At 62.5% G+C, this 54002-nt stretch carries 66 protein-coding genes and 2 tRNA genes (2 of these 68 running past the window's edge); 18 read left to right on the top strand and 50 right to left on the bottom strand.

Going from position 1 to position 54002, the window contains the following annotated elements; translation table 11 throughout:
- The 34 genes from nqrF to ACLIIZ_RS03640 form a co-directional block, all read right to left on the bottom strand.
- Positions 1–88 carry the 5' portion of an NADH:ubiquinone reductase (Na(+)-transporting) subunit F gene (nqrF, locus tag ACLIIZ_RS03475; protein WP_416690811.1) on the bottom strand. Its footprint begins 1139 nt before the window's first position, so the window shows 88 of its 1227 coding nt (coding positions 1–88); the start codon lies at positions 86–88; its stop codon lies off the left edge, out of view.
- 10 nt (positions 89–98) lie between these two features.
- The gene (nqrE, locus tag ACLIIZ_RS03480; protein WP_465221433.1) at positions 99–695 is read right to left on the bottom strand and encodes an NADH:ubiquinone reductase (Na(+)-transporting) subunit E; all 597 of its coding nucleotides are present in this window, start codon (positions 693–695) and stop codon (positions 99–101) included.
- Positions 696–708: 13 nt separating this feature from the next.
- Positions 709–1380 (bottom strand): NADH:ubiquinone reductase (Na(+)-transporting) subunit D, encoded by a 672-nt coding sequence (locus ACLIIZ_RS03485; protein ID WP_416690812.1) that lies wholly within the window; start codon positions 1378–1380, stop codon positions 709–711.
- Between the two features lie 2 nt (positions 1381–1382).
- On the bottom strand, positions 1383–2168 hold the full coding sequence (locus tag ACLIIZ_RS03490) for a Na(+)-translocating NADH-quinone reductase subunit C (protein ID WP_416690813.1): 786 nt from the start codon (positions 2166–2168) through the stop codon (positions 1383–1385).
- Positions 2155–3372: an NADH:ubiquinone reductase (Na(+)-transporting) subunit B gene (locus ACLIIZ_RS03495; RefSeq protein WP_416690814.1), complete on the bottom strand. Its 1218-nt coding sequence runs from the start codon at positions 3370–3372 to the stop codon at positions 2155–2157. Before ACLIIZ_RS03495 ends, ACLIIZ_RS03490 begins: the two co-directional genes overlap by 14 nt.
- Positions 3373–3374: 2 nt before the next feature.
- Positions 3375–4715 carry a Na(+)-translocating NADH-quinone reductase subunit A gene (locus tag ACLIIZ_RS03500; RefSeq protein WP_416690815.1) on the bottom strand — a complete coding sequence of 447 codons (1341 nt, stop codon included), beginning with the start codon at positions 4713–4715 and terminating at the stop codon, positions 3375–3377.
- Positions 4716–5062: 347 nt separating this feature from the next.
- Complete coding sequence (locus ACLIIZ_RS03505; protein ID WP_416690816.1) at positions 5063–5854, bottom strand: DNA adenine methylase; 792 nt, start codon at positions 5852–5854, stop codon at positions 5063–5065.
- A 151-nt stretch (positions 5855–6005) separates the two neighbouring features.
- Positions 6006–6419, bottom strand: a complete 414-nt coding sequence (locus tag ACLIIZ_RS03510; RefSeq protein WP_416690817.1) for a 3TM-type holin — start codon at positions 6417–6419, stop codon at positions 6006–6008.
- On the bottom strand, positions 6416–6922 hold the full coding sequence (locus ACLIIZ_RS03515) for a glycoside hydrolase family 108 protein (RefSeq protein WP_416690818.1): 507 nt from the start codon (positions 6920–6922) through the stop codon (positions 6416–6418). Before ACLIIZ_RS03515 ends, ACLIIZ_RS03510 begins: the two co-directional genes overlap by 4 nt.
- Positions 6922–7209 (bottom strand): hypothetical protein, encoded by a 288-nt coding sequence (locus ACLIIZ_RS03520; RefSeq protein WP_416690819.1) that lies wholly within the window; start codon positions 7207–7209, stop codon positions 6922–6924. The genes ACLIIZ_RS03515 and ACLIIZ_RS03520 overlap by 1 nt, the downstream gene beginning before the upstream one ends.
- Before the next feature lie 25 nt (positions 7210–7234).
- Positions 7235–7714, bottom strand: coding sequence for a DUF4376 domain-containing protein (locus tag ACLIIZ_RS03525; RefSeq protein ID WP_416690820.1), 480 nt, complete (start codon positions 7712–7714; stop codon positions 7235–7237).
- On the bottom strand, positions 7714–10890 hold the full coding sequence (locus ACLIIZ_RS03530) for a Kelch repeat-containing protein (protein ID WP_416690821.1): 3177 nt from the start codon (positions 10888–10890) through the stop codon (positions 7714–7716). The genes ACLIIZ_RS03525 and ACLIIZ_RS03530 overlap by 1 nt, the downstream gene beginning before the upstream one ends.
- Entirely contained in the window at positions 10890–11303 is a 414-nt protein-coding gene (locus tag ACLIIZ_RS03535; protein WP_416690822.1) for a C40 family peptidase, read from the bottom strand. The genes ACLIIZ_RS03530 and ACLIIZ_RS03535 overlap by 1 nt, the downstream gene beginning before the upstream one ends.
- On the bottom strand, positions 11303–12148 hold the full coding sequence (locus ACLIIZ_RS03540; protein WP_416690823.1) for a DUF2163 domain-containing protein: 846 nt from the start codon (positions 12146–12148) through the stop codon (positions 11303–11305). The genes ACLIIZ_RS03535 and ACLIIZ_RS03540 overlap by 1 nt, the downstream gene beginning before the upstream one ends.
- Positions 12145–12513, bottom strand: coding sequence for a DUF2460 domain-containing protein (locus ACLIIZ_RS03545; protein ID WP_416690824.1), 369 nt, complete (start codon positions 12511–12513; stop codon positions 12145–12147). The genes ACLIIZ_RS03540 and ACLIIZ_RS03545 overlap by 4 nt, the downstream gene beginning before the upstream one ends.
- Positions 12510–14915 carry a hypothetical protein gene (locus tag ACLIIZ_RS03550; protein WP_416690825.1) on the bottom strand — a complete coding sequence of 802 codons (2406 nt, stop codon included), beginning with the start codon at positions 14913–14915 and terminating at the stop codon, positions 12510–12512. Before ACLIIZ_RS03550 ends, ACLIIZ_RS03545 begins: the two co-directional genes overlap by 4 nt.
- Positions 14916–14917: 2 nt before the next feature.
- Entirely contained in the window at positions 14918–15121 is a 204-nt protein-coding gene (locus tag ACLIIZ_RS03555; protein ID WP_416690826.1) for a hypothetical protein, read from the bottom strand.
- Between the two features lie 20 nt (positions 15122–15141).
- The gene (locus ACLIIZ_RS03560; protein ID WP_416690827.1) at positions 15142–15636 is read right to left on the bottom strand and encodes a hypothetical protein; all 495 of its coding nucleotides are present in this window, start codon (positions 15634–15636) and stop codon (positions 15142–15144) included.
- 2 nt (positions 15637–15638) lie between these two features.
- A complete protein-coding gene (locus tag ACLIIZ_RS03565; protein WP_416690828.1) occupies positions 15639–16397 on the bottom strand; it encodes a hypothetical protein in 759 nt (252 codons plus the stop codon).
- Between the two features lie 12 nt (positions 16398–16409).
- A complete protein-coding gene (locus ACLIIZ_RS03570; protein WP_416690829.1) occupies positions 16410–16838 on the bottom strand; it encodes a hypothetical protein in 429 nt (142 codons plus the stop codon).
- Positions 16838–17140 (bottom strand): head-tail joining protein, encoded by a 303-nt coding sequence (locus tag ACLIIZ_RS03575; RefSeq protein ID WP_416690830.1) that lies wholly within the window; start codon positions 17138–17140, stop codon positions 16838–16840. The genes ACLIIZ_RS03570 and ACLIIZ_RS03575 overlap by 1 nt, the downstream gene beginning before the upstream one ends.
- Positions 17137–17412, bottom strand: coding sequence for a hypothetical protein (locus tag ACLIIZ_RS03580; RefSeq protein ID WP_416690831.1), 276 nt, complete (start codon positions 17410–17412; stop codon positions 17137–17139). Before ACLIIZ_RS03580 ends, ACLIIZ_RS03575 begins: the two co-directional genes overlap by 4 nt.
- Positions 17413–17456: 44 nt before the next feature.
- Positions 17457–19592, bottom strand: coding sequence for a phage major capsid protein (locus ACLIIZ_RS03585; RefSeq protein WP_416690832.1), 2136 nt, complete (start codon positions 19590–19592; stop codon positions 17457–17459).
- Positions 19582–21213 (bottom strand): phage portal protein, encoded by a 1632-nt coding sequence (locus tag ACLIIZ_RS03590; RefSeq protein ID WP_416690833.1) that lies wholly within the window; start codon positions 21211–21213, stop codon positions 19582–19584. The genes ACLIIZ_RS03585 and ACLIIZ_RS03590 overlap by 11 nt, the downstream gene beginning before the upstream one ends.
- A 1-nt stretch (position 21214) precedes the next feature.
- The gene (locus ACLIIZ_RS03595) at positions 21215–21787 is read right to left on the bottom strand and encodes a hypothetical protein (RefSeq protein WP_416690834.1); all 573 of its coding nucleotides are present in this window, start codon (positions 21785–21787) and stop codon (positions 21215–21217) included.
- A gap of 42 nt (positions 21788–21829) precedes the next feature.
- Positions 21830–22246, bottom strand: a complete 417-nt coding sequence (locus tag ACLIIZ_RS03600) for a type II toxin-antitoxin system HicB family antitoxin (RefSeq protein WP_416690835.1) — start codon at positions 22244–22246, stop codon at positions 21830–21832.
- 81 nt (positions 22247–22327) lie between these two features.
- The gene (locus tag ACLIIZ_RS03605; protein ID WP_416690836.1) at positions 22328–22504 is read right to left on the bottom strand and encodes a type II toxin-antitoxin system HicA family toxin; all 177 of its coding nucleotides are present in this window, start codon (positions 22502–22504) and stop codon (positions 22328–22330) included.
- Between the two features lie 80 nt (positions 22505–22584).
- On the bottom strand, positions 22585–22842 hold the full coding sequence (locus ACLIIZ_RS03610; protein WP_416690837.1) for a hypothetical protein: 258 nt from the start codon (positions 22840–22842) through the stop codon (positions 22585–22587).
- On the bottom strand, positions 22835–25018 hold the full coding sequence (locus ACLIIZ_RS03615; protein ID WP_416690838.1) for a terminase gpA endonuclease subunit: 2184 nt from the start codon (positions 25016–25018) through the stop codon (positions 22835–22837). Before ACLIIZ_RS03615 ends, ACLIIZ_RS03610 begins: the two co-directional genes overlap by 8 nt.
- On the bottom strand, positions 25018–25485 hold the full coding sequence (locus ACLIIZ_RS03620; RefSeq protein WP_416690839.1) for a terminase small subunit: 468 nt from the start codon (positions 25483–25485) through the stop codon (positions 25018–25020). Before ACLIIZ_RS03620 ends, ACLIIZ_RS03615 begins: the two co-directional genes overlap by 1 nt.
- Positions 25486–25591: 106 nt before the next feature.
- A complete protein-coding gene (locus ACLIIZ_RS03625) occupies positions 25592–26206 on the bottom strand; it encodes a phage tail protein (protein ID WP_416690840.1) in 615 nt (204 codons plus the stop codon).
- On the bottom strand, positions 26203–26469 hold the full coding sequence (locus ACLIIZ_RS03630; protein WP_416690841.1) for a hypothetical protein: 267 nt from the start codon (positions 26467–26469) through the stop codon (positions 26203–26205). Before ACLIIZ_RS03630 ends, ACLIIZ_RS03625 begins: the two co-directional genes overlap by 4 nt.
- A gap of 279 nt (positions 26470–26748) precedes the next feature.
- On the bottom strand, positions 26749–29193 hold the full coding sequence (locus tag ACLIIZ_RS03635; RefSeq protein WP_416690842.1) for a VapE domain-containing protein: 2445 nt from the start codon (positions 29191–29193) through the stop codon (positions 26749–26751).
- 3 nt (positions 29194–29196) lie between these two features.
- The gene (locus ACLIIZ_RS03640) at positions 29197–29706 is read right to left on the bottom strand and encodes a phage regulatory CII family protein (RefSeq protein WP_416690843.1); all 510 of its coding nucleotides are present in this window, start codon (positions 29704–29706) and stop codon (positions 29197–29199) included.
- A 200-nt stretch (positions 29707–29906) separates the two neighbouring features.
- Between ACLIIZ_RS03640 and ACLIIZ_RS03645 the strand changes: the two genes are divergently transcribed.
- Positions 29907–30203 carry a hypothetical protein gene (locus ACLIIZ_RS03645; protein WP_416690844.1) on the top strand — a complete coding sequence of 99 codons (297 nt, stop codon included), beginning with the start codon at positions 29907–29909 and terminating at the stop codon, positions 30201–30203.
- 69 nt (positions 30204–30272) lie between these two features.
- Here ACLIIZ_RS03645 and ACLIIZ_RS03650 read toward each other — a convergent pair whose 3' ends face one another.
- Complete coding sequence (locus ACLIIZ_RS03650) at positions 30273–30512, bottom strand: transcriptional regulator (protein ID WP_416690845.1); 240 nt, start codon at positions 30510–30512, stop codon at positions 30273–30275.
- 87 nt (positions 30513–30599) lie between these two features.
- On the opposite strand from ACLIIZ_RS03650, the gene ACLIIZ_RS03655 reads away from it, so the two are divergent.
- The 13 genes from ACLIIZ_RS03655 to ACLIIZ_RS03715 all read left to right on the top strand — a co-directional run bounded on the left by ACLIIZ_RS03655 (position 30600) and on the right by ACLIIZ_RS03715 (position 36681).
- A complete protein-coding gene (locus tag ACLIIZ_RS03655; protein ID WP_416690846.1) occupies positions 30600–30977 on the top strand; it encodes a hypothetical protein in 378 nt (125 codons plus the stop codon).
- 198 nt (positions 30978–31175) lie between these two features.
- Complete coding sequence (locus ACLIIZ_RS03660) at positions 31176–31460, top strand: hypothetical protein (protein ID WP_416690847.1); 285 nt, start codon at positions 31176–31178, stop codon at positions 31458–31460.
- Positions 31461–31561: 101 nt separating this feature from the next.
- Positions 31562–31939 (top strand): hypothetical protein, encoded by a 378-nt coding sequence (locus ACLIIZ_RS03665; RefSeq protein WP_416690848.1) that lies wholly within the window; start codon positions 31562–31564, stop codon positions 31937–31939.
- A gap of 5 nt (positions 31940–31944) precedes the next feature.
- On the top strand, positions 31945–32268 hold the full coding sequence (locus ACLIIZ_RS03670; protein ID WP_416690849.1) for a hypothetical protein: 324 nt from the start codon (positions 31945–31947) through the stop codon (positions 32266–32268).
- 1 nt (position 32269) lies between these two features.
- Positions 32270–32479, top strand: coding sequence for a hypothetical protein (locus ACLIIZ_RS03675; RefSeq protein WP_416690850.1), 210 nt, complete (start codon positions 32270–32272; stop codon positions 32477–32479).
- A 13-nt stretch (positions 32480–32492) separates the two neighbouring features.
- Positions 32493–32636, top strand: a complete 144-nt coding sequence (locus ACLIIZ_RS03680; RefSeq protein ID WP_416690851.1) for a hypothetical protein — start codon at positions 32493–32495, stop codon at positions 32634–32636.
- Between the two features lies 1 nt (position 32637).
- Positions 32638–33063, top strand: coding sequence for a hypothetical protein (locus ACLIIZ_RS03685; protein ID WP_416690852.1), 426 nt, complete (start codon positions 32638–32640; stop codon positions 33061–33063).
- The gene (locus ACLIIZ_RS03690) at positions 33063–33458 is read left to right on the top strand and encodes a VapE domain-containing protein (RefSeq protein WP_416690853.1); all 396 of its coding nucleotides are present in this window, start codon (positions 33063–33065) and stop codon (positions 33456–33458) included. Before ACLIIZ_RS03685 ends, ACLIIZ_RS03690 begins: the two co-directional genes overlap by 1 nt.
- Positions 33455–33580, top strand: coding sequence for a hypothetical protein (locus ACLIIZ_RS03695; RefSeq protein ID WP_416690854.1), 126 nt, complete (start codon positions 33455–33457; stop codon positions 33578–33580). Before ACLIIZ_RS03690 ends, ACLIIZ_RS03695 begins: the two co-directional genes overlap by 4 nt.
- Positions 33577–33984 carry a hypothetical protein gene (locus tag ACLIIZ_RS03700; protein ID WP_416690855.1) on the top strand — a complete coding sequence of 136 codons (408 nt, stop codon included), beginning with the start codon at positions 33577–33579 and terminating at the stop codon, positions 33982–33984. Before ACLIIZ_RS03695 ends, ACLIIZ_RS03700 begins: the two co-directional genes overlap by 4 nt.
- Positions 33985–34022: 38 nt before the next feature.
- Complete coding sequence (locus ACLIIZ_RS03705) at positions 34023–36272, top strand: ParB/RepB/Spo0J family partition protein (RefSeq protein WP_416690856.1); 2250 nt, start codon at positions 34023–34025, stop codon at positions 36270–36272.
- Positions 36269–36478, top strand: coding sequence for a hypothetical protein (locus ACLIIZ_RS03710; protein ID WP_416690857.1), 210 nt, complete (start codon positions 36269–36271; stop codon positions 36476–36478). Before ACLIIZ_RS03705 ends, ACLIIZ_RS03710 begins: the two co-directional genes overlap by 4 nt.
- A gap of 35 nt (positions 36479–36513) precedes the next feature.
- Positions 36514–36681 carry a helix-turn-helix transcriptional regulator gene (locus ACLIIZ_RS03715; protein ID WP_416691090.1) on the top strand — a complete coding sequence of 56 codons (168 nt, stop codon included), beginning with the start codon at positions 36514–36516 and terminating at the stop codon, positions 36679–36681.
- A 448-nt stretch (positions 36682–37129) separates the two neighbouring features.
- Here ACLIIZ_RS03715 and ACLIIZ_RS03720 read toward each other — a convergent pair whose 3' ends face one another.
- The 6 genes from ACLIIZ_RS03720 to ACLIIZ_RS03745 all read right to left on the bottom strand — a co-directional run bounded on the left by ACLIIZ_RS03720 (position 37130) and on the right by ACLIIZ_RS03745 (position 43245).
- Positions 37130–37990 carry a DNA adenine methylase gene (locus ACLIIZ_RS03720; protein WP_416690858.1) on the bottom strand — a complete coding sequence of 287 codons (861 nt, stop codon included), beginning with the start codon at positions 37988–37990 and terminating at the stop codon, positions 37130–37132.
- 39 nt (positions 37991–38029) lie between these two features.
- Complete coding sequence (locus tag ACLIIZ_RS03725; protein ID WP_416690859.1) at positions 38030–39502, bottom strand: ParB N-terminal domain-containing protein; 1473 nt, start codon at positions 39500–39502, stop codon at positions 38030–38032.
- 32 nt (positions 39503–39534) lie between these two features.
- Positions 39535–40704 carry a tyrosine-type recombinase/integrase gene (locus ACLIIZ_RS03730; protein ID WP_416690860.1) on the bottom strand — a complete coding sequence of 390 codons (1170 nt, stop codon included), beginning with the start codon at positions 40702–40704 and terminating at the stop codon, positions 39535–39537.
- A gap of 162 nt (positions 40705–40866) precedes the next feature.
- Positions 40867–40960: transfer RNA gene (locus tag ACLIIZ_RS03735), tRNA-Ser, on the bottom strand.
- A 57-nt stretch (positions 40961–41017) separates the two neighbouring features.
- Positions 41018–42238 (bottom strand): aspartate kinase, encoded by a 1221-nt coding sequence (locus tag ACLIIZ_RS03740; RefSeq protein WP_416690861.1) that lies wholly within the window; start codon positions 42236–42238, stop codon positions 41018–41020.
- An 80-nt stretch (positions 42239–42318) separates the two neighbouring features.
- A complete protein-coding gene (locus ACLIIZ_RS03745; RefSeq protein WP_416690862.1) occupies positions 42319–43245 on the bottom strand; it encodes a histone deacetylase family protein in 927 nt (308 codons plus the stop codon).
- A gap of 124 nt (positions 43246–43369) precedes the next feature.
- On the opposite strand from ACLIIZ_RS03745, the gene ACLIIZ_RS03750 reads away from it, so the two are divergent.
- Genes ACLIIZ_RS03750 through mltB form a run of 4 tightly spaced genes read left to right on the top strand, consistent with a single transcriptional unit; the run spans position 43370 to position 48235 of the window.
- Positions 43370–44317, top strand: coding sequence for an AAA family ATPase (locus tag ACLIIZ_RS03750; protein WP_416690863.1), 948 nt, complete (start codon positions 43370–43372; stop codon positions 44315–44317).
- 5 nt (positions 44318–44322) lie between these two features.
- Entirely contained in the window at positions 44323–45276 is a 954-nt protein-coding gene (locus tag ACLIIZ_RS03755) for a DUF58 domain-containing protein (protein ID WP_416690864.1), read from the top strand.
- Complete coding sequence (locus ACLIIZ_RS03760; RefSeq protein WP_416690865.1) at positions 45273–47219, top strand: transglutaminase TgpA family protein; 1947 nt, start codon at positions 45273–45275, stop codon at positions 47217–47219. Before ACLIIZ_RS03755 ends, ACLIIZ_RS03760 begins: the two co-directional genes overlap by 4 nt.
- Positions 47219–48235 (top strand): lytic murein transglycosylase B, encoded by a 1017-nt coding sequence (mltB, locus tag ACLIIZ_RS03765; RefSeq protein WP_416691091.1) that lies wholly within the window; start codon positions 47219–47221, stop codon positions 48233–48235. The genes ACLIIZ_RS03760 and mltB overlap by 1 nt, the downstream gene beginning before the upstream one ends.
- 5 nt (positions 48236–48240) lie before the next feature.
- Here the strand turns inward: mltB and rpoS are convergent, their stop codons facing one another.
- The 9 genes from rpoS to pheT all read right to left on the bottom strand — a co-directional run.
- Positions 48241–49179, bottom strand: coding sequence for an RNA polymerase sigma factor RpoS (gene rpoS, locus ACLIIZ_RS03770; protein ID WP_416690866.1), 939 nt, complete (start codon positions 49177–49179; stop codon positions 48241–48243).
- Entirely contained in the window at positions 49176–49967 is a 792-nt protein-coding gene (locus ACLIIZ_RS03775; protein ID WP_416690867.1) for a peptidoglycan DD-metalloendopeptidase family protein, read from the bottom strand. The genes rpoS and ACLIIZ_RS03775 overlap by 4 nt, the downstream gene beginning before the upstream one ends.
- 119 nt (positions 49968–50086) lie before the next feature.
- Positions 50087–50749, bottom strand: coding sequence for a protein-L-isoaspartate(D-aspartate) O-methyltransferase (locus ACLIIZ_RS03780; RefSeq protein ID WP_416691092.1), 663 nt, complete (start codon positions 50747–50749; stop codon positions 50087–50089).
- Complete coding sequence (gene surE / locus ACLIIZ_RS03785; protein ID WP_416690868.1) at positions 50746–51486, bottom strand: 5'/3'-nucleotidase SurE; 741 nt, start codon at positions 51484–51486, stop codon at positions 50746–50748. Before surE ends, ACLIIZ_RS03780 begins: the two co-directional genes overlap by 4 nt.
- Positions 51486–51800 (bottom strand): H-NS histone family protein, encoded by a 315-nt coding sequence (locus ACLIIZ_RS03790; RefSeq protein WP_416690869.1) that lies wholly within the window; start codon positions 51798–51800, stop codon positions 51486–51488. Before ACLIIZ_RS03790 ends, surE begins: the two co-directional genes overlap by 1 nt.
- A gap of 266 nt (positions 51801–52066) precedes the next feature.
- A tRNA-Pro gene (locus ACLIIZ_RS03795) sits at positions 52067–52143 on the bottom strand.
- 33 nt (positions 52144–52176) lie between these two features.
- Entirely contained in the window at positions 52177–52557 is a 381-nt protein-coding gene (locus ACLIIZ_RS03800; protein ID WP_416690870.1) for a MerR family transcriptional regulator, read from the bottom strand.
- Complete coding sequence (locus ACLIIZ_RS03805) at positions 52541–52843, bottom strand: integration host factor subunit alpha (RefSeq protein WP_416690871.1); 303 nt, start codon at positions 52841–52843, stop codon at positions 52541–52543. The genes ACLIIZ_RS03800 and ACLIIZ_RS03805 overlap by 17 nt, the downstream gene beginning before the upstream one ends.
- Positions 52844–52858: 15 nt before the next feature.
- On the bottom strand, positions 52859–54002 hold the 3' end of the coding sequence (gene pheT / locus ACLIIZ_RS03810; RefSeq protein WP_416690872.1) for a phenylalanine--tRNA ligase subunit beta. It continues 1253 nt past the right edge of the window; the window shows 1144 of its 2397 coding nt (coding positions 1254–2397); its start codon lies beyond the right edge, outside the window; the stop codon is at positions 52859–52861.

The raw sequence follows: 54002 nt of genomic DNA on the forward strand, positions 1-54002 counted from the left end.
GGGCCCGGGCGGCGATGATGAAGACCGCCAGCGCCAGCACGATGCCGGTGAACATGCCGATCGCGAGCAGGATTTCCTGAATGTTCATCCTCGCTCCCTTACAGTTGTATGCCCGAGAAGGACATGAAGCCCAGCGACATCAGGCCGATGGTGATGAAGGTGATGCCCAGGCCCTGCAGGCCGGCAGGCACGTCGCTGTACTTCAGCTTCTCGCGGATGCCGGCGAGCAGCGCGATGGCCAGCGCCCACGAGGCGCCGGAACCGAAGCCGTAAACCACGCTTTCCGAAAAGTTGTAGTCGCGTTCGACCATGAACAGCGAACCGGCCATGATCACGCAGTTGACGGTGATCAGCGGCAGGAAGATGCCGAGCGCGTTGTACAGGCTGGGCACGTACTTGTCGAGCAGCATCTCGAGGATCTGGACGATCGCCGCGATGACGCCGATGTAGGTGAGCAGGCCGAGGTAGGACAGGTCGACATCGGGCATGCCGGCCCAGGCCAGCGCACCGTCGCGCAGCAGGTAGGTATAGGCCAGGTTGTTGGCCGGCACCGTGATCACCTGGACGACGACGACCGCAATGCCGAGGCCGATGGCAGTTTCGACCTTCTTCGAAATGGCGATGAACGAACACATGCCGAGGAAGAAGGAGAGCGCCATGTTCTCGATGAACACGGTGCGGACAAAGAGACTCAACAGATGTTCCATTTCAGTAAACCTCCCGGTCGCTGACCTGCGGGGCCATGCGGAAAGCCGGTGCTTCGACCTGGTTCTTCTTCCAGGTACGCAACGCCCAGATGAACAGGCCGATCAGGAAGAAGGCCGATGGCGGCAGCAGCAGCAGACCGTTGGGCAGGTACCAGCCGCCGTCCTTGATCAGCGGCAGGATCTCGATGCCGAGCAGTTTGCCGGCGCCGAACAGTTCGCGGATGACGCCGAGCGCGACGAGCATCGTGCTGTAACCGAGGCCGTTGCCGATCCCGTCCCAGAACGACAGCATGGGCGGATTCTGCATGGCGAAAGCTTCGGCCCGGCCCATGACGATGCAGTTGGTGATGATCAGGCCGACGAACACCGATAGCTGCTTGGCCAGGCTGAAGGCGTAGGCACGCAGCACCTGATCGACGACGATGACCAGCGAAGCGATGATCACCATCTGCACGATCATCCGGATCGCCCCCGGGATCTGCGCCCGGATCAGCGAGATGAACAGGTTGGAGAAGGCCGTCACCAGCGTCAGCGCGATGGCCATGACCAGCGCCGTCTTGAGGTTGGAGGTGACGGCCAGCGCCGAGCAGATGCCGAGGATCTGCAAGGCGATCGGATTGTTGTTGAAGACCGGATTGAACAGGACTTCCTTGACGGTAGCTTGTTGTGCCATGCTCAGACTCCCTGCTGACGCAGCCTGGCGAGATAGGGACCGAAGCCCTGCTCGCCCAGCCAGAATTGCAACAATCGGTCGACGCCGTTACTGGTCAGCGTCGCACCGGCCAGCGCATCGACCTGATGGCCGGCATCCGGGCTGGCCGGATCGACCCCGCCCTTGACCACCTTGATGATCGGCCGGCCGGCATCGTCGAACAGCGTCTTGCCCGGCCACAGCGCCTTCCATTTCGGATTGTCCACTTCGCCGCCGAGACCCGGGGTTTCGGCATGCTGGTAGAAGCCCAGGCCGACCACGGTGTTGAGGTCGGCTTTCAGCGCAAGGAAACCGTGCAGCGTCGACCACAGACCGTAGCCGCGGATCGGCAGGATCAGCGATTCGATCCGGCCTTCCTGCTCGACCATATACACGGTGGTGAAGCGTTCGCGCCGCTTGATCAGCGCCTTGTCCGCCTCGCTGCTGAGTGCGGCGGACATCTTCGGGTCCTTGGCAGCCTTCAGCGGATCGAAACCGAGCGGATCGAACGCCGTCTGATACTCGCCGGTATCGAGATCGACCACGCGCGCCTTGATGCGGCTGCCGAAAACCTCCTTGACCTGTGCCGACGAGAGGTTGTCGCCCAGGCCGGCGATCGCCAGGATGCTGCGCTGCTTGTCGAGCAGGCGGTTCTCGAGCTGGACCGGCTTCAGCGCCACCGCCGAACCGGCCACGAAAACCGAAGCGACGAGGCTGACGGTCAACGCGACGAGCAGGGTGCGGACCGTGGATTCCTTATTGCTGGACATGGCGCGCCGCCCTCCGCTTGATGTTGGCCGTGACCACGAAGTGATCGATCAAGGGGGCACAGAGGTTGGCGAACAGGATCGCCAGCATCATGCCCTCCGGGAAAGCCGGATTGACCACGCGGATGAGCACCACCATGACGCCGATCAGCGCCCCGAAAATCCATTTGCCGGTATCGGTCATCGCCGCCGACACCGGGTCGGTGGCCATGAACACCATGCCGAACGCGAAGCCGCCAAGCACCAGATGCCAGTGCCAGGGCATGGCGAACATCGGATTGCTGGCCGAACCGACACTGTTGAGCAGCAGGCTGCAGCCGACCATGCCCAGCATGACGCCGCTGACGATGCGCCACGAGGCGATCCGGCTCAGCAACAGGACAGCACCGCCGATCAGGATGGCCAAGGTACCGGTCTCGCCGACCGAGCCCGGAATCGTGCCAAGGAAAGCATCCCACCAGCTCAGGCCGCCGGCCGTCACCGCGGCGATACCGCCCGCTGCCGCAGTGGCCAGCGGGGTGGCGCCGGTGAAACCGTCGATCGCCGTCCACACCGCATCGCCCGACAACTGCGCCGGATAGGCGAAGAACAGGAAAGCCCGCCCGGCGAGTGCCGGATTGAGGAAGTTCTTGCCGGTGCCGCCGAAGACTTCCTTGGCGATCACCACCCCGAAGCTGATGCCGAGCGCCACCTGCCACAAGGGAATCGACGGCGGCAGGATGAGTGCGAAGAGGATCGAGGTGACGAAGAACCCCTCATTCACCTCATGGCCGCGGATCGAGGCGAACAGCACCTCCCAGAAACCGCCGACGATGAAGGTGACGGCGTAGATCGGCAGGAAATAGGCCGCCCCATGCACCAGGTTGTCCCACAGGCTGGCCGGATCGAAGCCGGCGAACAGCGCGATCAGGGCAAGCCGCCAGTTGTCCTGCGCGGCCAGCAATTCCGGCTGGGCCGCAAATGCGCTGTTGGCCTGGAAACCGACGTTCCACATGCCGAAGAACATGGCCGGAAAAGTGCAGAGCCAGACGGTGATCATCATCCGCTTGAGGTCCAGGCCGTCGCGTACGTGGGCGGTGGTCCGGGTGACGCTGGCTGGCTTGTAGAGACCGGTATCGACCGCCTCGTAGAGGGCATACCATTTTTCGTAGCGGCCGCCCTTGTGAAAATGATGCTCGATGCTGTCGAGCCAGGAACGCAGCCCCATGCTCAACCCTCCTTCTCGATGCGCGTGAGGTTGTCACGCAGGATGGGACCGTACTCGTACTTGCCGGCGCAGACGTAGCTGCACAGCGCCAGATCCTCCTCGTCGAGCTCCAGGCAGCCCAGTTTCTGGGCCATCTCGGCGTCGCCGACGATCAGGTAGCGAAGCAACTGCGTCGGCAGGATGTCGAGCGGCATCACCGCCTCGTAGTTGCCGATCGGCACCATCGCCCGCGGACTGCCGTTGGTACTGGTCGTGAAGTTGAAGCGCTTGCCGGGCATCAGCTTGGAGAGGTAGAGGTTCATCACCGAATGCTTGTCCACACCCGCCCGCAGGTAGTGCAGGAATTCGCGGTCATGCCCCTCGGCCAGGCAGGAAACCTGCTGATGGTAGCGCCCGAGCCAAGCGCAGGCGCCGCGTGCGGTACGGCCGCCGAAGACCGAACCGGAAATCAGGCGCGGCTTCGCTCCGGCAGTCAGTTCGCCCGCCGTCAGATCGTCCAGGCTGGCGCCGAGGCGGCTGCGCAGCAAACGCGGCCGGGCAACCAGCGGACCACCAAGGGCGACGACGCGGTCGACGGCCAACTGGCCGGTGGCGAACAGGCGGCCGATGGCGATCACGTCCTGATAGCCGATCGTCCATACCGATTTGTGCGGCCCTACCGGATCGAGGAAATGAATATGCGTCCCGGCGAGACCGGCCGGATGCGGCCCGGCAAAGGACTCGACCTGAACTCGCTCCAGGCCGCTGCCGGGAATCGCAGCGCCGTCGGCAACGCACAGGAAAACCCTGGCCAGGCGCGCCAGCACGCGCAGCCCGCGGGTGAAATCGGCCGCCGCTTCGGCGATCACGACGGCCGGATCGGCGGCCAGCGGATGGGTATCGATCGCCGTCACGAAAATCGACGCCGGCACCGCATCGACGGCCGGCACCCGGCTGAAGGGACGGCTCCGCAACGCGGTCCACAACCCCGATTGCTGCAGGTTGTCGCGCACCATTTCGCTACTCAACCGATCGATCTGCGCCTCCGGATAGCAGGCGAAGCTGATTGCCTCGTCACCTTCCAGTTCGATCACCACCGATTGCAGCACCCGCTGCTCGCCGCGATGAATGGCACTGACGACGCCGGCACCCGGCGCCGTGAAATTGACGCCTGGCGTCTTCTTGTCGGAGAACAGCACCTGCCCCAGCTTGACCCGATCACCGACCTGTACGGCCATCGTTGGCTTCATCCCGTGGTAGTCGAAGCCGATGACCGCCACACTGCGTACCGGCCTGGCGGCCTCGATACGCTGCTCAGGCGCCCCGGTGATGGGCAAGTCCAGACCGCGTTTAATTCTGATCATTCGCTTAGCCCGAATTGAAATTGACCACGCAAGGCGGGAATTCATCTCGCCCGGACTCTGCCCCGGACGCCGCTCCCGTCCTTGCGACCTTGCATGCAACAACGTCAAAACCCGGGAGTTTACCGGCGACAGCGGCGGGCTGGAACCGCCGGGCTACAGATAATGGAATCGTGATATTCCATCAGGCAGGGCAATACGAATGCGCTGGACGAAAAAAAACACCCTGGCGGGTGTTTTTCTTCGTCGTCTGGCGGAGACGGAGGGAGTCACGGAAAGCTAAAAAACCTTTGTGGTGCGTGATTTTCAGAAACATTCCCCGAAAAGTTGCCCCAATAGTTGCCCCAGGATCAGAACAGATAACCTAAATCATCGGGAACCCAGTTTGTTATCACCAATTCCCGGCTAGCTGACCTGCCAGCACGGTCAACGCCCACACTGTATTTTATCTCCAACTCATAGAAATTTAGACCAGCAAAAGCCGCTCTGATGTCTGGATGATCATTGATGCTAACCATCACCTTTCCCCTGCAGCTTTGCATCGCGGCGGCCAGGCGCTGATACTCTTCGAACGGGAATGGAACGCCGTAGCCTTCTGTTTTCCAATACGGTGGATCTGCGTAGAAAAACGTGTGCGGCCGATCGTACCGATCAAGGCAATCAGCCCAGGGCAGATTCTCTACCGTCGTACTGGCCAGGCGGAGATGAGCCGCAGAAAGCGATTCACCAATACGGCATAGATCGATTGCCGGTGCTGTCGTTGCGGTCCCGAAACTCTGACTCTCGACACGCCCACCGAATGCGTGGTGCTGCAAGTAATAAAAACGCGCGGCACGCTGAATATCGGTAAGTGTTTCCGGTTTCGTGTCCTGCATCCATTTGAACACCTGGCGACTACTGATCGCCCACTTGAACTGCCTGACAAACTCCTCCAGGTGATGCTGAACCACCCGATACAGATTGATCAACTCACCGTTGACGTCGTTGATCACTTCGACCGGCGCTGGTTGCGGCCGAAGGAAATACAACGCCGCACCGCCAGCGAACAACTCGACATAGCACTCGTGCGGTGGAAACAGCGGGATCAGACGATCGGCCAAACGGCGCTTCCCTCCGATCCAGGGAATGATTGGTGATGACATGGGAGCCTTTCTCATTTGCATTTGTTTCGATAGACTTCCCCGGCCACGCGCGTGGTGGGTAAGCCTTGGCCAAGGCTCACAGCCGTTTCTGTGCGCTACGGCGGCCGGCAGGGTGCGCCAACACCCTGTCGGTCGCTTACTTCTCAATTTTTCAGTTTGTTTTCCCCTTCAGTTTTTCCGCCGACCGATAGGCGCCAAGGCCGAGAATCCCGGTCAAGATCACCCACAGTGCTTCGGTATCGATCATCGGCGGTGGCGCCAGGTCTGCGGAAACCCAGCCGGCGGCCTGCAAGGCGGACCAGCCCCAGGTGAGCATCGGATAGACGACGAACTGGTAGAGCATGGACAGCACACCAACCCAGCCAACCGCCGGGCGCCAACCTGCAACCCAGATGCTGGCGTGCGCGGCCTCGATCTTGTTTGTCTCGACCTGCCCCGCCATACGGCTGGTCTCCGCCTGGTAGCCTTCGAGCGCCAGGCGGGCACGCTCTTCGTCGCTTGTGAAGAGATCGTCGGCAACCTTGCCGACGGTTTCGACGATGCCGCCGATCAGTAGTGGATTCATGCCGCCTCCCGAAGCGTTCTGTTGACCCAACCGAGTAGAAACTTCTCCTGAGCCCGGTCACGCGTGACGATGTCGCGGTACCGTGCCAGCTTGGACAGGGCATAGATCGGTTTGAAGGTGGCGCCGTCGAGCTGGTTGAGTGCGGCCACGGTACGCGGGCCGAGCACGCCGTCCGGCGTGCTACCGGCAACAATCTGCGCGAGCTTGATGGCAACACCGGCGCCGGCGTTGACGGCGAAGTCGAAGAGGCTTTCTGCGACACCTTGGTCGAAGAGTTCGTCACCGCGCACGGTATTCCAGAAATTGTCGCGGTAGAACTCGCGGACGAGTTCGGTTTCCGGGATCTGGCCGGCGTCGATATCTCGCCAGCCGTGCCAGGCTGGCCAGCGGTTGCGGGCAATGCCGGCGTAGGTCTGGCCCCCCTTGTCGCCGTCCACCTTGTGCAGCTTGTAGCCGCCTTCGTTCCGGATCATTCGTTCATAAGCGGGCAGGAATTCAGCCATCACACCACCCCGATCTTTCTGAGCAGCAGCATGGCGAGCACGCCGGCCGCTGCCCAGGCTGCATTGGTAACCCAGCCGGTGGCCAGGCGCTGAACCGGCTGCGCCAGCTCCAGTTTGCGGACTCGGCCATCGATCTTGGCGAGCGCGGAAAAGGCGCGCTCCAGGGCATTGGCGGTGTTAGCGTGGCGCTCTTCCAGCCGCACCAGGCGTTCCAGCAGGTTTTTGACTTCGCCAACCTCTTCGCGCAGGTTGCGGACATCGGCGTGCAGCCGATCATTGGTTTCCATCACTACTCCTTTCCACTTGTGATCATCAGGGGCCGCCCTCGGCCGCCCAGGCGGCGGCCAGGTCGAATTCGGTGCAGTCTTCCAGGGCAGCCAGTGCATCAATACGTGCAGCAACCCGAGATTCGGCCGAGAAACAGGCTTGGACGTGTTCGCCGACGGCACGGCCAACAGCCTGCAGGGTGGGCACGTCGATTTGCACCCAGCCGTCCGGGGTTTTCCAGTCAATGCGCCGATCGGGGTCGAAGGCGGCAAGCTGTAGGGCGCTGCTGAGCATGGCCTGGTCATCCCTGCCAGTGCCGATGCGCTGCCCCTGGTACTCGATGCCGGCGGTTTCGCGGCCCCAGCGCCAGGCGGCCAGCTCGGCAATCAGGCCGGGTTTGCTCAGCGCCAGCGCAATGGCAGCGGCTTCGGTCGGGGTAGCGATGTGCCAGGCGCGGTAACTGCCGTCGTCAGACTCGACGAGGAGACGCCCATCGACCTCTTCGCCGATGCGATAGCGGGTCATCAATCGATCCTCCAGAGTTCGGACAGCTTGGCGCCACCCGAAGACGCCCCTGAAGTTCCCCCAAACAAATACAAGGCGTTGTTACACCCCACCATCGCCATGCGTGTGCGGGCGGAGGCCAAGCCGGTTGGCAACTGGGTCCATGTGTTGGCCAACGGATCGAATTGCCACAGCTCGTTTGTGGTTACCCCATTTGATGTTTGACCGCCATACACATACATCAGACCGCCGAGTTCGCACGAGGCATGCTCGCCACGAGCCGACGGCCCAGAGGCCATCTGATTTGACGTATTGCTTACCGGGTCGTGCTGCCAGCAAACACTGTAAAAAACATGAGGAGAGCCTGATACGTGCCCACCGAATTGATACGCCTTGCCACCGACCGAGACCCAGGTTCCATAGCCAATTCCGCCGGGCCAATTCCCCAGCGAAACCAGATTGGTTTGCGGGTCATAGACCCTCTTCGCTGGCGCCGTCGCACTGACACCCGTGATGTAGATTTGCTGCCCGATGGCGACATACTTCGGGTAATAGATATTTTCGGTGGCCAGTTGCTGCCAAACGCCGGTCGACAGGTCGTAGGAATAAACGCTGTTGCCGGCCCGGCAGTAAAGTTTCCCTGAGATATGGGCCAGGACGTTGCCTGCGTCCGACAGTAAGTAAGCAACATCCTCTGGACAATTCGCAAGCTGTGTCCAGGTGAGTGTCAGGGTATTGAGCTTCCAAAGCTCCCGATTACTGGTGCCGCTGGCGACAGTGCCGCCCAGGCAATAAATATCGCCACCCACCACGCACATGTGATGCCCCAGGCGTGCAGATGGCGGATTCGTTGTTGTCAGTTGCGTGTAGACGCCCGAGATGCTGGCGGCGGTGGAAAAGCTGCGCACCGTGCTCCATTCGGACCAGTCGAGCACCTCGCCACGATAGCGAACACGCCAGTAGTAGGTGCTACTTGCCGCCAGCTCAAGCGGAGGCTGGATGGAGGTAAGGTCAGACTGCGTTTCGCCGCTGTCCCAGAGCAAAGCGCCAAAGGCTGCATCACTGGCGATCTGCCACTGACTCGCATAGTGATAGTCGATCCCCGTCGGCCGCGAGCTGTAGCCTCCCGCCGCAAGGGTAACCAGTTCGGCCGACACGCCAGCCCCTTCGGCCGGAGAGGTTGGCACCGGCGAGCGAACGATGGCTGTGCTTTCGTCCGGCACGATGTTTCCGCCGCCGATGGTATAGGTGTATTCGATCACATCCGACAGCGCCTGCTCTGCCCGGCCGTAGACATTGAAGCTAGTGAACTTGAGACGGACGGTCTTGCCCACCAGCGCCGGGTCCAGGGCTTCGGACTTGACGATAGTGCCATCAATACGCACGAAGCGATCGCCAGCATTGTGCGTTTGCGCGGTCGAGTTCTGCAGAGCGCGCTCGGCCAACGTCAGGTCATAAGCCTGGCCACCGGTCAACGTCGCGGTGGTGTACGCCACGAACTCGTCACCGATCAGGCAGAGTGTCGCCAGCGCTGCCGCCTCGGCGGACGAACCGGACAGCAACTGCCCGGCGTTGCCCACAAGCTGGACCGAGGCCACGTCGCCAGCCGCCGCGCCGACAAAGGCACTCACGGTGCCATAGCGCGCCCCACCCCGTGCCGTACCAACGAACTGATAGTTGGCGTCATCCCAGCTTGCCCAGACGTTACAGCCGCCCCAGTGAGCCGATTGGCCGGTCACCGCAATCCAGACAGCGAGCTGCGACGACACCATGATGCCGGCCGGCTCGAAGGCCACGGGATCCGCGACATCACCGGGGGCCACGTAGTAGTCAATCGCCGCACCGGTTGCGCTGGCCACCCCGTAGCCTGCCGGCGTGGCAATGCCGATCGGTGCGTCTTCAGCGCGCACGGATAGCTCACCGTCTTCGTCTTCCTCGATCTCGATGATGCGCACCGGCACATGGTCCATGCCGAGCGGCAGGCAGGTCAGGGTGAGGCGGTCCATCGGCTCCAGCAGACAGAAGCGCCAGGGCAGACGAAACGTGTATTCGTTGAGCACATAGCCATAGCGCTGCAACCGGGTCTGGGCGATCTGCGCCGCCACTTCGGCGCGCGTCACCCCCTTGGCGACGATCTTCGGGGCGATGCGCTGACCGTAGGCCTCGATTCTGGCCAGGTCCTGGCGCTGCACGACATCGGTCGAGTAATCCAGTGCGCGCGATTGAAACTCGACCGAAACATCGTTGTAAGCGTCCTCGATTCCCTTGCCTTCCACAACCACCGGGCCGTCATCCTGCTCCAGGAAATCGGCATCGGTCAGGTCGTAACGGGGGGTCACATCCGGGGTATAGGTGATGCCGTTGCCGGTCAGCGCCTCGTCGCCATACGGCACCATCTTGAGCCGCCCATCGGACCAGATGACCGCGCTGTTGCTCAGCTCCGCCCATTCGGTCAACCAGTCGGCCATGGGGCGCCGCTCGTTCAGGATCGGCGAGAAAAGCAGGCCAGCGGCCAGCGTATAGGCGCGATAGGCTGTCATGTCGCCCAGACGCGCACCGGGGAATCCAGCCCCATAGCGAGCGTTCGCGAGGCTATCGGTAATGAACAAATGCGGCTGGGCGTCGTCATTGATCGACGCCAGCAGGCCGCGCACCTCGAAGGTCATGTTCGGCACGCTATTGCTGTTGCCGAGGTTGTAATTGGCACGCCCAAGCAGCGCCGTGCCCCGATAGTGCAGCGCGGCATCCGGATGATTGGCGGCAAGATGCGCCCACGGCGACTGATCCGCCGTGCCATGGAGAATGGTTTGCGACTGAGGGGCGCTACTGCCAGCGGCGGGCGGCAAGAAGCCCATCGTCAAGCCTTGGTCGACCTGCGTCTGCGATTCTGTACTGAGCAGTGTTGTGCCGTCCCAGGATCGCACTACACCGTCGATCGGCCCTTCGGTCAGTGCGGCTAAAAATGACGCCGTGTAGGTGTATGAGGTGTGCGAAATCGAACTGCCGCCACCCTTGCCAACATCCTCGCTGGTCGTATGGGCAATCGCCTTGAAATCACCATACCAGATGATGTTCGGCGAGACACGCTGGGTGCCATACAGAATTGTCACCGGCTGACCGTATGCACTGGACATCAAGCGGATGCCGGATAGACGTTCGTCCTCTGTGTGAATATCGCTGCCACCGCCGAACGACATTACATTCCCCTCATACGAAAAAAACGGACGGGACGAAACACCAGAGCGCACTGCTGAACGTCCGCCCGCTGAACCGTGCTACGCACCACGGCGTGAATCACCCAGGGCCACGCCGTGACGATGGCGCCATGGCCGAACGCGCGGCCGGTTTGCCAAAGCGCCACGTCGGCGGGTTGCGGGTTGGCAACTTCGTCCGCGAACCTCTGCACCCATTGCAGAAAACGTTCATCGTTGCGATGTAAATGCCAGTCGCGCGCGTAATCGCCGGGCTCGATGTGGGGTATCAGGCCGGTCCGGTGATAGACCTCGGCCAGCAGCATCGCGCAATCTACGCCGACCCCCTTGAGCCGTGCCCGCGAGTGGTAAGGCGTGCCCAGCCAGCTTTCCGCTTCTGACAGGACGGCACTCGACATCACAGGCTGGACCCCGCTACGGTTTCCGGTAACGGCACGTCCGGAAAGCCACCGAAGTTCGGCAGATTGGAAAGCGCTTCGCAGGCCGCGCGCGTCTTGAAACAGGCCTGTCGGAGCTTGACCTTCAAACCGGCCGGCGACGAGGGCAGCGCCTGCATGAGCACCAGCGTGCCGGTGGTGTCATGCGTCTTGATGCTCCGTGACACGCCCGTCAATGCGCCGGTCGTAAAGGTCACCACGCCACCGGAGAAACGTCCGATCTCATAGGCTCCCAGTGACAGTTCCAGCACCTGGCGCGTTGATCCCGCGCCACAGGTCAGCGTGTAGGGAATCGCCGATTTTCCGCAGGCCGAGCCGTAGAGCACATAGGGACAGCCCGGCTGATACAAGCGGCGCGGGATCTCGACATTGAGCAAAACGGATTCGGACTGAACGCTTAAATGCAGGCCGGCAATGCCAGCCACGGGCTTTGTCACCCGACCGTCGAACACGTGAACAGCGCCCGGCGAGGTGTCGCCCCACACGGCCATGATGGCGCGCTCGACACGCAGGGTGGCGCCGTACAGCCCGCCGTTGACCGCGAGTTCAAACAGGTTCGACGAACCAACCGCAAGCGGCTCATGGATGTCGACCTCCAGGGTATCCACCTCGATGCCGACGGTCAGCCGGGTACGGCCGCGCATAATGGCCACGGGCACGAACACATTCCCCAGATAGCTGATCGAGGTATCGGCGCCGGTCATACGAATGACAGCACCACTTCTGAGCACCAGGGTGTAAAGGTCCGCCATGTAGAAGCTGCCGGAATCCAGGATGGCGATCAGTTCGGGCGAGGCGCTCTTCACAGGGTTGTCAGCTCCACTTTCCTGGCGCTCCAGAGGTCATCTAGAAAACGCTCGAAGTCCTGCGCATCGTTCACGAAGCGCACCGTCAAGGTGACACCCTGGCCAGTAATGGCGTTGTCCGGATGTGTAAACTCGAAGGCCTCGAAAGCGCCTTTGCGGGCCAGGAAAAAATTCACCAGCGTTTGCAGTTCCGATTCCGCCCCGGCTCGCAGGAACTCAAATGCCAGCGCGATCCGCCACTTCGGTGCGGATCGCTGGGCCACGCGATATTCGTTGCCCGCCGTCGATCGACGGATCAACGTGCTGAACTCGGGCCGGTAGGTGGCCTCGATCTTGACGCCTGGGAGGTCGGGGAAAATGCTCACTTTGCAAAACCCCGGTGCAACTCTTTCAACGCCTTGTGCAGCGCCCCGCCTTCTCTGAGCGCGCGCTGCACGCCACGAGCATCCATCGCGGTCACGGCAATGCTCGGCGCGAAGACCGGGCCGGCGCTGGCTTGCGATTCGCCGGCGGCCAGGCCGCGAATCACGTTAGCGTATTTCTGCGGCAGCACCATTTCCTCTTCGTGTAGCTGGGTCATGGGGTTGAGGCCGGCAGGGATGTCGTACCCCCGGGAGGCCGAGGCGATGCGTCCACCCAGTGCAGACACCGCCGCAAAGACCGAGGCCATCGCGGCCAGGGCCAGGACAGGACCAACGATGGGGATCGGTGCCTGGGAGGCGGCAGCGCCGGTACCTGCCTGCACGGCGTTGGCAGTTGAAACCGCAGTCGTCTCGGCGGTTTTAGTGGCCACCACCGCAGCACTGCCGGCCAACTGCATCGCCTTTTCCTGACTGATGAAACCCAGTTTCGCCGCAAGCATCACGGCGTGCTGTTTCAGCCAAGTCTTGACCATGTCGCCGACCACCGAATTCGCAAACCAGCCGACCAGTTCCGTGCCGACGGCCTTGAACGCATTACGCCAGGTCAGTGTGCCGTTCATCATGGCCTGGATGCCGCTGTCCCAGAGGCTGGACATGCGGCTGCCCAGGGCGTCCCAGACCTGCCCTGATTCTTCCGCCAGGCGCTTTTGCTCGGCGCCGAGTCGGCCTTGCAGGCCGATGCGCGCGGTCTGGTATTGCTGCTCCAGCTCCAGCAATTGGTTCTTCAGGCGCGCCATTTCCTCGACGTTGGTTTCCGGGTCGGCCGCCAGCAACTGCAGCCGGGCTTCGGCGTAGGATCGGCGGATTTCGTAGCGCTGCTGCTCGAACTGGATCTCCTGCTGCAGGCGCTGTTCGTTGGTCGTCGCACCGACGGCCAGCGCCGCGTCGGCGGCAGCCCGCGCGGCATCGACTTCGCCCAGGGCGTATTGCTCGCCAAAGCGCCGGGCCTCGACATCCAACGCCTGCTGCTGGCGGGCGGCATCGCGCCAGACGACCACAGACAGGTCGGCAACCTTGCGCTCAATTGCCATCCGGTCCTTGCCGGAAAGATCGGCGTGATCAAGCAGCGTCCGCCAGTAGGCGAGTTCCTGAGCCTTGCTATATTCGCGCAGCGCATCCTTCTCTGCCGCCAAGCGTTTCTCTTCGGCCAGCGCGGCTTCGTAATACTGCATGTAGCTGGTGTCCGCTGGCGAAGGGGGTTTCTTGGTTGCCTTGGCCGGGTCCGTCTTGATCAGGTGCTCGGCGCTCTTGCCGTCGACCTTGGCAGCAACCGTCGGCGTGCCACCGGAGAAGATGTTCCAGATTCGCTCGCGAGTGCTGGCGGCTTTCTCGACCATGGTGTCGAACGCCTGCCCCCAGGCGCCGGAGATGACCCCGGTGATGCCGCGCAACTCTGCCGCAGCGCCGGCAAAATCCCCCGTGACCGCCTTGCCGATCGCCATGGCCATGGCGCGAATCGGCTCTGCCACGGAAACCACCAGAGCGTTCAGCGTTTCCCAGAGTACCGTCACGCCGGTCGTGACCAGATGAAACGCTGAGGCCAACCCACCCAGGGCGCCTCGGATAGCCACAACAGCAGCCGGGCCGATACTGACAAACCAGTTGGCCAGCGTCGCCAGGACCGGCATCAGCACGGTGCCGATGGTCTGCCAGATAGCGCGCAAGGTGGCGTCGACGCCCTTGCTGGCCACATCATATTCTTCAAACGCGGCGATGCTTTCATTCGTTACCGTAGCCGCCAGTGCCTGCTGGCGCTCGGTATTTTCTGCGATCAGCTCGCTGTTAATCTTGGCCAGGTCGCCAGCGATCTCGAAGCCTTTGCCGAACAAGGTGGTGGCGGCAATGGCGCGATCGGTCCCGGCCTTGTATTGTCCGGTCAGCTCGATGGCCTCGACCGTCAGCGCATTCAACGGCCGCAGATTCCCAGCGGCGTCGCGTGTGGCGAGCCCCACCGCCTGTAGCGCGGATTCGTCATTCTTGAGGTTGGCTGCCAGCTTCTGCGCCGCTGCCATGAAGGTTTCTACCTCAACCCCTTCGTCGGCCAGCGCCGCCTTGAGATTCCCGGCTTCGGTAGCGCTGATGCCCAGCGCCGCCGCCATGTCGATACTCTGCTCAGTCCATTCCTTGGCCTGCGCCACAGCTTCGCGGAAGACGGCGCCACCGGCGAGCACCGCACCGACGGCAATAAAGCGCTCCTGCAGCGCACCGAGGGGGCCGGTCATCCGGTTGATAGCTGTCTCGCCGTCATCGCCGAAACGCTTGAAGGCTTGACCGGCTTCGCGCAGCTTTTGACGCAAGGGTGAAATATCCCCGTCGACGGTGATGTTGGCCTTGTTGTCACTCATGATCAGAGGTCCAGAAAATCCAGTAGGGGGTCATCGGGGCGCCCTTCCATCACCGGCAGCCCGGCGGCCAGCGCTTCCTGCAGGGCGTCCTGCGGGCGTGCAGACGTTTGCACACGGGGTCGAGTCTCGGCGGGAATCCCGAGCGCCAGGGCGATACGGCGTAGCTGTTGCGGCGCGGGCGGGACGGTTTCCCAGTAGCGGGTCAAAATGAGAATCTGCGGCAGCGTTACGCATTGCTCAATGTGCTCCCAGGTCCAGCCGGTGCCTGAGGCGATGGCGGCGATAAGGGCGTCCCAGTCAATATCGCCGCCATCACTTTTCCCGGGTCGGCCCGGCCAGCCTCCACGACGGGCAAAGCATTTGCCACGGCGATGGCTTCGATCACCGGCGCCAGCGCCCAGAGCGGCACTGTCAGGCGCTCGATCACAGCCGGCGATTCCCGCAGGCCCAGTGCCAGAACACGAACGATGTCGTCGTACAGCGCTTCTTCGATTTGCCAGGCGGCAAAGCGCTGGGAGCAGCGCAGCAATGCCGGCACCAACTCGCGGGCGACACCGAACGGTACGGCCCGCACGCCATAGACACGCCCCTCCAGGACCACGACCGGGATACCGGCCAGACGCAGCAAGGCGCGCCGGGAAAGCCAGGCACGCACCACGGCCAGCAGCCGCGCCAGATAGCCGGCGGCGCGCGGCAGAGAAACGACGATGGTCGCCCCCATGATCAGAACAGACAGATATAGCCAAGCACGCCCGCCGCATTGGCGAAGGCTTCGGCTTCGAAGTCGTACACCGCGAAGTCGTCGCTCTTGAGCGGCAGGCCGAGCTTGCCGCTGACGCAACGGTTGAGCTTGCAGACGAGGTTCTTGCCGTCGTAACCGTTCTGCAGCAGCAGGGTGAAGCTGGGCGTGTAGCCCATGGTCTCGTTGGTCATCGTCCAGACCTTGCCGCCGGTGGACGCGCTGTATTCGTAGCTGATGGCGACGCCCTTGCCCTGGTCGGCGGCGGCAAAGGTGTAGATACCGGTGGCTGGATCGACCTGGTATTGGCCGGTACCCGGTGCGTTGGCAACGCGGTCGAGCTGGGCACCGGTCGCGGCAAACATGACGCCAAGGTCGCCGACAAAATCACCCGTATTGGGCGGGGCGATGGTCAGGGTGTAGGGCGCGTCAGCCGGAATGCTGGCGCCGGCATCGAACACCGCCGCCTTGATGCCGGACGTTGCGGCCTTGCCGAAGAAGAGGCTGCCGAGAATGCCGCCGTCGATCTCGGCATACTTGGCCTTGATCTCGGTCTTGCCCTTACCCTGACCGACGGCGATCGGGTAGCGCTTGGAGCCGTAGAGGGTCTTGATTTCCACCGACAGATCGAGCGAGACATCCTGCATGGTGCCGAGGATGACGGGGGTCGGGGTGGCGATGGCGGTGCCGTCGGCCAGGTTGGTGGGGACGGCAATCAGCTTGCCGGTGCCGAAGTTGATCATGGTGCGTTTCTCCTAGGTGACGGCCCGGGTGAGGTTGCCGGGCCGGACGAACAATTGAATCTGGTAGCGGGCGGTCAGCCGGGCCGAGGGGAAATCGGCGACGGCGGTCTGAATTTCGGTGCCGGTGCAGCGCAGGCCACGGCCGGCGGTGGCAAGTTGCGGGTCAGCCAGCAGGACGTCGTGAGCGTCCATGTGCAGGGCGTCGGCTTCGGTCTCGCCGCCCTGTACATTGCATTCGAGGGTGAAGGCGAGGATGTGACGCTCGCCACCGTTGCCGATGGCGTCGGCGCCGGTGTCCTGGCGACGGATGTTGAGGGCGGGGAGTTCGTCGTCGGCATAGGCGTCGTCGCGGGCGCGGTCGACGCGGTCGTCGGCTGGGGTGGCAGCCAGCAGCGCGGTCTGCACCCGGGCAAGGGCTTGCTCGAAAACGCTGGCGGCCATCAGGCTTTCTCCAGTGGGACGGTCAGCTCCAGCCCGTCCTGCCCGGGCTGTGGGGTTTCGCGGGCGGTGTAGGTAACGCCACCGACCACGAAGCGGTCACCCCGCCGCACTGCCGGGAAGGCGCCAGCGGGAAAGCGCAGCAGGTAATCCGTAGCCAGCACCTGCTCGCCAAACAGCGCCATGCCGGGCTGGTCGAGAATGACCCGCCCGGGCGTGACGGTGCCGCCCCCCTTGGGGGTATGGCTAGCATCTACGGCCGGAAAACCGGCGTAGAAAAGGTGCAGGTCAGCAGCCGGATTCATTCGCCGCCCTCGCCTCCCTTGCTGGCTTCTGCTGCGGCCTTGGCCTTGGCGGCGGCCAGTTCCTGGGCGGCTTTGACCATTTCCTTGCTGGCCGTGTAGCGGCCTTCGCGGGTCGGGTCATCTTTCTTGTCCAGGTAGAGGGCGCGGCCGTTGCTGGCCAGCTTGCTGGCGACGTCCTTGGGCACGTCGACCACGTCGCCGATGGATTGGTCGACACCGCCCCGGTCGTCGCCGTAGTTGACGATGCAGGGCTCGATGATGAGTTGCTTCATTGCGTGTTCCTTTCATGCGCCCCGGCCAAGGCCGGGGCAAGGGGTTAGCTGGTGAGGGCGTCTTTCATGGCCGCAAAGCTGGCCACCTGGCGCAACTGGACGTCGACGTCCTGCAGGGCGACGACGCGGCGGGTGCCGGAGGTGGCGCCGGTGTAGGGATCGAGCATCACGTCCAGGCCGCCCCACATGCCGATCAACAGGTCGACCCAGTTGCCGATGGCGACGGCGGAGCAGACGCCGGAACTCGTGCCCTTGGTCAGGTTGCCTGGCATGGCGTTGGTGACGACGGCGTCGTAGCCGAGCACGTCGCCGATGCCGCGCTCGCGGCCCTTGCCCCAGACGGCCTTGCCGTTGGTGCTGGCGAACTCCTGCGTCTTCCGGAGCTTGCCGCGCACCTTGGCGTTGGCCAGGTAGGCGAGATTCCCCACGTCGGCATTGGCGGTGCCGATGGCGGTTTCGAGGTCGACGCAGTGCTCGTAGGTGATTGCCGCGCCGTTGGTGCCACCGGCGACGCTGCCGATGCCGGAAGTATTGAGCAGGCCGGTCGGTTCGTTACTGGCGCCGCTGCCATTGATGGCGGCGGCCTGGATGGCCTGGCCGATGATGGCGGCGAGGTCGGCACGGACGAAGGCTTCGACGTCGATCGAGGACTGCAGCAGCAGGCGCCGACTGTAGTCGGTAAAGGCGCCGACGGTGTGCGGGGTAAGCACGACCTGGCCGAAGGCTGCGGCGGATTCGGTGGGCGCGCCGCCTTCGGCAACCCAGTAGGCGCTGGTGGTGCCGGTAGCGCTGGGAATGGCAACATTGCCATTCAGATCCCGCAGCCAGGTGACGCCGAGCTTGTCGAGGATCATCGCGTGCCGCAACAGCTCGATGAAGCTGGAGCCAAGCAGTTCGGTGGCAACAAGGTTGCCACCGGCGCCGGCGGTGCCGGCGACCAGGTCGCGGTAATAATTCATGGCTTCGCTGCTGGTGCGCTGCGCCTTGGCGAGTAGCTGGCGAGCCACCGCCTGGGCGACGCCTTCACCCATCATGATGCCGCGCGAGAGCACGTCGATCGGGATGGTGACGGCGGCTTCGCGGGTTTTGTCGCGGCTGTCGCCGCGCTTGTCCTGGGCGGCGCGGCTGCATTCGGTTTCGAACGGGGCCAGGTCTTTGGCGTGCGCCGGGTCAGAGGCGGCCAGCAGGGCGCGGCAGAAACTGAAGTTTTCGATGTCGCGGCGGCTCATGCCGATTTCGGGAGACTCCGCCGTGCGAATCTTGCCCTTATCCTGCAGCTTGCCGAGGACGAGCTGGCGGAAGGCGTCAAGCGAGGTGCCGGCGTCGATGGCTTCATCGGCCAGGCCGGCCATCTCGAACTGACGGCCGAGGGCGCGAATGTTGCGGGCGCGTTCGCGTTCGGCGGCGAGCGGGTCGGCGGGATTGCCGGGCGGGGTAGCGGTGGCGCCGAGGGCGCGGTTGGCGGTCTGTTGGTCAGCCGCCGGGGTTTCAACCACGGTAGTCATGCTGCGTTCTCCTTGGGAGGGGTTGGCCCCGGCGGCCGGGGCGTTGAGGTCAATCACGCGGTAGCGGGATTGGGGGTTCTGGGGGTCGGGCGCGTCCAGGCCACGGCCGAGGCCGACGGTGGCATCGGCAGGGATGTCGACGAGAGAGATTTCGAAGGGCGTCCATGACGTGACGCGGTATTCGTCCGGCTTCCCCTCGCCGTTGGCCTTGACCAGCGTGCGTTCGTTGATCAGGTAGCCGATGGAGACGTTCTTCACCAGCCCGTCGCCGATGTCCTGCCGTAGATCGGCCAGGGCTTCCCGGCGGCTCAACGTAATATCGGAAATCAGGCGCATGCCTTCGAGCCACGATTTCTCACTGACGCCGATGCCGGCGAGCGGCGTGTTGCCGACAGCGGTGCGGCGGTCGTGATTAGCAAGCACCGGGGCGCCGTCGTTGAGGCGCGTCAGATCCACTTCGCCGTCCTGGTGGCCGAGAACTTCAATCCACGGTTCATCCCACCAGCTACTGCGCAGGTAGGGAGCTTCGGATGAGACCGAGAGGCGCAGACGGAGCAGGCCATCGTCGGCCTGCCCTTCCTCGACGGCGCGGATGGTGAGGGTGGCTGGCAGGCTGCGGTGCAGCACGCCTTCGACGCGCTGGCGCCTCTGGACGGGAACGGTTTCAGTCGTCATTGCTGGGCTCCTTTTCTTTTTTCGGCGGGGTGGTCTTGTCGTCGCCCTCCTCCCCCTCTTCTTTCTCGTCTTTCGGCGGAGTACCGCTGGAGGCGATCGGGCCGTAGAGGGCGTCTTCGGTTTGGACTTCGGCCGCGATTTCGTCGGGGTCGTCGCCGCGTTCGAGGATGATTCGGCGGCGGCTGGTGAGCTTGAGACGCAGGGCGATTTCGGCGGCCTGCATTTCCTTGACCGGGTCGATGCCGGCCCAGCGGCGCGGCTGCCAGGTGGCGGCGGCGAGGTAGCGATCCAGGTGCTCGGGCTTGAGGCCGGGGGTATTGAGCACCAGGTAGGGCAGCACAAACGGAAAGACTTCGGCGTGCAGCCAGGTGATCAGGTCGCTCTGGATTGTCTTGTAGTGCTCGCGCTCTTCGACGATGCCGACGCGGGCGCTGGAGTAATTGACCGCTTCGAGGTCGTTGCCGGCCGAGACGTAGGACATGCCGCGCGCGGCGGCCCAGCCCCGGACGTGTTGCTTGATGTAGGCGTCGGCGCTGATCGACGGCCACTTGGATTCGTAGGGGCGGAAGTCAACGCCCTGCGGCAGGGTGTCGAACTGACCCGGCACCGTACTGGCGTATTTTTCGGCGGCGGCGGTGATGCTGCGGATTTCGTCGGGCGTCAGCACCTTGCCGGCGGCCTTGGCGGCTTCGAGAACACCGGAAATGACGGTGTCGGCGAAACCGCTCGGCGCGTCGCCGTCCGGCGTGACAAAGAAGCCCTGGCGCTTGGCGGCGTTGCTGGAGGCGACGGCTGCCGCCTCTTCGAAGTCGCTGAGCATCCACAGGCGGCGAGCGCCGGCAGAAAGCCAAGGGAAGCCGCGCAACTGGCCGATCTCCCGGCGCAGGAAGCGGTGGCGGATTTCGGCAGCCGGCACGCGCAGGTGGCGGCCGACGGTGATCAGGTCCGAGGGCTGGTCGCCGGTCTTGTTGGCGCGCAACCAGTAGGCGACGGGCTTGCCGTCGTCGTCGATCTCGACACCCATGCGGACGCGGTTGCCGCCGTAGTCGCGGCGCAGGTTGACGTCGAGCAGGTCGGCGGCGAGGAGTTGAATCTGAATGCCCATCGGCCCTGCCCCTGGCCGCAGCCGGTAGAGCAGTTCGCCGTCTTGCGGCAGGCTGGCGAGCGCGAGGGATTCGACTTCGCGCCAGGGCATACCGGCAACATCGGCGGCGGCGCACCACTTGGCCCAGGCGCCTTCGAGCAGCGTGTTGGTGGCATCGTCCGGCTGGCCGTTGCGTTTCTTGAGCCGCATCTGCAGGACGATGCCGGCGGCGCCGAGGACGTTGTCGTCGAGCTTGATCAGGTAGTTGGTGGCCCACTCGTTGTTGCGCGCCTGGCCGCGCGCACGGCTGCGCAGGGTGGGCAACTGGCGGGCGAGGTCGTCATTGATTGGGGCGGCGTGCGTCGGCCAGCTATCGGTCCAGGCAGGGGTCTCGGCGGCTTCGAAGCTGCGCTGCCGGAGTTCGCCCAGGCGGGCACCGGCTGCATGCTGGCCAGCGGCCCGCACGGCGGAATCCAGCCAGGCGGCACGGTCGGCAGCGGTTTCGCGGGGACTGAAGAGCTTGGAGAGGATTCCCATATCAGCCCCGGTAATAGACGCGACCGGGCACGCTACCGCCGCTCAGCAGAGCCAGGGCGGCGCGATCCTTGACGACGGCGCGGCGGTAGAAGGCAATCAGCTTTTCCAGCTCTTCCACCGAGCGGAATTTCATCTTGCGACCGGCCACCTCGTATTCCGCGACCACGCTCTGCCCGCTGGCGACGTGTGCGGCGAGCGCGGCCTCGGCATCGGCCAGCGCTTTTTCGTTGGCGCTACGGCCATCGTGAGCGGTGGCGGCAGAGAGGTCCGGCAGGATGCTGACGGGGTGAGCGGCAAGCGTGACGCGCTCGCCGGTGCGTTCGACAAAGGACACCAGCGTTGCCGCGCCGGCAGTCCAGGACGCGGTATCGGTCGACGACAGGGAAACCACGTAGGTCTCACCGTCGATCGTGGTGGGGATATCGACGGCAGCACCCGTTGCCGGCCAGAGCAACCGGTACTTCAACAGCCAGCCGTCAGCCGGCAGGTAAGCTGTTAGGTGCTGGGTCCAGTCGGCGGAGTCGCCAGCGCGAAAGGTCGTTGGGGTGTCCATGCCCGGCAGATTGCCGGGCATGGGTGGACATTTCTAGGCAAGAAATGTCCGTTCAAGCGGCAGTCAGGCGACTCGCACTTCCAAATGCTTACCGAGCGCAACCAAGGCCTTGGCAATGGTATCGATCTTGGTCGAATGGGCCAGATCGACGATACGCTGCACTTCTTGCGGACGGGTGCCCATTCGGCGAGCCAGTTCGGCATTGCTGACACCGGCAGCGATCATCTCGTTGAGCAACAGAGCCTTGGCAGTAACGCTGGCCGGCAATTCCACCCAGCGTTCGCCCGGAAGAAGATCCGATGGCATAGCAACTTGCCGACGATCCTCAAAGTAAAAATCCATGGCCGTAACGAGCGCGTCTTCAGCCATAGACATAGCTTCATCTTCGGTATCACCTTGAGTCAAAGCCTCCGGAATATCCCGGAAGGACACTACATATCCGCCTTCATCGGCGGCCTCGAAACGTGCAGGATATTGCATACGTTTTACCTCTATCACTTTATAACCACACAACGTGGGTGCATATGGTGTGTGCATTGCAAGCCCCTTGCGGGGCCTGCGTCACTTAAGCTTCAGCTGTTTCTTTACGCCCTCAACCAATCCGGTTTTCAGTTCTTCCGATGGGTGTCTGGGCAGTACTGTTTGTTGACCGTTCAGATAGACTTTCAAATGCCGGCTGCCGTCTTTGAAAGTCGCTCCCTGTTTGGCGAGCCATCTGACGAATTCGCTTTGCTTCACCACACCTCCCGTGTTTGTTGAACATGGCTCAATAGTAATCAAAAATGATTACAACGTCAAGAGAAAATAAACTTTTTTGCTTATCTCTTTAGGCTTTTAAGCCGGCGCAAGTGTCGTACCGACAACCCAAGTTGCGCCGCCATCCGAGCAGCATCGGCCGATGCATCGGCTTCCGCCAGCGCCTCCAGATGCCGGCGCTTTTTCTGGCTGGCGATGTAGGGCCGCTGGCCGCCGAAGTTGAGGCGTATCCGGCCTTCGATCCGCGCCCAGACGGCATCGGGCACGTCGGGCATTTCCCGGCGGGCGATGTCGAGGATCTCTTTCAGGCTGTCAGCCACGGCGCCCCTGGCGGCGAGACTGGAGCATGGCCTTCAGGCGCGCGGAGGCCTGCGCCTGGGCGACAAGGGAGGTGGCATCTTCAGCGACTGGCGGCGCCGCTTCAGGCGCGGCATCCGGTACAGACGTTTGCACGGGCGGCACTTCCGGCGCGGCGGTTTCTGGTGCCTTTTCTGCGTCATCTGCCGCCGGCAGCAGCACGCCCTGACGCAGGCGCAGTTCGTCTAAATCCCACTGAGCGGGACGGCGCAAGTGCAGCTTCAGGTGGCGACAGAGATAGACGGCGTAGACGGTGCAGTCGAGCGCTTCGTTGCGCCGATCGGTGCGCGCCTTCCAGGCGCGGCGCTTGGGATTCGAGCGGCTGGGAATCTTGATTTCCGAGAGCAGTTGCTCGTAAAAGTCATCACGCACACCTTCGTACCAGTGCATGCGCCCGGGGCCGTGGCCCGTGAGGCGCACACGCCCACCTTCCTGCGCCCAGCCGAGGATCAGGTCTTTGGCCTTGGCGGTACCGACGATATGTACCTGTACCCCGTACCGCGACGCTTTGGTGGCCTTGTTGTTTGGATCGATCGGCTTGGGTGGCGTCCAGATTTCGACGCGGCCCTCGGCATCGGGCGCGCCCTTGAGAGCAAGCACCTGGCGATCACGGCGGTGATGTTTTCGGACATAGCTGTAGGAAGCCTCCGATGTCTGGCCGTCTGAGCAGTCGATACCCACTGCGGCAATGGGCAGCGCGCCACTCGGGGTGGTCACTGTGCGCTGCATCAGCGCGTCGAGTTCACGCCAGGCGCCCTGGTGCGGCACCACGGTCTGCCCGTACACCTCACCCCAGTAGGCCAGCCACATTTCCTCACCGCGACCGACGACCCAGCATGTGACGGCCAGGCGGTCATGCTGCACGTCGACCGTCAGGAGCGCCACGATGGCGCCGGACGGGGCGCTCCACTCGGCATAGGGCTCGGCACGGTTGCGCAGTTCTTCCTCTTCGGGGAGTTCGCCCTTGTACTCCCAGGGGATACCGCGCGTGGAGTTCCAGTAGGCGACCATATCGGTCGGGTCGCCCTGCTCCATCTGGTGTAGCGCCTTGCAGTACTTGTCCGCCAGGACGGGGACGTAGCTGCCCTCGAAACAGGACTGGAACTCGTTGAGGTAGAAGCCGGGGTCGGCTGCTTCCGCCGTCGGTTCCCAGCCGTACAGCGGTGGTACCGAGGCAGCGGCCTTGATGTTGGCGACGCGCTGGGCGTCGCTCCAGATGGAGCCGCAGTGAGGACAAACGTAATAGGCATCCTCCGGACGAGCGCGGCCATACACATCGCGGACGGGGTACCGCTCATCGATGTCCGGCGCGGCCAGGTCTTCCGGCGACAGGTTGAGGCCGGGGATGACCATGTGATCGTGATTGACTTCGTGGCGCTCGCCGCAGTCATGGCACGCGACCATGAAGCGGCGCTGGTCGGTCGTGCGCATTTCCTTCTCGATCTCGCTGGCCCCCTTGGCCGTCGGGGTGCCGCCGATCAGCTCGAAGCTATCGCGGATGGTCTTGCCGCGCTCCCGCAGCAGGGTGATCGAGTTGCCCTGTCCCTTCACGTCACGGTTGGTATCGTCCGGCTCTTCGACATAGCGGACCTTGGCGCTGGTCGACTTGACGTCGGCCGGACTGTTAGAGGCAACGAACTTGAGCAAGCCGCCCGGGTAATGCTTGCGCGTGGCGCTGTTGCCGTCGCTGCGGCTCTTAAGTTTGATGCGCCGGGCCAGCGCCCTGGTAGCCCGCACCATCGGCGAGAATTTTTCCGCATCGAAATCCTTGGCGGATTTTTCGCGGGGGAACATCGCTACCTGGACGCACGGTTTCCAGTGCGTGTAATAGCCCATCAGCGAACAGCAGACGCCAGCCGTCCAGGCGATCTGGGCAGACTTCTGCCCGACCAGGCGCTTGACGCCACGCTGACCAGCGGCGGCAAGCACCCCGCGTAGCACCGGGATGTTGTCCATTCGGAACGGCCCGACGAAATCGGGATTCTCTTCCGACGACAAGCGGCGATACTTTTCCACCCACTCAAGCGGCGACAACGGCGGGCGCGGCTTGAGCTGGGCGAACACCCGGCTGATCAAGGAATCCAGCGCCTGGTCAGCCCACTGATCGACGTCGTTCGCAAGCGTGGCCAAGGCGTTCATCACGCGTCCTCATCCTCTTCATCGGCGGCATTCGCCCATTGCGCAAGGCGATTCAAAAAGGCCTCGAACTCCGCCTGCAGCAGCGCCTCGCGGCCTTCCGCATCGGCAGGCAATTCGCGTGAAAGGCGTGGCACCGCGTCGAGCCAGGCCTCGCGGGCGGCGACGAAAGCGGCCTTGAGTTTCGGCTCCAGTTGGTCGGCACGTATCAACTGACCGCGCCGCTCGGCGTTGTCCATCTCGATGCTGTCTGCCCTCACCCGCGCCAGCCGATCGTTCGGCGATTCCGCCTGGACCTTCTTCAGCTCACGGTCGACTAGCCAGGCGATGCAGGCCGGCGTGTCGTACTCGCTGGGGATACCAGGCGAACCGCGCAAGGCGATCGGAAACCCCTGCTCCTGCCAGTCGACAATCGTCTTCGGGGCTACCCCGAAGACTGCAGCAATCCGCTCCTGACCAACAATGCGCAACTTACTTACCTCCTACCAAGCCAGAAAACTGGCGAAATTCCGGGGTCGTTTCGCGCCGCAGGGGGATGGGCTGGGAAGGACCCGTCAAGGGGGGGGAGCGCCGTTCTCATCTGACGAACCCCTGCAGGATTGCCTTGACCTCGCGGTCGAAGTTCGTGCTGAAACGCTTGAGCATGACCTCGCGCACGGCCTGATTGAGCCGCTTGGTGTTGAACATCTGAGGAATGTCGATGGTGGTCTTGGTCGCGATCGGCATCCGGTCCTTGCCCTCGCGGATGAACACCGCCGTGCCGCCTGTCCTCTTGTTCGTGGCGATGAACGCGCCCTTGATCTGCTTTCGGCCACCCGAGCGCTTTATCTGGATATTGAGCTGACGCAGCTTGCCCTTGGCCGTGCGCTTGGGCTGACCGCCCACCACAAAGTGAATCAGGTTCATACCGCGCGCATCGTTGTTATGCAGGCCGCCCGGCCGCGTGGCTTCGAGCACAGCCTCAAGGTGCAGCACCCCCTTGAAGCGCGCGCGAGTGACGCTCAAGCGGCGCTTGGCATCGCCCACCTTGACGCGAAACTCGCTGCTGATCGCGCGGGCCATCTCTGTCTTGCCCTGGTCGACCGTCTTGTTGAGCGCCCGAACCATGGCCTTATTGGCAAGCTGCTCAGGCAGTCGATCCATCTGACGAGCCACGGCCGGAAAATTGTTGCGGACTGAGAGACGGATCATTGCCCTCCCCCTTCTCGCTGGGCACGCGCGACGTCGCGCATTTTGCGGGCGACCCCGGAGGCGCGCAGGCCGAGCACGACGGCGGACAGGTCCGCGAGCCAGCGCGCCCACATCGCAATCTGATCAGCGTCGCCGGCCTCAACGACGGCCTTGATCGTCTGGCCGATTTCGGCTTCGTCGGTTTCGCTCCAGTCGCCGCAGGCACGGCGGTCTTCCGCGACTAGCGGCCAATCGTGGCGCATCTTCTGGATGATTCGATCCATACTCAGTTCTCCGAGGTTAGGAAGGTGGGGAACAGGTGGGGAAGGCTAAACCCCTTGTCCTGCGGGCATCTTCCTAACCTTCCCAACCTTCCTGACCTGAAAGCTCTGGGGTGTGTGGGTGTGCACGCGCGGGGGCACGGGCGCGCTCGCTCGCAGGTGCACACGTGTGTACGCGGGCGAGTATCGAAGTCGGGAAGGTTAGGAAGGTTAGGAATGTCCTTCTGCTGCAAGGCTTTCGGGCTTCCCCACCTGCTCCCCACGTTCCCCACATTGGCGCGATCAGAAAGGTGCATCGTGGCCTCCCTGCGGTGGTCGTGAGAGGGGAGACGGCTGGCCGGCACTTTGCGACGACGCCCCATTTCTAGCGGGGGGCTTGTACCAGTAGCGGACCATGCCGTTTCGTTTTTCCACACGGGTGCAACCGAGTTTTCTGCACGCAATGCCGACCCGTGTCTGTAGATCGCGCGTGAGTGCGTTGGCCGGCAGCTTGAGGCCTTCCATGACCGCCATGGCGACCGAGAAATCGGCCACCTGCGCATACACCCAGTCGTGCAGGGCATCGACCAGGGACTCGGGCTGCTCGCGCATGAGCTGCTCGGGATCGAACAGCGTCTGCTGCTCTTCCGGTGTTGGCCAGAATCGCTCGCCGGCCTGGTAGAGTGCCAGCGCCTCAGCGAAGAGTTGCTCGCGCGCACCAGCCAGGCCGTCGAGGTTGATCGTGTCTGCACACTCGACGGGCCAGAAGCGCCGGCCGCCGGTTGGGTCCTTGTTCCACTCCCAGTCGTTCGTGCTTCCGGCAAAAACCACCTGCCGGGGCGCCTGGATATCCCGACGGCCATAGACCGGCCGGTACTTGTCGACCTGCCGCGAGAGAAACGACTTCTGCTTCGTAGCTTCAGCTCGCGCCACGCTGCCCAGCTCCGCGAATTCGTAGAGCCAGACCCCCTGCAGGGCTGACATCGAATCCTTGTTGTGAAGATCGAGGTCGGTATCCGCGTACCATTCGCCGCCGAGCACGCGCAGGGCGGATGATTTGCCTTTGCCCTGCTTCCCCTCAAGCACGAGGCAGTAATCAAACTTGACCCCCGGCTTCATGACGCGAGCGACCATGCCGAGCAAGTAGAACCGGGCCACCAGTCGCACGTAGGGGCTATCCTTGACGCCTAGGTAATCGGTCAGCCAGTGATCGATACGCGACACGCCATCATGGGCTGGCAGCGCCTGCAACCAGGCACGCACGGGATGCACGGGATTGGCTTTGGCGACGGTCTCCACCGCTTCAGCCACCCGGGCCGAGGACGGCGTAATCCATTCCTGCCGGGTCAGCCAGATGGCGGTGCGTGAATCGTCCGCCGAATCCCATTCGCCGACGGCGCCGCCGGCATAGGGCGGTGGCTTCAGCTTGACGGTGCGCATGGAGAACTCGTCGAAAGCCACCACGCCCCGCCACTCCCGGCGGTTGGCCAGGATGTCATAAACGTTGGCCAGACAGTCGTCCAGCTCGCCCTTCTTCCACAGCAGCTTGTCGCGCCACGCCTCGTCTTCCGCTGGCGCTGGCTTCTCGCGCTTCTTCTTTCCGCCCGCGCCAGCTTCGGCAGCGGGAGGAGGCTCTTCCGCCGGGGCGGGCGGCTGCCAGGGCTGGCAGCGGTCGCGCATCCAGTCGGCCAACGCATCGCCGGCCAGGCCTTCGGTCACGGCATCGGCCACGTCCCAGCCGTCCGGCGCCTCGCCTGGGGGCGGGATGTCGATATTCCACAACTGGCAGCCCAGGCCGTGCAGAATGCTGCGCACCTCGGCCATGGCTTTGGCGCCGGGCTGCACCTCGGCCGGCAAATATGGCTGCGCCAGCGGGTCATGCCCGGCTTCGCTTTCTGCCTTGGTCAGCTTCTTGCGCTTGCTGTCCGCATCCGCCCAGGTCATCACCTTGCGCCCGGCCAGTGCCGACCAATCTGCCTGCGCAACAGCATTGACGCCGCCCGGCCAGGTCAGCACCACCAGGGAGGGTAGCTCCGCTTGGGCGGCGTCTCGGCATTTTTCGCCTTCGACGATCAACACCGTTGCATCCGGGTTTGCGGCCAGGCGATCGAGGCCGTAGAGCGGCCGGGGATCGGGCCATATCATCCAGCGCCAGGCGAACTTGCCGGTGGTTTCGTGCTGGCGGTACGTTAGCGGGATGATGTCCTTGCCACCGTCGCTCGCGGCGAACCGGCAGACATAGCCGAGCAGCCGGCCAGCGGCATCCTGGTATGCCCAGGTGGCGACCGGGATGCCCCGGAATTCATGCGCTTTTGGGGGCGCCGGTGCATCGTCCGGCACCGGCATCACGCAGCGCCAGCCTGGCTTTTTTTCCTTCGGCTCTAGCGCTGGCTTTTCCGTTTTTTTTGCCGTCGACCGCGCCTTGCCTTTACCGGGAGGCGGGGCTGCCTCCGGCATGCCCAACTCGATGGCCAGCGCCCGAGCGGCGGCGGCCTGTTCCCCCGCATGGAACAAATAGGCGTACAGCGACACCAGGTCAGCACCGGAATCGCCGGAAGCGAAGTCACGCCAGATCCCCTTGGTGAGGCTGATGGAAAAACTGCCCACGCGGCTATCATCGGAGCGCATCGGGTTGAGCGCTTTCCACTCCCCGCCCACCTTGCGCCCATCCGGCAGCCAGAGAGCGAGCAACTGCTCGGCACGGTTCAGCGCGGCATCGGCCAGCGCCTTGAAATCGATATCAGCCACCGGTCAGCGCCCGATCTCCCTGACCTTGGCCGAAGGCGGCGGCACCTCGCGCACCATGGTCTCAAGCTCTGCCAGTAGGTGCATCACGGCAGCCACCGTGCGATGCGCCCGAAGCTTCAAAGCGCGGAATTCATCCGGCTCGATGATGCCGTCCGCCCGCGCCTCAGTGAACTCCCGGCTCAGGTCACCCATCTGTGCGACGATGGCCAGGTAAGCCTGCAACACGTCGTCCTCGCCCGGCGATCCCGGCGGTAGCGGCAGAAAGACGCCGTTGAACTGGCTGCACATGGCCTCGATGAAGCCGGTGCCTGGCAAGCCAAGCGCCAGCGCCAGGGCTTCGCGCACCGTGATTTCGTAGTGCGGCATGGCCTCTGAAAACTTGTTGTGCAGCACGCCAGGCGAGCGGCCGATCCGCTCTGCCGCTGCCTTGATACCGCCCGGTGTGGCGATCAGCTCCTGCTGCAACACGCCGACCGGATCGCGCTGAACACACTCGAAATTACCCTGAGACATGACGAAGACCCTCAGTAAACAAAAACGAGGCGCCGCCGCATGATGGCGACACCGGGGAAGAAAAAGCCCGTGCCCGGAGACACGGGAAACGCCGGCCCCCAGGGGGCAGAGATGACCCAGCGGGCGGAGAAAAGGCGGAGGCTCCAGACATGTCAGAATCAGCTTTCCACAGATGACTACCAACCACGAAAGGCCCCCCCATGGAACTGCACGAACGCGTTGCCGCGCTAGAAGAGCAGATCAGGGCAATGGACGAACAACTCGAGAAAACCTGCGCCGAATTTTTCGGTTTCAAAATGGCTTTCATTCGACTCTGCGCCCTTCTGCCAATAAACGAGCGCGACGTGACAACCGCGCGAGAACTGGCAATTGCCCAGGCAGAAGACGCCATGCCACCGGACGGAACACCCTCCGACACAGCGTTAATCGCACTCGGATCGATTCATGCGGTGTGCGATCTTGCCGGCGCCGCTTGGCGGCAACGTAAGGTCGACTAGTTCCGAACCTCTCGCGTATCAGATGCTCAAGCTTGCTCCACGTCTCCGATGAAACATCAGGCCCGCTCATCAAGCAGCCTCCTGAACTCGTTGAAGGGGTTGGCGGAGGTACGCCCAATCGACATCGGGGCGCAGTTCCTCACAGGTGACGATGCCGCCGGACTCTCGTTCGATATCCGGGCAGCGCTCAGCCGGCACACGTCGCACACCTGTCCGCCACTGACTGAGCAATGAGGGGGGTACCTTGAGCTTGGCGGCAAAATTGCCGGCCGGCAGAGCTTGGCTTTCGAGATAGGTGTGCAGGTCCATGGCCGGAAGTATTAACGATGCGCTAATGATTGGTCAATAGCGACACGCGAATTCCGGATTTTAGCGATACGTTATCTAATGACAAACGTGAAAACCATCGAAGAAATCCGCCTCGACAACCTGCGCGCTCTCGTCAACGAGGCGGGCGGCGTTACGCGCTTTGCCGAGACATCCGGAAAACAACAAGCCCAGATCAGTCAGTTGCTCAATCGAGCGAAAGACTCAAAAACCGGAAAACCGAAAGCCATTGGCTCTTCTCAAGCGCGCGAACTAGAAAAAGCGGCCAACAAGGAAACTGGGTGGCTGGATAATGACCATTCACGCGAACCGATATTCGACGATGAAGACATCAAGGACATGGTCAGCCTAATGAAACGACTTGATCGGCGAGGGCGTATCACCCTGCTTGCAAAAGCTGAAGAGTGGGCCAAAGGCTCGGAGGAGATAAAGCGCACCGGCACCTAACCCCACCCCGGCTGCGACGAACCGGGGGAGGCAAGATTATTCACCTCCCCCAGTCACACCCCCGCCCCGACAACGGGGTTTTTTTAGAGCCCAAGACCGGAATGCTTCTCACTTTTATAATTGACAAAGGAATACCGTGAGCCACAACCAAAGACCTGCAGCAAGCCCTGCCGCCACTACTGATACAGGAGACCAGCAATGATCCGTACAACCCTGCTGATTTCGTGCCTAGCGCTTCTCGCGGCCTGCGCCGGAACACCATTCAAGTGGTCCGAAGCGCGCCAGATCAGAGCCGGCATGACAACTGCTGAAGTCACTGCGCTGGTCGGCCCTCCAACCCGCGTTGATGCCCAAGGCGATGTAGTTCGCTACGTGTGGGTTTTCGTCAACGGGCTTACCTACAGCACTCGCAGCCTGCGAGTCGACTTTCAGAATGGACGGGCTACCCAGGCGCCACCGATCCCCGACGAGTTCCAGGATTAGTCTGACGCACCAAAATATTAACGTTTCGCTATTGACCTTTAATTAGCGTTTCGTTAATACCGTCTCCACCGCGCCACCTGGCGCTCAACGTGGAGACCGAAATGCCCCTCTTCCTCACCCTGTTTTCGCTGCTCATTACGGCAGCGATCGCCGCCAGCGCCGGCTGGCTGGCCGGCTACTGCCTGGCCATTCGCCAGCACCAGGCGAGCCTTGCCAAACTGATCGGCAAGGCCGACACCTCCCAGAACAACAGTGCCGCGAACGATCCGCTGACCGGCTGGGTATTCCGCCAACGCACCCGCTTCACGCTGGCAGAAGCGATCACGGAAGGCCTCGGCCTCGATGCCGACAAGATCACCCGCGACCTGCAAACGCGCATCGGCATATCGTTGAAAAAGCTCGGGTGCCAAAAGATTGTTTACCGCGCGCCTTACACCAGGCAGGCCCAGATCTACTACACGACACCAGCCGCCGAATAACTGGGGTGACCATCATGTTCATCACCACGCCCAATCAATTCGACAGCACCGGTGCCACGCGCATCTTCCGCCGGCACCGGATGACCGACAGCAACGGCCGGGCCATCCGCCCCGGCTTCGATTTCCAATGCCTAACCGGGTATCACCGACTCTACCTCGGCCACGAATTGCAGCGGCGCGACAGCAATTCCCGCTTCTGCGAGGACGTCGCTGTCGCACCGCTCGATGCGCCGGAGTTCATTCCCGCCGGCGCCTGTTGCGGACATGACGGTCTGGTCGGTGACGACCCCGTCCGCCACGCCTCGCAAAACTACCTGTGGAGGGAGTGACATGACCACCGCCCGCAATCCCCTGCAAATCCTCAAGGAAGCCAAGCAAATCGCGCAGGACCACGGCTGCTTCGTGGTCGAGAAAGCCGAGCCGAAAGGCACGCGCTACCTCGTTTATCGAAAACTCTTCGATCGCAACGAGTGCGTCGGCACCCGCTTCACCGTCCAGGCCTTGCACAAGCTGGTCTGCAAGGTCACCAACTTCCACTAACCGGAGCCAGTCCATGCGTCTGCACTTGTCTGCTCTCAAGGTCCACCTCGCCCACTGCGCCGCCTACCGCAGCGTTCGCCGCCACTTCGGTGTGCTTTTTACGGCCGACGGCACGCCCGCTGTGGCCGTCCTTCCCCGCCATCTTCTGGAGCAATGACATGCTATTCCTTCCCTTGCCCCCCTCCCCCCTGCAGCTCGAACTGAACCGCATCGAGGCAGAGGCAGCACAACACAGCGCCTTGATCTGCGCGGCCGCGTCCGTTTTTGAATCTGCGCACCAGCTTTGTGCAGGCCTCAACGCAGCCGCTGACCTGAATCCTGGCTCGCTGTTCACTCGACCGTTGGAAGCAGTCGCCCTTTACCACACCAATGATGTCGAAATCTGCATCTACGCCGGAGCCAACAGCGCGCAGGTGATCCAGCTCGCACTTCGCGGCGGCCTGCACCTGGTGAACCATGGCCGCAGCTACCACGACACCTACCGTGTCACGGCCCAGGAATATCCCGGCGTGCACCTCTTCATCCAGGCGCCGCACGCCAACGCCCTGCCGAGCGCATCTACCGCACTCCCGGAGGCCGCGTGATGGACATCATCAACCATACCTTCACCCGAGGTCAGGCACTCGTTCTGGTTGGCCCGCAAGCCAGCGGGAAAACCACCCTGGCCCGCCAGATTGCCACGCGCAATGGCGCGTTCGTCGAGGTCGAACTGATGGAATTCATGCGCCGCCGCGGTATCGACAACACACTGGCAAGCGAACCGAAGACCGTGATCATCGACGGCCTCCCGGCCATCGAAAGCGACTTCTGCCGGCTCAAGAGTCTGATTACCAGCGAAACGACCTTCATTCGCTCGCCCTATAGCGGCCGGTCGCGCCAGGTGAAGACACCGAACTTCATCTTCTGCACCGGCGAGGCTGCCCCCTTCTTCGACAGCTCCCGCCGCTTCTTTGTCATTCGCCTGGAGAAAAAACAATGAGCGCCCAGCCCATCATCCCAGGCCGCCTCTACCGCGTGCGCGGCGCCGGGCTGGACATCGCCGTCATTGCTGGACACGGCTGCGATGCCATCTGTGACGCACTGGCGAAGAGACTGGCATGAGCGAGATTGACCGCACTCAAGCCCTTTTCTTTGCGCTGGCCGCTGACCCTGAGCGCCCCTTGCATCTCGATATTGCCGTGGCCGGCATTGCCGCGCTACGGGAGCGCTCAAAGCGCATCGCCAGCCAGGCGGCCACGCTGGCAGCCGCCGTGCATATACAGCAAGGCCTGGTCGACACCGTGCTTGCGGCGCTGGTCAAGGCCGGCGAACCGCTGCCAGCGACGCTGGCGGTGCCTGCCACGACGCTGGACGTGACGCTAACCGCTGAGGAATTCGCCAGCACGGAAGTCCTGATCGCCTACCTGCAACAGGGCGACTCAACGCTGTCGCACGACGACTGCATCAACGAGATTTTCACCACCGGGCTGACGACGCTGGCCCATCGACTCAACCCCATCACCTAAGGCGGTGCAACCGCGCCCCGCCTGACCCGGAGACCACAATGCAAGACTACGACCCCCAGAGCGCCGAAGCCAAGGCCTGTATCAGCCAGCCGGCTGGCATCCACACGCTAGCGCCCAGCCCCACGAACCCGCGCAAGAGCTTCCCGGATGCCGAGATGCTCGAGATGACGGAAAGCGTCAAACAGCACGGCGTGCTGCAGCCTCTGCTGGTGCGCTGCTGGCCGGTCAACTATGCCTACCCAGGCGACACCATGCCGTATTACGAGATTGTGGCCGGTGAGCGCCGCTACCGTGCCGCCAAAGCCGCCGGCCTGACTCTCGTGCCGGTACTGGTCCGGGATCTCGACGACCGCGCCGTGCTGGAACTCCAGGTCATTGAAAACCTTCAGCGGAAAGACCTTCACCCGATCGAGGAGGCCGAAGGCTACGGGCTGATGATGGACAAGCACGGCTACACCGCCGACCAGCTCGCGGAAAAGATTGGCAAGAGCCGATCCTACATTTTCGGGCGGCTCAAGCTGCTGGCCCTCTCCCCCGACGGTCGGCGCCTGTTCCAGGGAGGCTTGCTCAATCCCAGCACGGCGCTGCTGATCGCCCGCATCCCCACAGCAAAGCTGCAGGCGAAAGCCATCCAGGAAATCACCTCCACGGACGGCTACGGCGATGTCATGTCGGTACGCCGGGCGGCGCGGCTGATCCAGGACCGGTACATGCTCAAGCTGGCCGGCGCGCCCTTCAAGCCCTGGATGGATGACCTGGTGCCCAGCGCCGGTAGTTGTAACGACTGTCCCAAGCGCACGGGGAATCAGCCGGAAATCTTCGACGACGCGACGAGTGCGAACGTCTGCACTGACCCGGACTGTTTTCAGGCCAAGCGCCTGGCACAGACAGCCCGCGAGGCGGCGAAGGTAGTCGCCGCTGGCGGCCAGGTAATCACTGGCAAAGCTGCCGAAAAACTGGCTGCTTACGGCATCCAGAATTACACCACGATTCCGGGTTACACCCAGCTCGACAAGACATGCTACGACGACCCGGAGAATCGCACCTACCGCGAGATTCTCGGCGATGACCTGACCCCGACCATGATCGAGGACGTACAGCAACACGTCCTGGTGCCGGTGCTACCGAACACAGTCCTGGCCGAGAAGCTGCAGGCAGCCGGCTTGCGCAGCCGGGATGCCGACCGTGAAGCCGATGAAGCGAAAAAGGCGGTGGTACTGGCCCAGGAACGCACCTACCGCGATCGCCTGCTCGCCCAGGTACGCGACAGCCTGGCAGACCAGACACTGAACGGCGAAAGCCAGATGGCGCCGGACCTGGCGCTGTCCCTGATGCGCCGCATCGCTCGCCGCCTGTTCGAACGCGCAGGCGACAACGACACCTTGCGCAAGATCATCGGCTTCTGGAAACCGACCGGGCGGAACTACACCGAGCGCCGCGACGCGATCCTGGCCGCGATCGACTCCATGAACCTGGCCGACTGCTGGCGGCTGATGATAGACCTGATGGTCGTCGGCAGCTCAATGTGCAACGACTGGAGCATGCAGTACGAGCCCCGCGAACTGATTGAGGTTGCCAGCCTGTTCGGGATTGATGCTGAACAGGTCAAAGCCAGCGTTATCCCTGAAGGAACGGCGCCGAGCGCCACGGCCGAAAAGCACGCCTACCCCTCTGAGGCTGCGCAGGCGCAGGAAACAAACCGCGCCGAAACCCCCGAGGGCGCGCCCGAAGCTGCGCCGGCGGGCGAAACAAGTACCGCAGAAAACGAAACCCCGCCGGCTGACGCCGGCCTTATCGAGACGAACGAAAAACCTTTCGCTGGCTGGCTCGCCTTCGTTGTCGGAGATCAGGTTCGGGTACGAGCAAACGCAAAAGGGCCAACGGGAAAGAAGCGCAAATGCTGCGGCCGCGAGGGTGTGATCGAGGGAAAGCAGGAGGCTTGCTGCCTCGTCCGCTTCGGCCCCGGCCGAGACGTTGTCTCGAATCTAGCCTGGGATGAAATCGAGAAGGTGGAAACCCCCTCGGCAACTGAAACGCCAGCCACCGATATTCAACCGACCGACGCCACGGAGACGTCTCTTATCGAGACGGACGAAAAACCAGCACACGCTGATTGTGCGGAGAGACCTTATCAGCACCCGGAGCACCCCAACCTGCGCTGGTCCGGACGCGGCCGCAAACCGAAATGGGTTGAGGCCTGGCTGGCCACGCCGGGGAACACCCTCGACGCCCTCAAACCAACGGCGCGCTGTGACAAGACCGCCGACCTCTTCTTGGAGGCAGCATGAACACCGTCGACCACCAAAAAGCCGCAACGGCAGCCCGGTGCGCCAACCAGTTGAGCCATGACCTGGCCGAGCTGGTGCGCTCCGATAACCCCCTGCTTTCCGACATCGCTCTGGCCGAACTTGAGATCGTATCCAAACTGAACGCCCGGCTTGAGCGCCTGGCCAGCCACCTTGCCCGGACGCTGGTTCCCGAGGAACGCTCATGAGCCCGAACTTCGACACGCTGCCAGACACCGCTCACATGACCGTCAAGGACGTATCTGCGATGCTCAGAGTATCAGTGGCGACGGTCTGGCGAATGGTCGCCGCCGGCACGCTGCCGCAACCGAAGAAGTTTTCAACTCGCTGCACGCGCTGGGAGGCTGGGGCTGTGCGGCGGGCGGTTGGGATCGGTAGAGCTAAGGGCTAAAAGTGAGAAGAGAAAACGCTGCTACATGATACGGTCGAATCCCCTGAATGGGTTGCCTTCGTAGCTGAAATCGAGCGACAACTACTCATCCGAGTCATCCGAGTCATCCGAGTCATCCGAGTCATCCGAGTCATCCGAGTCATCCGAGTCATCCGAGTCATCAGGGTCATCAGGGTCACAACCGCAGTTCTCGCAAGGCCCTTCCGCGTCACCCTCGCAATTAACAACCTCAAAGTCAGCAACACACTCATCACATAACGCCAATACAGGGTAAGCATCACTACTTTTTTCTGCAGACATGTCACCAAAAACCATGTAGTACTTGATAGCAATAGGCATATCCGCTCCTATATTGAGACCATGAAGGCGCAAAAAGGTCGTACCAACTGAAAACCTATCGACCTACTAATTCCAAGTATTATAGCCATAGGATAAGGCATCGGAGAGATCAGGCGACCTTTTTCTGAGCAGCCAACAGCATAGGAGGCGGCAACAGGTTGTCCGAAAGGATTAACAGTTCAGCCGCAGCTCGCTTCACCTGAGCGTAATACGTCAGCGTCTTACGGTACTGTGTCAATCCTGCATACATTGCGCTGATCTCAGGAACATCGTCATACGTTAACATCCAACGATGCGGCATAGTTCGCACTTGTTCTGCCAGGAATAAATGATCCTGATGCTGGTATGCGTTCGTGTACAGATCAGGCCCTGCTCGATAATACGGCGGGTCAACGTTCACCAATGCGTGTTGCGGTAGCCTTTTCAACTCTGAGCCGACGTACAAGCGTGCATCAATGCAGGTTAGATGAATTTGTTTTCTGTAGATTGCAATTCGCCTGATCTTGCGAATCAGTTCATTTCGACCAAACCGGCAGTCAATACTGTACTTACCAGTCTGATTTAGTCCGCCAATTACCCCACCTTTCAAGATACCTGATCGGTTGGTCCTATTCAGAAATAGGGTAGCGAAACCCAGATCAAGCAGATTAGCTCTCTCTTCCGCATATATTTTTCGTTGGCGATGCCACTCCGCTATATCGACAGTAGCATGCTCAATGCGTTCGCACAGTTGCTCCGTCGAGTTCAGCACACTGTGCCAGAAAGCATAGATTGCTGGATCAATGTCATTGATCCACGCCTCAGCAACCGTACCGTTTAACAGCAACCGGCAGGCGATCCCAGCCCCTCCGGCAAAAGGCTCGCAGTATACGCACTGCAATAGGTCGTTCGTTCGAAGTAGATCGCTAACAAACGGGGCAAGTTGAGTCTTGCCCCCTGGATAGCGCAACGGTGTGTCTGTAATCGGCATGCCCGGTACGTTAGCGAAATTCTCGCTGCCTGGCCAGAACTATTTCATCCTGGACAGCAAATACTCTAGAGCTGGTTGTAGCGTCTCCCAGTTCGCACGATTATCACTACCAGAAGGAACGGAACCACCGTGAATAGGGTTACTCATGAGTTCGTAGGAGTAAGAAGTTCGCTTATCTGCAGTTTTGGTCAGAACATTTGCGACTCCTTTGGTTGGCGGATGTTCGGATGCCTTTGCATGATCAATCACTCGCTGCATAACTACAGCAAAATCTCCATTTCTCCCAACGCCGTACTTCGTCGCATAGAGGTGTACGATCCGCTCCAAGATTACGCGGTTTAGGTAGTTGCAGCTAAAAAGCGCTTCATCGGGATGAAGCTTCTTTCCCTCGCCAACCAACCGCAGCAACACGTTGTCTTTTACAGTGACTGAAAACGAACTGGGGATAAGCTTAGGTCGTCTGCTCGGATGCGTGGCGCTCTTTGACCCGGCACCTCCCTTTTCTGCTGGCTTAGCGGGGCGGGCAAGAGAAGGATCATACGGAGGTTGATCACGATTAACCGGCGAAACCCCCTCTTGACGAAGAGCTTCAGCATAATCCCTGCGCTCTTCCGACGAAGATCGAGAGTGGACTACCGCCTTAACACCTGCAATTCCCGTATCTTTTGCATCCCTCAAGAAGCGCTGTAACGCAGAATTGAATTCATCGGGACGGGCGTTCGTAGTGCAATCCTCTTTATTCAACAGAGCAAGCGCCGTGCGAACATTTGGTAAATATCGGTGGATTGTGGTGAGCGCAATCAGATTGCGTTCTTCAGGCGTAATTAGCCCCTCTTTGACCGCATAGGTCAGCAACGCCTCAGCTTGCCGGTTCGGATTTTTTGGCCGAGTAGTCCCAGTTTCACCCTCCCGGTTAAACCTAGTCTTCTCATTTGACCCCCACGAAAGGGTGCCTAAACCGCCCTGCGGCCCCTCATGTTTGACCGACATCCAAACACGCGCCTTATGCTTTTCGTGGAACAAGACGGCTGGCACTTCGTCTGGAACTGCCTTTCCAGCATCTGCAATTTTTTGGAATGACTTTCGAGTGGCTTCTGTTGGAGCACGATCAGGGTCACGAAGCAACTGCATTGCGCAGAGACGACGATTACCTTCGCGAATCACAAAATGTCCAGGTAACCTAGGATGTTCAATGATGCCTAAGCGATCTAATGGGTTCTGTCCGTGCTCCGCCAAATGGGTAGCCAACATTAACGTTTCAGACTGAGCCCCAAACAACTCCCTTATCTTTTCTTCATCAGTTTCTGGCTCCCCTCGCGGATTCACAGGGTCGAAATGCAGCAGATTAAATGAAACGACAACATCCTCATGCTCTAGAGCAGGCACCTGTTTCGCTTGAACCATTTCCGCCTCCATTATTTCTGCCACCCTGTTCCATACCTCACCACCTTGGCAAAGAAGAACGGCCACGAGTGTCGACAGCACCTTAACACCAATGGCATTTTCAGCCATTTTCCCAATTTCATCAACTTCAAAACCTGCTATTAACCCAGAACCTGCTGTGTATCCAAGTAATCCGCCCAAGCCTGCATCATCTGCCGACGAGGCTCCAGATAGAGGGCGTGGTTATAGGCAGCCGAAACCTCGTCACGCGCCGAATGAGCGAGCTGCAGCTCGATATGATCATGTGACCAGCCCTGCTCGTGCAGGATCGTGCTGGCCAGGCCGCGAAAGCCGTGGCCGGTCATCCTGCTACGGTAGCCCATGCGATAGAGGGCATAGAGGATCGTGTTATTGCTCATCGAGCCTGAACGTTCACCAGGGAACAGGTATTCCCCATCCCCGGTGATTCTCTTCAGCTCAGCCAACAGCGCCTGCGCCTGAGTCGACAGCGGCACGATGTGCGGCGCCGGCATCTTCATCCGCTCCTTCGGAATTCTCCAGACGTCGCCGTCGATCTCTGACCAGGGCGCCGCGATCAGTTCCGACGTCCGCACAAACGTCAGTGCCATCAGGCGCAGCGCCAGGCGCGTCACAGGCTTCCCTTCGTATGCCTCAATCGCTTTCAGCAGCGCTGGCAGCTCGCGCACACTGACACGCGCCATGTTCGTCGCACGGACCGGCTTGAGCACATCGGACGGCACGATATCGGCGGCAGGATTGCGCTCTGCCAGGTCATTGGCCACCGCGTACCGATAGACCTGGCTGATTTTGTTGAGCTGCTTGTGCGCGAGATCGTGAGCGCCCCGCTGCTCGATCTTCCGGACGCAGGCGACGATCGCCTTCGTGGTGATGGTGCCCATGCCCTGCCCGCCAATTTCCGGAAACACATCCGCCTCGAGGCGACGGATAGCGTAATCCGCATGACGCGGCGACTTCCCGATCTTCCAATGAGCCCACCATTGCCTGGCGACCTTCTCGAAAGCATGGTCGCCCGCCGCCTCAATTTTCTGAGCCTTCCGATCAGCACCGGGATCGATCCCTCCCTGGAGCATCACACGGTACTCATCCCGCTTTCCGCGCGCCGCCTTGAGCGACACTTCGGGATAAGTCCCAAGCGACAAGCGCTTTTCCTTGCCACCGAAAGAATATTTGAACCGCCACCAGCGGCCGCCGGCCGGCGAAACCTCGAGGTAAAGGCCCCTTTCGTCGTGGTGCCGGACGATCTTCTGTCCAGGTTTTATTGCCTTGATGGCAATTTCAGTGAGCGGCATGGCGGGGCAACTTTCCGGATACGAAAAATTGCCCCAAATGTTGCCCCTCGGCCATCTGCGATGTCAAGCGACCACATGCGACAAACTGAGGCAAAGAAAAAGCCGCTAACCCTTACAGGTAGCGGCTTCTGCTTTCGCCTGATACATCATGCGATGTATTGCTGGCGGAGACGGAGGGATTCGAACCCTCGATACACGTTTTAGCGCGTATGCTCCCTTAGCAGGGGAGTGCCTTCGACCTCTCGGCCACGTCTCCGGTTCGTTCAACAACGAGGCGCGGATGATATAGCCTCCGCGCCCGTTGGTCAAACCTTTACTGATCCAGACCGAAAGTGCGGTGCAGCACGCGCACGGCGAGTTCCAGATACTTCTCGTCGATGACGACGGAGATCTTGATTTCCGAGGTCGAAATCATCTGGATGTTGATGCCTTCGTCACCCAGCGCCTTGAACATCTTCGACGCGACGCCCGGGTGCGAGCGCATGCCGACGCCAACCGCCGAAACCTTGCAGATCTTGTTGTCGCCGACGATTTCGCGGGCGCCCAGTTCGGCCTTGACCTTTTCCAGAATGGCCTGGGCCTTGGCGTACTCGCCGCGATTCACCGTGAAGGAGAAATCGGTCGTGCCGTCGTGACCGATGTTCTGGATGATCATGTCGACGTCGATGTTGGCGTCGGCGATCGAGCCGAGGATGCGGTAGGCGATGCCCGGGGTATCCGGAACGCCCAGCATGGTCAGCTTGGCTTCGTCGCGGTTGAAGGCGATGCCGGAAATGATCGGTTGTTCCATGTTCTTGTCTTCCTCAACAGTGATCAGCGTACCCTCCCCTTCGTCCTCGAAGCTGGAAAGAACGCGCAGTTTGACCTTGTACTTGCCGGCGAATTCGACCGAGCGGATCTGCAGCACCTTGGAGCCGAGGCTGGCCATTTCCAGCATTTCCTCGAAGGTGATGGTGTCGAGCTTCTTCGCTTCCGGCACGACGCGCGGGTCGGTCGTATAGACGCCGTCGACGTCGGTGTAGATCTGGCACTCGTCGGCCTTCAGCGCCGCCGCCAGGGCGACGCCGGAGGTATCGGAACCGCCGCGGCCGAGCGTCGTGATGTTGCCGTCGGCATCGACACCCTGGAAACCGGCAACGATGACGACCTTGCCAGCATCGAGATCGCGGCGGATGTTCTCTTCCTCGATCGACAGGATGCGCGCCTTGGTGAAGGTGCTGTCGGTCAGGACCTTGACCTGGCCGCCGGTGTAGCTGCGGGCATCGACACCGATCGCTTTCAGCCCCATGGCGAGCAGGCCGGTGGTGACCTGTTCGCCGGTGCTGACGACGGCGTCGAGTTCGCGGGGATCGGGCTGGGCCTGCATTTCCCGGGCGAGCGCGATCAGCTTGTTGGTTTCACCGCTCATCGCCGAGACGACGACGACGATCTGGTGTCCCTGCGCCTTGAAACGGGCGATGCGCCGGGCGACATTCTTGATGCGCTCCGGGTTGGCGACGGAAGTACCGCCGTATTTCTGAACAATCAACGCCATGGATTCATCCGTAAAAACGTTGCAAAAACGAAAGGGCTGGATTTTAACCCAGCCCGACCGTTTCTAAAAGAAAGCGCCGCTCAGAGATCGGCCAAGGCCCGCAGGTGGGCGCCGACGCTACGCGCCAGCGAGGTCATCACGTAACCGCCCTCAAGCATCGAAACAATGCGCTTGCCGCACATTTCGGCAGCCAGCTTCTTCAGGTGCTCGGTACACCAGGCGAAGTCCTTCTCGACCAGCTTGAGGCCACCCATGTCGTCCTCGTAGTGACCGTCGAAGCCGGCCGAGATGAAGATCATCTGCGGCTGGAACTCCTTCAGGCGCGGCGTCCACACCTGCAGCACGGCGTCGCGGAATTCCTCGCCGCCGCAGCCGGCGGCCAACGGTACGTTGCACATGTTGGCGGCCGGATTGTCGATGCCGGCGTAAGGATAGAAAGGATGCTGGAAGATGCTGCACATCAGCACCTTGTCGTTGCCGGCGAAGCAATCCTCGGTGCCGTTGCCGTGGTGCACGTCGAAGTCGATGATGGCGACGCGCTCCAGTCCATGCACCTTGATCGCGTGCATGGCGGCAACGCCGATGTTGTTGAAGAAGCAGAAACCCATCGGGGTCGTGCGCTCGGCGTGGTGGCCGGGCGGACGGACGGCGCAGAAGGCGTTCTCGCATTCGCCGCCAACCACCAGGTCGACCGCCAGGCAACCGGCGCCGGCGGCACGCAGCGCGGCCTGCCAGGTATGCGGATTCATCGCCGTATCGGGATCGAGATGAACGACGCCCAGTTCGGGCGAGGCGCGCTTGATGCGCTCCAGATGCGAGGCCGGATGGACACGCAGCAGTTGCTCGAAGGTGGCGAGCGGCGCATCGTAATAAACGAAATAGGCGTCGATGCCCTGAGCGATCAGATGATCGTTGATGGCGGTCAGACGCTGCGGGCATTCCGGGTGATGCGTTCCCATGTCGTGCAACTGGCAGTCGCGATGGGTGATGAAGGCAGTTGTTGTCACTTGTTCTCTCTCTGCGGTTTTGCGCCTGGGCAGCGCTCCTCTGTGGCTCATTATCATCTCATTCCGGCGACCGCTTCAAGCATTAGAATGGGCCGTCCCCCGCACACCCCGACGGATTGAACGCATGACCCATACCAAGACATCGAAGGCAGACAATCATCCGCCCGACTTCGCTCCCATCCTCGCCGCGGCCAACCGGATCATCCTCGGCAAACCGCAGGAAATCCGCCTCGCCGTCGCCTGCCTGCTAGCCGGCGGCCACCTGCTGATCGATGACTTGCCCGGCCTCGGCAAGACCACGCTGGCGCATACCCTGGCCGCGCTGTTCGGGCTCGATTTCTCGCGCATCCAGTTCACCGCCGACCTGCTGCCGGCCGACATCACCGGCGTCTCGATCTACGACCGCGGGCAATCGACCTTCCGTTTCGTGCCCGGCCCGGTCTTCGCGCAACTGGTGCTGGCCGACGAGATCAACCGGGCAACGCCGAAAACCCAGAGCGCGCTGCTCGAGGCGATGGAAGAAGGCCAGGTGACGAGCGAGGGCGAAACCCGCCGCCTGCCCCGCCCCTTCTTCGTCATCGCGACACAGAACCCGGCGCACCAGATCGGTACCTTTCCGCTACCGGAGTCGCAGCTCGACCGCTTCCTGATGCGCATCGAACTCGGCTATCCCGGGCGCGACGCAGAGCGCGAACTGCTGCGCAGCGGCGGTCGTCGCCAGGCCGCGGAGAGCCTTGCCCCGTTGCTGGTGGCGGCGCAGTTGCCAGCCCTGCAGGAAGCCGTTGCCGCCGTCCATGCCGCCGACCCGCTGATCGACTACGTGCAGGCGCTGGTCGAGGCCAGCCGGCAGAATCCGGCCTTCCGTCACGGCCTCTCGCCGCGCGCCGGACTGGCGCTGTTGGCGGCAGCCCGCGCCTGGGCCTGGCTGGCCGGCCGCGACATGGTGCTGCCCGATGACGTCCAGGCGGTCTTCCCGGCAGTCGCCCGACATCGCCTGCTGGCGGCGCACGGTGACGGCATGGCCGCCGCCGGCGACATCGCCGCGCTGCTCGCCGGCGTCGCCATTCCCTGAGTGCAATGCGCCCCATCGACCGGCTGCAGGAACTCATATTCGGCAAGCGCAGCGACGGCGAGGCGCCGATCGTCCTCGACCGCCGGCGGATCTTCATCCTGCCCTCGCGCACCGGGCTGCTCTACGCGCTGGCCCTGCTCGTCATGCTGATCGGCGCCATCAACTACAACCTGGCGCTCGGCCACGCGCTGGTCTTCCTGCTCGCCAGTCTCGGCCTGACCGGCATGGTGCACAGTTTCCGCAACCTGCACCACCTGCGCCTGCTGCCGGGCCGGGCCGCGCCGGTGCATGTCGGCGAGACGGCGGAGTTCGAGCTGACGCTCGAGAACGACCGCCCCTATGCGCGCCGCGCCCTGGTCTTTACCGCGGTCGCCGGGCTGCCGGTGAATGCTGCGGTCGACACCAACGGACGGACGACGGTCGCCGTACCGGTGCCGGCGCAACGGCGCGGCTGGCTGGCGCTGCCGCCGGTCCGCCTGGACACCCGCTACCCGCTCGGCCTGTTCACCGCCTGGAGCCAGCTACGGCCGGCGATGCGCTGCCTGGCCTACCCGAGCCCGATCTTCACCCCGTTGCCGGCCAGCCGCCCCTTGCCGAACGGCAGCGCCCGCCATGGCGAGGGCGGCCAGGAAGATTTCGCCGGTTTCCGCGAGCGCCAGCCGGCCGATTCGCTGCGTCATGTCGCCTGGAAGGCGAGCATCCGCCAGGGCGACGAGCGACCGCTGCTGATCAAGGAATTCGCCGGCGGCAGCGACAGCGAGCTGTGTCTCGACTGGGCAGCGACCGACCCTACCCTGCCCGCCGAAACCCGGCTTTCGTTGCTCGCCGGCTGGGTGATCGACGCCGGCCAGCGCCAGCTTGCCTTCGCCCTCGCCCTGCCCGGCGTGGACATTCCCGCCGCCAGCGGCCGCGAGCAGCAACGCCGCTGTCTCGAAGCGCTCGCCCTGTATCCGGCATGAACCAGAAACGCGACGCCAGCCTCAGCCGCGAGCAGCCGCCCTGGCTGTTTGCCGCCGCCATCGCCACGACGGCGCCGCACGCGCTGGCGCAGCCGCTGTGGCTGACGGCTTTCGCCGCCGTCCTCTTCGCCTGGGCCGGCTGGCTGTGGTGGGAAGATCGGCGCCTGCCCGGGCGCTGGGTGCTAATGGTGCTGACCGTTGCCGGCAACCTGGCGATCCTGGCCGAATACCGGACCTTGTTCGGGCGCGAGCCAGGGGTTGCCCTGCTGGTCATGTTCATGGCTCTGAAGCTGCTGGAGGTGCGCCACCGGCGCGATGCCGTGGTCGTCGTCATGCTCGCCTACTTCCTGCTGCTGACGCATTACCTGCACTCACAGGAAATCGCCGTCGGCCTCTGGCTGATCGTCGCCCTGTGGCTGGTCACCGCGGCGCTGACCCGCCTCCATGCCGGCCCCATCGAGCGCCGCGAGAACCTGCGCCTGGCGGCGACGCTGCTCCTCCAGTCGCTACCGATGATGCTTGTCCTCTACCTGCTTTTTCCGCGCATCAGCGGCCCGCTGTGGGGCTTGCCGGAAGACGCCCACACCGGCCGCAGCGGACTGTCCGAGCGCATGAATCCGGGCAGCATCGCCGAACTGGTGACCAGTGGCGAAGTCGCCTTCCGGGTCCGCTTCGACGGCCCCCCGCCAGCCCGCCGCCTGCTCTACTGGCGCGGCCCGGTGCTGGAGGACTTCGACGGCACGACCTGGCAGCGTTCGTCCCGCCGCCTGACCGAGGAAGTGGTGCAGGCCGACGGCCCCGCCATTACCTACGAAAGCACGCTGGAAGCCCACGGCCAGCGCTGGTTGCTGGCCCTCGACGCACCGCTGGCGCTGCCCGAAGGCGCCAGCCGGGACGGGCGGCTGGCGGCGATCGTTGCTCGCCCCATCGACAGCCGCCAGCGCTTCCGCCTGCGCGCCGCCACCGCTTTCCGCTTCAACCTGCAGGAAGCGCCGGCGACGCTGACCGACAACCTCAGACTGCCCACGGCAGGCAATCCCCGCGCCCGCGCCCTCGCCCGCGAGTGGCAGCGCCAGGCGCGCGCCCCGGAGGAACTGGTCGATCTGGCGCTGCGTCACTTCAACCGGGAATCCTTTCACTACACCTTGCGTCCGCCGCTGCTCGGGCGCGACGCCATCGACGACTTCCTGTTCCGCAGCCGGCGCGGCTTCTGCGAGCACTACGCCAGCAGCTTCGTCTTCCTGATGCGCGCCGCCGGCCTGCCGGCGCGCGTCGTCAGCGGCTACCAGGGTGGCGAGTTCAATCCGCTCGACGCTTACCTGGTCGTCCGCCAGTCGGAAGCCCACGCCTGGGCCGAGGTCTGGTTCGCCGGGCGCGGCTGGACGCGGGTCGACCCGACCGCGGCGGTCGCCCCGGAGCGCATCGAGCAAGGTATAGTCAGCGCCCTGCCTGCCGGCGAGCCCCTGCCCGCCTTCCTGCTCAACCGTGCCGACTGGCTGCGCGACCTGCGCCACCGCTGGGAAGCGGTGAATAACGCCTGGAACCAGTACATTCTCGGCTACGACGGCGAACGCCAGCGCCAGTTCCTGTCGCAACTGGGCTTCGTCAACGTTGACTGGCGGCTGCTCGCCACCTTGCTCGGCATTGCCGGCAGTGGCGTGCTGGCCGCCATTCTGCTGCTCAACCTGTGGCACCGGCCGCGCCTCGACGAAGCGCGCCGGCTCTGGCGTCGTGCGCAGCGCCGAATCGGGTTAAACTGCGCGCCTCAGGAAACCCCGCTGGCATTTGCCGAGCGCGTGCGCAGGACCGATCCGGCGCTGGCCCCCGCTGTCGATGCGGTCGTCCGCCATTATCTGCTCGCCCGCTATGCCCGCACCGACCCCGAACACCTGGCGGCGCTGCGCGCCGCCGTCAATCGCCTGCCCCGACGGAGAATCGTTTGATCAAGACCCTGGCCGCCTGCGCCTTCACCGCCCTCACCGCCTTCAGCCAATGCGCGCTCGCCGCGCCCGGCAATATCGCCGAACTGCCGGAAGCCGAAGTCTTCGCCCGCGACCTGGCGCAACGTCACGGTTTCGACCCCGACGAACTGCTCGCCCAGTTCGCCCGGGTCAAGCAGAACGCCAGCGTGCTGTCGTTGATCGCTCCACCGACGCTAGCGACACAGCGTTCGTGGACGCGCTACCGCGCCCGCTTCGTCAATCCGCAGCGCATCGCCGGTGGCGTCGATTTCTGGCAGGAGCACGCGGCAACCCTGGCCCGCGCCCGAGTCATCTACGGTGTCCCGGAAGAGGTGATCGTCGCCATCATCGGCGTCGAAACCGTCTATGGCCGCAACACCGGCGGCTTCAGCGTGCTCGAGGCGCTGGCGACGCTAGCCTTCCAGTACCCGCGGCGAGCCGATTTCTTCCGTACCGAACTTGAGCAGTTCCTGCTGCTCAGCCGCGAGAACAGCCTTGATCCACTGACGGTGCGCGGCTCCTACGCTGGCGCGATCGGCATTCCGCAGTTCATGCCTGGCAGCCAGCGGCGCTTTGCCGTGGATTTCGACCGGGACGGCCGCATCGATCTGGCAAACAGCGTCGACGACGCGATCGGCAGCGTCGCCCGCTTCCTCGAGCAGCATGGCTGGCAGGCCGGCCAGCCGGTCGCCGTAGTGGCCAACCTGCCGGGAACGCCGGACGCCTCGCTGATCGAAGCCGGCATCCGCCCCAGTCTGCGGGCCAGCGATCTGTTCGAGCGCGGCATCCTGGCCGAGGCGCCGGCCGACGCGACGGTGACGCTGGTCGACCTGGTGACGCCGGAGGCGCCGACCGAATACTGGCTGGGTTTCGAGAATTTCTACGTGATCACCCGCTACAACCGCTCCAGCTTCTACGCGATGTCGGTCTTCCAGCTGGCCGAGGCGATCCGTCAGGCGCGCACCGAGATGCAGACCGCGCTCAACCAGGCGCGGTAGGCCGCCTACAGCACCGAGTCGCGTGTCACCTTGCCGCGCCGCATCATGCGGCGCAGGCGCTCGAGGCCTTCCAGCTGGATCTGCCGGACGCGCTCGCGGGTCAGGCCGAGATCGCCGGCAATCGCGTCGAGAGTGGCGATTTCGTTGCCGTTCAGTCCGTAACGGCGCTCGATCACCTGGCGCTGGCGCTCGCTCAGTTCGCTCAGCCAGCTTTCGAGCAGGAGGCCGACCTCGTTCGACTGCAACAGCAATTCCGGATCGGCCGCCCCGCTATCGTCGGTGATGAACTCGGCCATCGTGTGGTTGGGGTCGATGTCGAGCGGCGCGTCGAGCGACGCGATGTGCTCGTTGAGCGACAGGATGCGACGGATGTCGGCGACCGGCCGGTCGAGCAACGCCGCCACCCGCTCGACCGTCGATTCGCGGCCGTCGGCGGACTCCAGGTGGCGCATGGCGCGCAGCACAAGATTGATTTCCTTGACCACATGCACCGGCAGACGGATGGTCCGCGCGTGGTTCATGATGCTGCGTTCGATGCTCTGGCGGATCCACCAGGTCGCGTAGGTCGAAAAACGGAAGCCGCGCTCGGGGTCGAACTTTTCCAGCGCATGGATGAGACCGAGGTTGCCTTCCTCGATCAGGTCGAGAAAGGGAATGCCGCGGTTCAGGTAGTGCTTGGCGATATTCACCACCAAGCGCAGGTTGTGCTCGATCATCTGCTGACGGGCCACGAAATCGCCACCACGCACCAAACGAGCTTTCGCCAGTTCCTGGTCCGGCGTCAGCAGCGGCCTGGCGCCGATTTCGTTGAGGTAGATCTGGGTGACATCCTCGATCAGGCTGCCTTCGACCGATGGCAGATCGCCCAGCGCCAGCAGAAAGCCATCACTTTCCGCGGCGCCGCTCAGCGCCGCTTCGTCTTCGTCATCCTCGTCGTGACTCATCTTTTCGGCAGGAAGGGCGTCGGATCCACCGGCTTGCCCTGCTTGCGGATTTCGAAATGCAGCTTGACGCTGTCAGTCCCGGTATCACCCATTTCGGCAATCTTCTGGCCGCGTTTGACGGCCTGTCCTTCCTTGACCAGGATACGCCGGTTATGGGCGTAGACCGAGAGGATATCGGTACTGTGCTTGACGATCACCAGCCGGCCGTAGCCCGCCAGCGCGTCTCCAACGTAGAGCACCTTGCCGTCGGCCGCTGCCAGCACCGGATCGCCGGATTTGCCGCCGAAATCGATGCCCTTGTTGCTGCTGCCGTTATAGCCCGCCTTGAGCGCCGCAGCGCTCGGCCACACCCATTGTCCCGCCTCGGCTTCCGCTGTGGCTGGCGTTGCCGGGAGCGTCGCTGCGGGAGTCGTGGGCACCGCCGCCGGTGTGCTGGCCGCTACTGTCGTCGGCTGCTTGTTCAAGCGAGCATACGCTTCGTCCGAATAAGGTTCCTTGCCGCCGCGCGGCTCGCTGAGCGCGCCCTTGGCCGGCGTCGCCACCGTTGCGCCTGTCGGCGTCGCATCGAGCGGCCGTGATTCGACGCCAGTGTCGATCCCGATCGGGCTGGCCACCGATGTCGCCTGTGCGTTCGACGAGGTTGCCGCCGCAGCCGCCGGACGCAGCCGCAGAATCTGCCCTTCGCGCAAAGCCGAAGGATTTTCGATGTTGTTCAGCGCGGCCAGTTCGACATGGTCGAGCCCGTTCTCGCGCGCGATGCGATACAGGGTATCGCCACGTTTGACCAAGTATTCCCCGGGGCCGGCGACTCGGCTCTGAGCTGTCGGCGAAGGATTGGCAAGCGGCGCTGGCGCCTGTGAACAGGCGGCGAGAGAAAGGAGGAGTGAAACCAGGAGAAGGGGTTTGATCATTGTATTCCGGATAACAAAGGCACGAACCGGACGGGGTCCAGTCGCGTCTCCGTAAACCCGTTTGGGGTGTGTTCAACAAGGCAAAGATACTGCTCCTGCCCCCCGACAGGCAAGACCATTCGACCACCGGGCGCCAACTGACGGAGCAATTCCGGCGGAATAAGCGGACCGGCGGCGGCGACGATGATGCTGTCGAAAGGCGCCGCTTCCGGCAAACCGAAATTGCCGTCAGCCAGTTTCAGGCGCACATTGAACTGCTGCAGCGTGCGCATGTTGGCCTTGGCCTTCTCCAGCAAAGGACCGATCCGTTCAAGCGCAAAGACATCCTTGCTCAACTGCGCCAGCACCGCCGCCTGGTAGCCGCAACCAGCGCCAACTTCGAGCGTCTTGCCCAAGCCTGGACGACCATTGAGCAACAACTCGATCATCCGCGCAACGATGTAGGGCTGGGAAATCGTCTGCCCCATGCCCAGCGGCAGGGCCGTGTCCTCGTAGGCGCGGGAAGCCAGCGCCTCCTCGACGAAGGCGTGGCGCGGCACCGCCGCCATTGCCGCCAGGACCTTCTCGCTGCGGATACCCTTTTCGCGCAAGCGGTCGATCATCCGCGCACGCGTACGCTGCGAAGTCATGCCGATCCCCTGCAAACCACGAACCGTCATTGCAACCAAGCCCGGATCGTTGGCAACTGACTGACCTGTGTCAGGTCGATCTGCAGCGGCGTGATCGAAACCCGCTTCTGCTCAACCGCGTGAAAATCAGTACCGGGCCCGGCATCGGCGGCGGCACCGGCGGCACCGATCCAGTAAACCGTTTCCTTGCGCGGCGAGGTCATGCGTACGACGGGCTCCGCCTTGTGCCGGCGTCCGAGACGCGTCACCTCCCTGCCCGTCAATTGTTCGTAGGGAATATCCGGCACATTGACATTCAAGAGTACGGGCCCCTCGATCGGATTATCGAGATAATGCTCGACCAGTTCGCGGGCAACTCGACCGGCAGTTGCAAAATTCAATCCGTCAAAACTGGTCATCGACATCGCAATCGCCGGAATGCCGAGTAGATAACCTTCCATGGCGGCGGCAACGGTTCCTGAATAAATCGTGTCGTCGCCCATATTGGCGCCCGAGTTGATTCCGGAAACGATGATATCCGGCAGGTAATCCAGCATTCCGGTTACCGCCAGATGCACGCAGTCGGTCGGTGTACCATTGACGAAATAAAATCCGTTGGCCGCCTGTTTCAGCATCAGCGGCCGATCCAGCGTCAATGAATTACTGGCGCCACTCCGATTCTGCTCGGGCGCGACGACGACGATTTCTCCCAAGCCAGCCAGGGCCTCCGCCAGCGCGGCAAGCCCCGGCGCGAAATAGCCGTCGTCATTACTGAGCAGGATACGCATCAGACCAACAGCGCATCCATGCTGCCGCCTTCAGCCAACCAGGCTTCAACCCATTTCGGCTTGCGCCCGCGGCCAGTCCACTCCTCGCCACTCTGCGGATGACGGTATTTGACCTTGACCTTGCCGCCGCTGGCGACGCGGGTTTTGACTTCCTTGGCGAGCAGTTCTTCGATGGCAAAACCACGGGCTTTCGCAAAAGCGCGAACTTCGTTGAGAACATTCACTTTTTCTGCGGCTTCGCGGCGCTTCAATTCGGCAGGAATTTGCTGCTGAAGATCGCGAAGCTGGATGAGAGTAAGCGTAGACAGATCCATAACAACCTCCTTGACCAAAGAGCTTGCGATTATAAGGCAAATTTCAAAAACAACTATTCAATAACTGAAGCCACGTGGACAAAATCCGGATTCGATATTTACCAGAGAATATGTCCCGCAATTTCCGGCAATAGACTTGTTGGCGCTCCCCATTTCCCGAAGCGCCTGTCAAATAGAATAAAAGCCCGCAGTTAAACCCCAAGACTTCGTGGACGATTCGGGGAAAAAACAAAAAAGCCAATCCGAAGATTGGCTTTTGTTGTTTTTGGTCGGGGCGGCGGGATTCGAACTCGCGACCCCTTGCACCCCATGCAAGTGCGCTACCAGGCTGCGCTACGCCCCGACAAGCTGAGCATTATACCGCAATATCGTTATTTCAAACAGCCAACATATCGATAATTGCCTGCAATTCACCCCGCAGACCGCTCGTCATCTTGCCCGAGGTTTCAGCCTCGACGACTTCGATCTGTTCAAGCGGCGCGCCTTCATCCAGGCGATTACGCGCGCCACTGATAGTAAAGCCTTGATTGTAAAGCAACTCACGAATGCGCCGCACCAGAAGAACCTCGTGATGCTGGTAGTAACGCCGATTGCCCCGTCGCTTGACCGGTTTGAGCTGATTGAATTCCTGTTCCCAATAGCGCAATACGTGCGGTTTGACACCGCAGAGTTCGCTGACCTCACCAATGGTGAAATAGCGTTTGGCTGGTATCGGCGGCAGCTCTTCCTTACCTGACATCTTAGGCGGTAACTCCATCGAAGGCCTCTTCAACATCGGACTTCAGCTTCTGGCTGGCATGGAAGGTAACGACACGCCGCGCGGTGATGGGAATTTCCTCCCCGGTCTTCGGATTGCGTCCGGGGCGCTGCGGCTTGTCGCGCAATTGGAAATTGCCGAAACCGGAAAGCTTGACCCCGTCACCGGTTTCCAGGGCATTGCGGATTTCTTCGAAAAAGGCCTCAACCATGTCTTTGGCCTCGCGCTTGTTGAGACCCACTTTCTCGAAAAGCAGGTCAGCGAGTTCGGCTTTGGTCAGCGTCATGTTATCTATTCTTACTCAGGCTCGCAGCTGGGCAGCGAAATTTCGCTCCAGACTTGCGATCAGTTGCTGCATCGCTGCATCAACGTCCGAATCTTGCAAAGTGCGTTGAGTATCTTGCATAACTATCCGTAACGCAAGACTTTTCTTGTTTTCCGGAACCCCTTTTCCGGCGTAAACATCGAACAACTGGAGGTCGGTTATCAGCCCCGGAAGATCCTGTTTCACCCCGTCGATCAGTGCCTGAAAAGCCAAGCCTCGATCGACGACGATCGCCAGATCGCGAATCACTGCCGGGAACTTGGAAACCTCTGCGTAGGCCGGTACGCAGACCGCCTTAAGAATATCGAATTCGAGTTCGAACAACACCGGCGCTGCAGTCAGTTCGTATTTTTGCACCCACTCCGGATGCAACTCTCCGAGACAACCGACTTCGCGATCATCAAGCAGGATACGAGCAGCGCGGCCGGGATGCAGGGCTGGATGGTCAAGTTTCTCAAAGCGCAGCACGGCCGGCGCCAGCAAGGCTTCGAGGTCGCCCTTGACATCGAAGAAATCGACCTTGCGCCCACCGTTCGCCCAGCCATCTGGCAAGGCACCGCCAAAAGCAAGGCCGGACAGGCGCCAGGGTTGACGATAACCGGCAACCGGTTGCGCGCTGGCGTCACGATGGAAGATACGACCGACTTCGAAGAGACGGACGCGGGTCTGCTTGCGCTTGAGGTTGGTCACCAGATTGGCGACCAAGCCGCCGATCAGCGTCGAGCGCATGACCGCCATCTGGCTGGCAATCGGGTTGGCCAGACGAATCAGATCCGCTTCTTCGGTCTTGCCGGCAAAATCGGCTTCCCAGGCGGATTCGACGAAGGCGAAATTGACCACTTCCTGGTAGCCGCGATCAGCCAGCATCTGGCGGATGCGGTAAGCCGGCCGCTGCGCCTCCGGTTGGCGCAGCATCGCCATGCGGGCGCGCGGCGCCGGCGACGGGATGTTGTCGTAGCCGTACAGGCGAGCGATTTCCTCGATCAGGTCTTCCTCGATTTCCATGTCGAAACGCCAGCTTGGCGGCGTAACGAGGAATTCGTCGCCTTCTTGCGTGAAGTTCAAAGCCAGCCCCTTGAACAGACCGGCGATGCGTTCAGCGCCGAGCGGCAGGCCGAGC

Origin of the sequence: Azonexus caeni (assembly GCF_048146105.1) — a bacterium.
Classification (GTDB): Bacteria; Pseudomonadota; Gammaproteobacteria; order Burkholderiales; family Rhodocyclaceae; genus Azonexus; species Azonexus aromaticus_B.

Bases quoted from the DNA above. Each gene is read 5' to 3' on its own strand.
- ACLIIZ_RS03485 (WP_416690812.1), bottom strand. From the start codon at position 1,380: ATGGCACAACAAGCTACCGTCAAGGAAGTCCTGTTCAATCCGGTCTTC.
- ACLIIZ_RS03490 (WP_416690813.1), bottom strand. From the start codon at position 2,168: ATGTCCAGCAATAAGGAATCCACGGTCCGCACCCTGCTCGTCGCGTTG.
- ACLIIZ_RS03495 (WP_416690814.1), bottom strand. From the start codon at position 3,372: ATGGGGCTGCGTTCCTGGCTCGACAGCATCGAGCATCATTTTCACAAG.
- ACLIIZ_RS03500 (WP_416690815.1), bottom strand. From the start codon at position 4,715: ATGATCAGAATTAAACGCGGTCTGGACTTGCCCATCACCGGGGCGCCT.
- ACLIIZ_RS03505 (WP_416690816.1), bottom strand. From the start codon at position 5,854: ATGTCATCACCAATCATTCCCTGGATCGGAGGGAAGCGCCGTTTGGCC.
- ACLIIZ_RS03510 (WP_416690817.1), bottom strand. From the start codon at position 6,419: ATGAATCCACTACTGATCGGCGGCATCGTCGAAACCGTCGGCAAGGTT.
- ACLIIZ_RS03515 (WP_416690818.1), bottom strand. From the start codon at position 6,922: ATGGCTGAATTCCTGCCCGCTTATGAACGAATGATCCGGAACGAAGGC.
- ACLIIZ_RS03520 (WP_416690819.1), bottom strand. From the start codon at position 7,209: ATGGAAACCAATGATCGGCTGCACGCCGATGTCCGCAACCTGCGCGAA.
- ACLIIZ_RS03525 (WP_416690820.1), bottom strand. From the start codon at position 7,714: ATGACCCGCTATCGCATCGGCGAAGAGGTCGATGGGCGTCTCCTCGTC.
- ACLIIZ_RS03530 (WP_416690821.1), bottom strand. From the start codon at position 10,890: ATGTCGTTCGGCGGTGGCAGCGATATTCACACAGAGGACGAACGTCTA.
- ACLIIZ_RS03535 (WP_416690822.1), bottom strand. From the start codon at position 11,303: ATGTCGAGTGCCGTCCTGTCAGAAGCGGAAAGCTGGCTGGGCACGCCT.
- ACLIIZ_RS03550 (WP_416690825.1), bottom strand. From the start codon at position 14,915: ATGAGTGACAACAAGGCCAACATCACCGTCGACGGGGATATTTCACCC.
- ACLIIZ_RS03560 (WP_416690827.1), bottom strand. From the start codon at position 15,636: ATGGGGGCGACCATCGTCGTTTCTCTGCCGCGCGCCGCCGGCTATCTG.
- ACLIIZ_RS03565 (WP_416690828.1), bottom strand. From the start codon at position 16,397: ATGATCAACTTCGGCACCGGCAAGCTGATTGCCGTCCCCACCAACCTG.
- ACLIIZ_RS03570 (WP_416690829.1), bottom strand. From the start codon at position 16,838: ATGGCCGCCAGCGTTTTCGAGCAAGCCCTTGCCCGGGTGCAGACCGCG.
- ACLIIZ_RS03575 (WP_416690830.1), bottom strand. From the start codon at position 17,140: ATGAATCCGGCTGCTGACCTGCACCTTTTCTACGCCGGTTTTCCGGCC.
- ACLIIZ_RS03580 (WP_416690831.1), bottom strand. From the start codon at position 17,412: ATGAAGCAACTCATCATCGAGCCCTGCATCGTCAACTACGGCGACGAC.
- ACLIIZ_RS03585 (WP_416690832.1), bottom strand. From the start codon at position 19,592: ATGACGACTGAAACCGTTCCCGTCCAGAGGCGCCAGCGCGTCGAAGGC.
- ACLIIZ_RS03590 (WP_416690833.1), bottom strand. From the start codon at position 21,213: ATGGGAATCCTCTCCAAGCTCTTCAGTCCCCGCGAAACCGCTGCCGAC.
- ACLIIZ_RS03595 (WP_416690834.1), bottom strand. From the start codon at position 21,787: ATGCCCGGCAATCTGCCGGGCATGGACACCCCAACGACCTTTCGCGCT.
- ACLIIZ_RS03600 (WP_416690835.1), bottom strand. From the start codon at position 22,246: ATGCAATATCCTGCACGTTTCGAGGCCGCCGATGAAGGCGGATATGTA.
- ACLIIZ_RS03615 (WP_416690838.1), bottom strand. From the start codon at position 25,018: ATGAACGCCTTGGCCACGCTTGCGAACGACGTCGATCAGTGGGCTGAC.
- ACLIIZ_RS03625 (WP_416690840.1), bottom strand. From the start codon at position 26,206: ATGATCCGTCTCTCAGTCCGCAACAATTTTCCGGCCGTGGCTCGTCAG.
- ACLIIZ_RS03630 (WP_416690841.1), bottom strand. From the start codon at position 26,469: ATGGATCGAATCATCCAGAAGATGCGCCACGATTGGCCGCTAGTCGCG.
- ACLIIZ_RS03640 (WP_416690843.1), bottom strand. From the start codon at position 29,706: ATGTCTCAGGGTAATTTCGAGTGTGTTCAGCGCGATCCGGTCGGCGTG.
- ACLIIZ_RS03645 (WP_416690844.1), top strand. From the start codon at position 29,907: ATGGAACTGCACGAACGCGTTGCCGCGCTAGAAGAGCAGATCAGGGCA.
- ACLIIZ_RS03650 (WP_416690845.1), bottom strand. From the start codon at position 30,512: ATGGACCTGCACACCTATCTCGAAAGCCAAGCTCTGCCGGCCGGCAAT.
- ACLIIZ_RS03660 (WP_416690847.1), top strand. From the start codon at position 31,176: ATGATCCGTACAACCCTGCTGATTTCGTGCCTAGCGCTTCTCGCGGCC.
- ACLIIZ_RS03665 (WP_416690848.1), top strand. From the start codon at position 31,562: ATGCCCCTCTTCCTCACCCTGTTTTCGCTGCTCATTACGGCAGCGATC.
- ACLIIZ_RS03675 (WP_416690850.1), top strand. From the start codon at position 32,270: ATGACCACCGCCCGCAATCCCCTGCAAATCCTCAAGGAAGCCAAGCAA.
- ACLIIZ_RS03680 (WP_416690851.1), top strand. From the start codon at position 32,493: ATGCGTCTGCACTTGTCTGCTCTCAAGGTCCACCTCGCCCACTGCGCC.
- ACLIIZ_RS03685 (WP_416690852.1), top strand. From the start codon at position 32,638: ATGCTATTCCTTCCCTTGCCCCCCTCCCCCCTGCAGCTCGAACTGAAC.
- ACLIIZ_RS03690 (WP_416690853.1), top strand. From the start codon at position 33,063: ATGGACATCATCAACCATACCTTCACCCGAGGTCAGGCACTCGTTCTG.
- ACLIIZ_RS03695 (WP_416690854.1), top strand. From the start codon at position 33,455: ATGAGCGCCCAGCCCATCATCCCAGGCCGCCTCTACCGCGTGCGCGGC.
- ACLIIZ_RS03700 (WP_416690855.1), top strand. From the start codon at position 33,577: ATGAGCGAGATTGACCGCACTCAAGCCCTTTTCTTTGCGCTGGCCGCT.
- ACLIIZ_RS03705 (WP_416690856.1), top strand. From the start codon at position 34,023: ATGCAAGACTACGACCCCCAGAGCGCCGAAGCCAAGGCCTGTATCAGC.
- ACLIIZ_RS03710 (WP_416690857.1), top strand. From the start codon at position 36,269: ATGAACACCGTCGACCACCAAAAAGCCGCAACGGCAGCCCGGTGCGCC.
- ACLIIZ_RS03715 (WP_416691090.1), top strand. From the start codon at position 36,514: ATGACCGTCAAGGACGTATCTGCGATGCTCAGAGTATCAGTGGCGACG.
- ACLIIZ_RS03720 (WP_416690858.1), bottom strand. From the start codon at position 37,990: ATGCCGATTACAGACACACCGTTGCGCTATCCAGGGGGCAAGACTCAA.
- ACLIIZ_RS03725 (WP_416690859.1), bottom strand. From the start codon at position 39,502: ATGGCTGAAAATGCCATTGGTGTTAAGGTGCTGTCGACACTCGTGGCC.
- ACLIIZ_RS03730 (WP_416690860.1), bottom strand. From the start codon at position 40,704: ATGCCGCTCACTGAAATTGCCATCAAGGCAATAAAACCTGGACAGAAG.
- ACLIIZ_RS03740 (WP_416690861.1), bottom strand. From the start codon at position 42,238: ATGGCGTTGATTGTTCAGAAATACGGCGGTACTTCCGTCGCCAACCCG.
- ACLIIZ_RS03750 (WP_416690863.1), top strand. From the start codon at position 43,370: ATGACCCATACCAAGACATCGAAGGCAGACAATCATCCGCCCGACTTC.
- ACLIIZ_RS03755 (WP_416690864.1), top strand. From the start codon at position 44,323: ATGCGCCCCATCGACCGGCTGCAGGAACTCATATTCGGCAAGCGCAGC.
- ACLIIZ_RS03760 (WP_416690865.1), top strand. From the start codon at position 45,273: ATGAACCAGAAACGCGACGCCAGCCTCAGCCGCGAGCAGCCGCCCTGG.
- rpoS (WP_416690866.1), bottom strand. From the start codon at position 49,179: ATGAGTCACGACGAGGATGACGAAGACGAAGCGGCGCTGAGCGGCGCC.
- ACLIIZ_RS03780 (WP_416691092.1), bottom strand. From the start codon at position 50,749: ATGACGGTTCGTGGTTTGCAGGGGATCGGCATGACTTCGCAGCGTACG.
- surE (WP_416690868.1), bottom strand. From the start codon at position 51,486: ATGCGTATCCTGCTCAGTAATGACGACGGCTATTTCGCGCCGGGGCTT.
- ACLIIZ_RS03790 (WP_416690869.1), bottom strand. From the start codon at position 51,800: ATGGATCTGTCTACGCTTACTCTCATCCAGCTTCGCGATCTTCAGCAG.
- ACLIIZ_RS03800 (WP_416690870.1), bottom strand. From the start codon at position 52,557: ATGGAGTTACCGCCTAAGATGTCAGGTAAGGAAGAGCTGCCGCCGATA.
- ACLIIZ_RS03805 (WP_416690871.1), bottom strand. From the start codon at position 52,843: ATGACGCTGACCAAAGCCGAACTCGCTGACCTGCTTTTCGAGAAAGTG.